Origin of the sequence: Streptomyces sp. NPDC005423, assembly GCF_040606415.1 — a bacterium.
GTDB lineage: Bacteria > Actinomycetota > Actinomycetes > Streptomycetales > Streptomycetaceae > Streptomyces.
Map to the genome: position 1 here is coordinate 760,300 of NZ_JBEXET010000001.1, position 54,193 is coordinate 814,492.

Below are 54,193 nucleotides of genomic sequence, written 5' to 3' on the forward strand. Positions count from 1 at the left end.
GCCCGGCGACAGCCCTTCGGCGCCGAGATCCATCCGGCCGACCGCCGGCCGCACGCTGAACGGCAGCGCCAGCGGCACGAACAGCGCCGTCACCACCGCGTTCCGGTTCCGGCCGAGCAGGGCGAGTTCGGCCCGTGCCAGGGACCGCAGCCGTCCGGCCGGGGTCGTGGTCGCTGTCGTCGTCGACGTGCTCATGCCGCCGCCTCCCGCTCGCGGTCCGTGCCCGCTTCCCGGGCGATCCCGAGGAACGCCTCCTCCAGCGAGGCCGACCGCACATCGAGCCCCCGCAGTTCGACCCCGGTCCGCTCGGCCCAGGCCAGTACCCCGGTCGCCGCCCGCTGCACCTCGTGCGTCCGCAGCCGTACGGCACCGCCCACCACCTCGTGACCCACCACCCCCAGCTCCCCGAGCGGGGGCAGATCACCCACGAAGTAGCCCGGGGGCAGCTCGAAGGAGATCCGTGCGGGCCGGCCGGCCGTCACCTCGGCCGGGGTGCCGACGGCCGCGATCCGTCCCTCGTGCAGGATCGCCAGCCGGTCCGCGACGTCCTCGGCCTCCTCCAGCTGGTGCGTGGTGAGCAGGACGGTGGTCCCGCCGTCACGCAGCGCCCGCACCAACTCCCAGGTGTCCCGGCGCCCTTCGGCGTCGAGGCCGGTCGTCGGCTCGTCGAGGAAGAGCACCTCGGGCTCCCCGAGCAGGGCGAGCGCCAGGTCGAGCCGCCGCCGTTCACCCCCGGACAGCTGCTTCACCCGTACGCCGGCCCGCTTCCCCAGGCCGACCCGGGCGAGCGCCTCCGGCACCGGCCGGGCCCCGCTGGTGCAGCCGGCCCACATCCGCGCGGTCTCGGCGACGGTCAGCTCGGACGGGAAGCCGCCCTCCTGGAGCATCACGCCGGTGCGCGGCCGTACGGCGGCCCGCTCGGCCCGGGGGTCGTGGCCGAGGACGCGCACCCGGCCGCCGGACGGTGCCGCGAGTCCCTCCAGCACCTCGACGGTGGACGTCTTGCCCGCGCCGTTGGTGCCCAGGAGGGCGAAGACCTCCCCGCGGGGCACGGCGAACGTGATCCCCCGCACGGCCTCGAATCCGCCGCCGTAGGTCCGCCGCAGGTCAGTGACGTCGATCACGTGTGGGTGCGCGCTGGTGTCCGTGGTGTCCATGGCCTCAGCGTCTCCGCGGCCGGGGGCCGGCAGCAGTGCGCGCTGTCATCACTCGGCATGACAAATGTCAGAGGGGGCCGGGATCTTGGGACACGAAAAGACCCCGGTCCATTGGACCGGGGTCTGATTCACGAGCGGACGACCAGGTTCGAACTGGCGACCTCAACCTTGGCAAGGTTGCGCTCTACCAACTGAGCTACGTCCGCATTGCATCCGACCGGCTCTCACCGATCGGCGCGAGCACCAGCCTACCCGATCCACCGAAGTGGTCCGGACGGCGATGCAGAGCGGGTGACAGGAATTGCACACTGCGCCTTCCCCCTGGAAGGGGGATGTTCTGCTACTGAACTACACCCGCGTGTACTCCGTGAGCCGGGCCTTTCGGCCTTGCCCCTCGGCGTGCTCCGAACTCTAGCTGACCAGGAGGGGTGCAACGCAAGTCGGTTCGGCCGAGGGGCGGCTGACCGGCCGTCGTCCGGGCGTCACTGGGCGGCGGCGAACGCCTCGTAGACCCTCTTGGGGATGCGGCCGCGGGCCGGGACGTCCATCTTGTTCGCCTGGGCCCAGGCCCGGACGGCCGCCGGGTCGGGGGCGACCTCCGTCTGCCGGTAGGCCTTGCCGGACCGCGACCGCTTGCGGCCGGCGTCCACGTAGGGCGCGAGCGCCTTACGCAGTTTCTTGGCATTGGTTTGGTTCAGGTCGATCTCGTACGACTTGCCGTCGAGTCCGAAGGCGATCGTCTCCGCCGCTTCCGAGCCGTCGATGTCGTCAAAGAGAGTGACCACGACCTTCTGCGCCACGAATATCGGTCCCTTCGTGCGACGCCTCTATCCGCGTGCCGTCCGGGACGCCACGGAGATGCGGAGACGTCGACTGTCCGCCTGTTTATGGGCAAAGTATCGGCTAATGACAATTCATTTGTACAGTGCCCGGCATTGCATGGTGAAGCCCGACTAAATCTCTCCGCGTGTCCCGGCGCAATAGCGGGCCTGGAACGATCCCCGATCTTTCCCTGAACTTTTCGTGCGGACCCCTGCCTGATACCGGATCGTGACGATCAACACGTAGATTCCTCCAACTCTACTCGCGTAGAAATTCTGTACGGGTAGTCTGAAGACACCTGCAGGAGACCTGCTCAGCACCACACCACCGGGAGTGCCCGTGGCACGCGTCGTAGTCGACGTCATGCTCAAGCCGGAGATCCTCGACCCCCAGGGCCAGGCGGTGCAGCGCGCACTGCCGCGGCTGGGTTTCGACGGGATCTCCGACGTACGTCAGGGAAAGCGATTCGAACTGGAAGTTGACGGACCGGTCGACGAGGCCGTCCTCGCCCGCATCCACGATCTGGCGGAATCCTTCCTCGCCAACACCGTGATCGAGGACTTCACGGTCCGCGTCGACGAAGTCGCGGAGGCCGCGAAGTGACCGCTCGTATTGGCGTCGTCACTTTTCCCGGCAGCCTGGACGACCGCGACACCCAGCGCGCGATCCGCCTCGCGGGCGCCGAACCGGTCGCCCTCTGGCACAAGGACAAGGACCTCCACCAGGTCGACGCCGTGGTGCTGCCCGGCGGTTTCTCCTACGGCGACTATCTGCGCGCCGGCGCCATCTCCCGTTTCTCGCCGGTGATGGGTTCCGTCATCGAGCAGGCGAAGGCCGGCCTCCCGGTCCTCGGCATCTGCAACGGATTCCAGGTCCTCACCGAGGCGCACCTGCTCCCGGGCGCGATGCTGGGCAACGACCACCTCCACTTCATCTGCCGCGACCAGAAACTTCGGGTGGAGAGCGCGGAGACCGCCTGGACCGCCGACTACACGGCCGGCCAGGAGATCCACATCCCGCTGAAGAACATGGACGGCCGGTACGTCGCCGACGAACGCACGCTCGACGAGCTGGAGGCCGAGGGCCGGGTCGTCTTCCGTTACGCGGAGGTGAATCCGAACGGCTCGCTGCGCGACATCGCGGGCATCACCAACGCCGCCGGGAACGTGGTGGGCCTCATGCCGCACCCGGAGCACGCCGTCGAGCCGCTCGTCGGCAGCGGCCGTACCGACGGCCTGCCGTTCTTCACCTCGATCCTCAAGAAGCTGGTCAACGCATGAGCCGGACGCCTCTGGACACGGTCGAGCACGCGGCCGCGACCCCCGACGTCGAGCTGCCCTGGGCCGAACTCGGCCTGAAGAAGGACGAGTACGAGCGGGTGGTGGAGATCCTCGGCCGCCGCCCGACCGGCGCCGAGCTGGCGATGTACTCGGTCATGTGGTCCGAGCACTGCTCGTACAAGTCCTCCAAGGTGCACCTGCGCCAGTTCGGCGAGAAGGCCCCGCAGAGCGACGCGCTGCTGGTCGGCATCGGCGAGAACGCGGGCGTGGTGGACGTCGGCCAGGGGTACGCGGTGACCTTCAAGGTCGAGTCGCACAACCACCCCTCCTACGTGGAGCCCTACCAGGGCGCGGCCACCGGCGTCGGCGGCATCGTCCGCGACATCATCGCGATGGGCGCGCGCCCGGTCGCGGTCGTGGACCCGCTGCGCTTCGGCGCGGCCGACCACCCCGACACCAAGCGCGTCCTGCCCGGCGTCGTCGCGGGCATCGGCGGCTACGGCAACTGCCTGGGCCTGCCGAACATCGGCGGCGAGGTCGTCTTCGACGCCTGCTACCAGGGCAACCCGCTGGTCAACGCCGGTGCCATCGGCGTCATGCGGCACGAGGACATCCACCTCGCGAAGGCGTCCGGCGCGGGCAACAAGGTCATCCTCTACGGCGCCCGTACGGGTGGTGACGGCATCGGCGGCGCGTCGATCCTGGCGAGCGAGACCTTCGACGACGCCAAGCCGTCGAAGCGTCCGGCGGTCCAGGTCGGCGACCCCTTCCAGGAGAAGCTCCTCATCGAGTGCACCCTGGAGGCCTTCAAGGAGAAGCTGGTCGTCGGCATCCAGGACCTGGGCGCGGCCGGACTGTCGTGCGCCACCAGCGAGTTGGCGTCCAACGGCTCCGGCGGCATGACGGTCACCCTGGACGACGTACCGCTGCGCGACTCCACGCTCTCGCCCGAGGAGATCCTCATGAGCGAGTCGCAGGAGCGGATGTGCGCGGTCGTCGAGCCGGCGAAGGTCGACCGCTTCCTGGAGATCTGCGAGAAGTGGGACGTCATCGCGACGGTCATCGGTGAGGTGACCGACGGCGACCGCCTGGAGATCTTCTGGCACGGCGGCAAGATCGTCGACGTCGACCCGCGCACGGTCGCGCACGACGGCCCGGTCTACGAGCGCCCGTACGCCCGTCCGTCCTGGCAGGACGCCCTCCAGGCCGACGACGCCAACAAGCTCGCGCGGCCCGGGAGTTCGGAGGAGCTGAGGTCCCAGGTCCTGAAGCTGGTGTCGTCCCCGAACCAGGCGTCCAAGAAGTGGATCACCTCGCAGTACGACCACTTCGTGCAGGGCAACACGGTGCTCGCCCAGCCCGAGGACTCGGGCATGATCCGCATCGACGAGGAGACCGGCCTCGGGGTCGCCATCGCGACGGACGGCAACGGCCGGTACGCCAAGCTCGACCCCTACGCGGGCGCGCAGTTGGCGCTCTCGGAGGCCTACCGCAACGTGGCGACGACCGGTGCCAAGCCGCTCGCCGTCTCCGACTGCCTGAACTTCGGTTCGCCCGAGGACCCGGCGGTGATGTGGCAGTTCGCCGAGGCCGTCCGCGGCCTGGCCGACGCCTGCCAACAGTTGGGCACGCCGGTGACGGGCGGCAACGTCTCGCTCTACAACCAGACGGGCGAGGCGGCGATCCACCCGACGCCGGTCGTCGCGGTCCTCGGTGTCATCGACGACGTCGCCCGCCGCACGCCGGTCGCCTTCCGGGAGGAGGGCCAGCTGCTCTACCTCCTCGGTGACACCCGCGAGGAGTTCGGCGGCTCGGCCTGGTCGCAGGTGATCCACGACCACCTCGGCGGCCTGCCGCCCAAGGTCGACCTGGAGCGCGAGCGGCTGCTGGCCGAGATCCTGATCTCCGCCTCCCGTGACGGCATGATCGACGCCGCGCACGACCTGTCCGACGGCGGTCTCGTACAGGCGGTCGTCGAGTCGGCGCTCCTCGGCGGGAAGGGCGCGCGGCTGATCGTCCCCGACGGCCTCTCCGCGTTCACCTTCCTCTTCTCGGAGTCGGCGGGCCGTGCGGTCGTCGCGGTCCCGCGCTCGGAGGAGCTGCGCTTCACCGACATGTGCGGGGCGCGGGGTCTGCCGGTCACCCGCATCGGTGTCGTCGACGGCGACTCGGTGGAGATCCAGGGCGAGTTCACGCTCTCCCTGGAGGAACTGCGCACCGCCCACGAGGAGACGATCCCCGCGCTGCTGGCGTAGGGCGTACGTCGTTGGCGGTCCCCGGTATCGGGTTCTACGGCTGCGGAGGCCCCGTTCGTGCGGACGAGCGGGGCCTGCGCCGTACCGGATGTCGTCCCGGACGTGGTGCCGGGCGCCGTGTCCGGGCGGGAAGGGGCCGGCACCTGGCCGGGGGGCTCCCCGCACCTGGGTCCGCGAAAAAGCGTGACGGTGTTACGTATAAGTGTCACGCTTTTCCAGCCCCGCCCCACCCCCCGGAGCCCGCCGCGGCCACCCCATAGGCTCGCTCCCATGCCCCCGGCCAAGAAGCGCGCCCGCGCCTACGACCCCGCCAGGACGCGTGCCGCGGTCATCGCCCAGTTCGGGAACGTACGGGAGGCGGCGGCGACCCTCACCCCCGAGCGGCTCGCGCTGCCCACGCGGCTGGGGAACTGGACCGTGCGGGAGCTGATCGCGCACACCGGGACGGCGCTCGGCGCCGTCAGCCGCCTCCTCGAACTGCCGGAACCCGCGGCGCCGGAAATCGCGCTCCTCGACTGGCCGTTCTCGACCGCCGCCGACGCGGAGTCGATCGACGCCAGGAGCCGCGCTCTCGCCCAGGAGAACCCCGACCCCGGCGCCCACCTCGCCGCCGTCGCCCACCGCTTCGCCGCCGACCTGGACCGACACCCCGGCACCCGGCTCCTCGCCACCGGCGCCGGCCCGATGCGCCTGGCCGACTACCTCGTCACCCGCACCGTCGAGCTCTGTGTCCACACCGACGATCTGAACGCGGCCGTCCCCGGGCTCGGCATCCCCTACGACCGCCAGGCCCTCGCCGCCGCGACCCGCCTCCTCGCCGACACCCTCGCGGTCAAGGCCCCCGGCGGTTCCACCGAGGTGCGCGTCCCGCCCCACGCCGTCGTCCAGTGCGTCGAAGGGCCCCGGCACACCCGCGGGACCCCGCCCAACGTCGTCGAGACCGACCCGCTGACCTGGCTCCGCCTGGCCACCGGACGGACGCGGTGGAGGGACGCCCTGGCGGAGGGGAAGGTCAGGGCGAGCGGCGAGCGGGCGGACCTCGCGGGACTCCTCCCCGTAATGACCTGAACCACGGTCCGGGCCGCCCACCGCGCGGTTCGGTGTGCCACCGGTGTGCGACGGCTCACTCGTGCGACCGGAAGCCCTGCCTCCGGAACCCCGACCCCGACGTTTCCGCAGGTGGGAGAGGTGGAGCGGACAAGTCGTCCATGACCGCCGCGGATCCCCAATTCGGACCAGTGGTCGATCTCGCCTACACTCGGTACCGTGCCACGTGGTGACGGTCGACTCAGTCATGATCTGCTCCCCGGCGAGAAGGGACCCCAGGACGCGTGTGGCGTCTTCGGAGTCTGGGCTCCCGGTGAAGAGGTCGCCAAGCTCACTTACTTCGGGCTCTACGCCCTCCAGCATCGAGGCCAGGAATCCGCGGGGATCGCGGTCGGCAACGGCTCGCAGATCCTCGTCTTCAAGGACATGGGCCTGGTTTCCCAGGTCTTCGACGAGGCCTCGCTCGGTTCGCTCCAGGGTCATCTCGCGGTCGGTCACGCCCGCTACTCGACCACCGGCGCCTCCGTGTGGGAGAACGCCCAGCCGACGTTCCGTGCCACCGCGCACGGTTCCATCGCGCTCGGCCACAACGGCAACCTGGTCAACACCGCCCAGCTCGCCGAGATGGTCGCCGACCTGCCCAAGCAGGAGGGCCGCACCCCGCGCGTCGCGGCCACCAACGACACCGACCTGCTCACCGCGCTGCTCGCGGCCCAGGTCGACCCCGACGGCAAGCCGCTGACCATCGAGGAGGCCGCCCACGCCGTCCTCCCCAAGGTCAAGGGCGCCTTCTCGCTCGTCTTCATGGACGAGCACACCCTCTACGCCGCCCGCGACCCGCAGGGCATCCGCCCGCTGGTCCTCGGCCGCCTGGAGCGCGGCTGGGTCGTCGCCTCCGAGTCCGCCGCCCTGGACATCTGCGGCGCCGCCTACGTGCGCGAGATCGAGCCGGGTGAGTTCGTCGCCATCGACGAGAACGGCCTGCGCACCTCCCGATTCGCGGAAGCGAAGCCCAAGGGCTGCATCTTCGAGTACGTCTATCTGGCCCGCCCCGACACCGACATCGCCGGCCGGAACGTCTACCTCTCCCGCGTGGAGATGGGCCGCAAGCTCGCCAAGGAAGCCCCGGTCGAGGCCGACCTGGTCATAGCGACCCCGGAGTCCGGCACCCCCGCCGCCATCGGCTACGCCGAAGCCTCGGGCATCCCGTTCGGTGCGGGTCTGGTGAAGAACGCCTACGTCGGACGTACGTTCATCCAGCCCTCGCAGACCATCCGGCAACTCGGCATCCGGCTGAAGCTGAACCCGCTGAAGGAAGTCATCAAGGGCAAGCGCCTGGTCGTCGTCGACGACTCGATCGTGCGCGGCAACACCCAGCGGGCGCTGGTGCGCATGCTCCGCGAGGCCGGCGCCGCCGAGGTCCACATCCGGATCTCCTCGCCGCCCGTGAAGTGGCCCTGCTTCTTCGGCATCGACTTCGCGACCCGCGCCGAGCTCATCGCCAACGGCATGACCATCGAGGAGATCGGCATCTCCCTGGGCGCCGACTCCCTGTCGTACATCTCCATCGACGGCATGATCGAGGCGACCACCATCGCCAAGCCCAACCTCTGCCGCGCCTGCTTCGACGGCGAGTACCCGATGGAGCTGCCCGACCCGGAGCTGCTCGGCAAGCAGCTGCTGGAGACCGAGCTGGCGGCCGGTCCGGCCGCCACGGCCGCGGCCGACGCGATCCGTCGCCCGTAAGCCCCGTACCGCCAACCCGAAAGATCCCAGGCAATGTCTGAGACCCCCGCTTCCGGTGCTTCCTACGCGGCCGCCGGCGTCGACATCGACGCGGGCGACCGCGCCGTAGAACTCATGAAGGAGTGGGTGAAGAAGACGCGGCGCCCCGAGGTGCTTGGCGGCCTCGGCGGGTTCGCCGGGCTCTTCGACGCCTCCGCCCTGAAGCGGTTCGAGCGCCCACTGCTCGCCTCCGCAACGGACGGCGTCGGCACCAAGGTCGACATCGCCCGCAGGCTGGGCGTCTACGACACGATCGGCCACGACCTGGTCGCCATGGTCATGGACGACATCGTGGTGTGCGGCGCCGAGCCGCTCTTCATGACCGACTACATCTGCGTCGGCAAGGTGCATCCCGAGCGTGTCGCGGCCATCGTCAAGGGCATCGCCGAGGGCTGTGTCCTGGCCGGCTGCGCCCTGGTGGGCGGCGAGACGGCCGAACACCCCGGACTGCTCGGCCCGGACGACTTCGACGTCGCCGGCGCCGGTACGGGCGTCGTGGAGGCCGACCGGCTGCTCGGCGCTGACCGTATCCGTACGGGTGACGCGGTGATCGCGATGGCGGCCTCCGGACTTCACTCCAACGGGTACTCGCTCGTACGGCACGTGCTGCTCGACCAGGCCGGACTCGCCCTGGAGACGCGGATCGAGGAGCTCGGCCGCACGCTCGGCGAGGAACTCCTCGTGCCGACCAAGATCTACTCGCTGGACTGCCTGGCGCTGACCCGTACGACCGACGTGCACGCCTTCTCGCACATCACCGGCGGCGGCCTGGCCGCCAACCTCGCCCGGGTGATCCCGGACGGCCTGCACGCGATCGTGGACCGCTCCACCTGGACCCCGGCGCCGATCTTCGACCTCGTCGGGAAGACGGGCCGGGTCGAACGCCTGGAGCTGGAGAAGACCCTCAACATGGGCGTCGGCATGATCGCGATCGTGCCCGAGGACTCCGCCGACGTCGCCCTCGCCACCCTCGCCGACCGCGGGGTGGAGTCCTGGATCGCCGGCGAGATCACCGAACGCGGCGACCACACCACGGGCGCCGAACTGATCGGGGACCACGCGTAACCCGGCCGTACGACCGCAGCGAGGCCGGCGACGGCAGCACAAAACCCGGTCCGGCGATGTTGCCCCGGACCGGGTGAAGTGCGGTTGTTCCGGAAGATGACGGAACTGCGAGGGACGCTGTCGCGTCAAGCGCCTCGACGTTGCGACTGCGGACCGGACTCCTCGTCCTCGTCCTCATCGTCGTCGTTGTAAAGATCCGCGTACTGCGCGTACGGGTCGTCTTCCTCGTCGTCGTCCTCGAACGGCTCGCCATTCGGCGGCTGACTCGAAGTCGAAGCGCCCAGCTCATTGGCCAGACGCGACAGATCGGTCCCGCCGCTGCTGTACTTCAGCTGGCGGGCGACCTTCGTCTGCTTGGCCTTTGCCCGGCCGCGCCCCATGGCTCGACCCCCTCGGATACGGGGCTCGACGGCCCCAGAGTCTTGACACGCGTTCATGATCTGGAACGGACTCTCCATGGAGAGACCGGTCCGTAGGGCTTCCACGGTACCTGAGCCCACGCCCATACGGTACGTCGCCCACAGTACGCGCCTGGCCCCAGACCCTGCGAGGAGCCCCGTCCTCGCTGGTCAACCGCGATTTTAACCACTTCTCGGCAGGCGACCCGCCGACGAACGTGAGAGTTCTCTCGAACTCCTCGCCGACGGGTACCGCACGCCCCTTCCGTGGGCCCGAGCGGGACCTCAGCGTCCGCGGGCGGCGGCCGCCTCGTGCATCCGCTGCTCGGCGATCCGGTCGGCCGCGGCGGCCGGGGGAATGCCGTCCTCCTTCGCACGTGCGAATATGGCCAGCGTGGTGTCGTAGATCTTCGCGGCCTGCGTCCGGCACCGCTCGAAGTCGAACCCGTGCAGCTCGTCGGCGACCTGGATCACGCCGCCGGCGTTCACCACGTAGTCCGGCGCGTAGAGGATCCCGCGGTCGGCGAGGTCCTTCTCCACACCCGGGTGGGCGAGCTGGTTGTTGGCCGCGCCGCAGACCACTCCGGCGGTCAGCACCGGCACGGTCGTGTCGTCCAGGGCCCCGCCGAGCGCGCAGGGCGCGTAGACGTCGAGCCCCTCGATCCGGATCAGCGCCTCCGTGTCCGCGACCACCCGCACGGACGGATGCCGGTCGACGATCCGCCGCACGGACGCCTCGCGCACGTCCGTCACGACGACCTCGGCGCCGTCGTCGAGCAGATGCTGCACGAGGTGGTGCCCCACCTTGCCGACGCCCGCGACGCCGACCGTACGGCCGCGCAGCGACGGGTCGCCCCACAGATGCCGGGCGCTGGCCCGCATGCCCTGGAAGACGCCGAAGGCGGTCAGCACGGACGAGTCGCCCGCGCCGCCGTTCTCCGGTGAACGCCCGGTCGTCCAGCGGCACTCGCGCGCCACGACGTCCATGTCGGCCACATAGGTGCCGACATCGCACGCGGTGACGTACCGACCGCCCAGCGAGGCCACGAACCGGCCGTACGCCAGCAGGAGTTCATCGGTCTTGTCCCGCTCCGGGTCACCGATGATCACGGCCTTGCCGCCGCCGTGGTCGAGCCCGGCCATGGCGTTCTTGTACGACATCCCGCGCGCGAGGTTCAGCGCGTCGGCGACGGCCTCCGCCTCGCTCGCGTACGGGTAGAAGCGCGTACCGCCGAGCGCGGGGCCCAGCGCGGTGGAGTGGACGGCGATGACGGCCTTGAGGCCGCTGGCCCGGTCCTGACAGAGCACGACTTGCTCATGACCGCCCTGGTCCGAGTGGAACAGGGTGTGCAGTACATCAGCATGCGCGCCGGTTACGTCGGTCACGGTGGTGACTCCTGGGTAAGTAGCGGCGGTCGGAGACGGGCTCCCGTGAAGGTGGCGGGTGCCGTGGCACGAGCGTAGAGCGTGCGCTCGACCGCCATCCGCGCAGTGGTGCGGATCACCTACCGGCGGGGCCGGACCGTGCGACGATTCGCAGGGTTTTCCCGCACGTGTGCGAGCGGGTCCCGAGGTTTTCACGACGGCCGGGTGGGGAGGGAGGAGGCGTGCCCAAGGTGTCCTCGGTGATCGTCCCGTACGCGACCTATCTGCGGGTCTACGAACCGCTCGCCGCCTTCCCCGAGCCGGAGCGCGACCACTGGGCGCGCTACGCCCGCCGCCCCGACCGCCCGTCCTACCAGGACGAACTGCGCCGGGCGCTCGCCGATCTGCTGCCCACTCCGCCCGTCCCGGTGCCGGTGCACGAGAGCGCGGACGCGTTCGTGGCCGAGGTCGACGGCGTGGTCTGCGTCTGCCCCTGGCGGACCCGGCTGCGCGGCTGGCTGGCGTTGGCCGACCTCCCCGAGGAGCTCCCGGCCCCGGTCCTGGACGCCGTCCTGCCGCCGCTCGTACGCGACCAGGCCGCCCAGGACTACGAGCGCTGGCTCGCCCGCAACCCGGACGCCCGGCCGTGGATCCGCACGGCGACCTGGCAGGTCCCGCTGAACTGGTTCGTGCTCGTCGCCGACGAGGAGCGCCGCTACGACGAGAGCGCGGGGGACACGCCGCCGATGCTGCGCTACCGCACGCCGATGGTGCAGGCCCGGCGCCGGGTGGCACGGGCGCTGCGGACCCTGAGGGACACGATCGACGAGGGACCGCTGATCGACGGTCTGGTGGACGTGGGGCGCTGGCTGGAGGAGTTCCATCCGCGCTCGCTGGTCGAGCTGGACTACGGCGGGCTCGTGCACGTCCTGCCCGCCGGTGAGCTGGAGGACGACCACTCGGCGGCGGACGTCGCCGCGGGCATCGAGGCGCTGCGGACCGGGGACGGGGCGGCGGCGGGCGAGGCGTACGGCCGGCTCGTGGAGCGCTGGCGGTCGGTCAGGGACCGGCGTTCGGCGAACTGATCCGCTCGAACAAGTGCGCTTAGGATGCTTACGGCGCGTCAACATGGGACGTAGGTCCCGATCCGGGCGTTTGCCGCCAAGCGTGACGGACCGCACGTGCGGATCCCTTGCGCCGCTTGCCCCTCCTCGTGCCAAAATAGGACAAGGAGTCCGGGGAGGACTCTGTCCGTCCCGTTGCGGGTGGAATCTCGGCTATGCGTGCTTTGGGGGGTCTGGATGGAGCCTGATCGCCCTGTGACTGATCGTCACACTGGCGTGACTGTCCGCTATGGCATGGTCCATCGGCTTCCGTCGCTGATGGACACCTGGGAGGGCAATTCCATCGGTTTGGCCTACGCGGTTGGACAGATGGTGTAGTTGTAGTGCCGAGGACAAGCCGTTCGTCCTATAACCGACTCGACCCGCGTCCGCCATTTCGGGCAACGCGGGTCAAGGTGCAGAATTTAGAGGAAAGAACCGAGATGGTTCGGTTCTCCCGAGGAGGCCGCTCATGACCGCTCGCACCCCTGATGCCGAGCCGCTGCTGACCCCGGCTGAGGTCGCCACGATGTTCCGTGTTGACCCCAAGACGGTCACGCGGTGGGCGAAGGCCGGCAAGCTCACGTCGATTCGTACGCTCGGCGGCCATCGCCGTTACCGCGAGGCGGAGGTCCGTGCGCTGCTCGCGGGCATCCCGCAGCAGCGCAGCGAGGCCTGAACAACTCAATAACGGACAAACCGGCAGGTCCCCCAATCGGCCGAGGCGTCCGACACCACAGCTCCAAGCGACGCGGGTTCTGCCCCAACAGGGCCCACGCCCAAGCCTCCTAGGCAAGTGAACAGGGTGCGTCGTCGATCGCGCTGGACTCCGCCGGGTCCAGCGCGATCTTTTTTGTGCCTGGTCGGGGGCGCGTGTGGGGTGGACGGGCCGTCCTGTGAGCGGGCTTGTCGGAGTCTGGGGAGGAGTGTCGGATCTCCTGTGGACCGTCCTCCGTACAAGTGCAATTGCACATATTAAATTGACCAGTTGTACGCGACCTGGAAGTTCCGGAGTTTTTAAAAATCATGCAGTGACACCCGTCACATGCCGGGAAGCTTGTTGCCTCTGTCCCTGGTGCGCTAAAGAGGCCGGCGGCGCCACCGCCCTGACGTGGCACGGGTGTTGGAGATCGCGCCCGCCCCTCACGCGCCGGCGGGGCTCTCCTCGTGGGCGCCCTCCTCGACCGGCTGGGGGCCCTGTTGCGGAGTACGCGGCCCGGAGCCCATCGCCAGCCGCAGCAGCCGGTGGCAGACCGCGCAGTGCCGCGTCAGGTGGCGGTACGGGTAGGACGACGCGGCCGACAGATGCGCGCGGAGCAACGCCCCCGTCTCGTGCCTCACCGTCGCCGCCATACGCCACCCCCGCGCACCCCACCCGGGCCGCGATGAACGGGCCCCGGTTCTCCGAGTACCACTTGAGTACCGAGGGAACCCGACCCCGTCAAGAAGGCTCGCGCCGCGTCTTCGGAAACACGAAGAAGGCCCGCGTCTCCGGGGAGACACGGGCCTCGAACTTCACTGCGGTCCTGACGGGATTTGAACCCGCGGCCTCCACCTTGACAGGGTGGCGAGCACTCCAAGCTGCTCCACAGGACCAGGTTTCGCGGCACTTGATGGTGCGTTGTGCTGCGAGACGAGACTCTACAGGAGGGGGCCCGCCTGGTCGAACTCACTCGGCGTGGGGATCCCGTTACGGCGCCGCCGCGTCGATCGCCTTCACGATGCGCTTGTCGGAGACCGGGTACGCCGTGCCCAGCGCGTGCGCGAAGTAGCTCACCCGGAGCTCCTCGATCATCCAGCGGATGTCCCGCACCGTGGACGGCACCGGCCGCCCCTGGGGCAACTGCTCCAGCAGCCAGGCGTACTCGTCCTGCATCTCGTGGACCTTCTCCATCCGTGTGGTGTCCCGCTGGACCCCCGTCGGCATCTGCTGGAGCCGCCGGTCCGCGGCCACCAGGTAGCGCATCAGGTCGGGCAGCCGCCGTATGCCCGCCGAGGTGACGAACCCCGGCTTCACGAGGGCGTCCAACTGGGCGCGTACGTCAGCGAGGTTGGGGAGGAGGGCGGGGCTGCGGACCGCCTTCAGACGGCGCTCGCAGGCCTGCCAGGCGGCGAGCACCTGCTGGACCTGGCCCACCGTACGGACCGTCGTGTCGACGATCTCCGCGCGCACCTTGTCGTAGAGCTTCCGGTACGACTCCTCGTCCCAGGCCGGCCCCCCGAAGTCGGCGATCAGCCGGTCCGCCGCCGCCATCGCGCAGTCGTCGAAGAGCGCCTGGATCGAACCGTGCGGATTCGCGGACAGGGCGAGCTTCTGCGCGTTGGTCAGCTTCTCGGACGCGAACTTCGCCGCGTTGACGGGGATGTTGCGCACGATCAGCCGACGCGTGCCCTTCCACATCGCCTCCGCCTGCTCGGCCTCCGTGTCGAAGAGCCGTACGGAGACGGTGTCGCCGTCGTCGACCAGCGCCGGGTACGCCTTCACCGGCTGGCCGGCCCGGCGGGTCTCGAATACCCGGGTGAGCGTGCCGATCGTCCAGTCGGTGAGGCCCCTGCGCTCCAGGGACTCCCCGCCCTCGCGCTCGGCGGTGGCCGCCGCGGCCTGCGAGAGGGCCTGACGGGCCTTCGGCCGCAGCCGCAGCTGCAACGCCGCCAGGTTCTTGTCCTCGGCCAGCTTGCGGCGCCGCTCGTCGACGATCCGGAAGGTGACGCGCAGGTGGTCGGGGATCTTCGACCAGTCGAAGTCCTCGGCGGTGAGCGGGACTCCGACCATGCGCTTCAGCTCACGGGCCATCGTCACGGTCAGCGGCTCCTGGAGGGGCACCGCCGTCTCCAGGAAGCGTCCGGCGAAGTTCGGGGCGGGCACGTAGTGGCGGCGGATCGGCTTGGGGAGGGAACGGATCAGCTCCGTCACCACCTCCTCCCGCAGACCCGGGATCTGCCACTCGAACCCCTCGTCCGTGACCTGGTTGAGCACCTGGAGCGGGATGTGGACGGTCACCCCGTCCGCGTCCGCCCCCGGCTCGAACTGGTACGTCACCCGGAACTTCAGCGCTCCCTGGCGCCACGAGTCCGGATAGTCGTCCTTGGTGACCGCGCCGGCCTTCTCGTTGATGAGCATCGAGCGCTCGAAGTCGAGGAAGTCCGGTTCCTCATGGCGCTTGTGCTTCCACCAGGAGTCGAAGTGCGCCCCGGACACGACGTGTTCGGGTACCCGCTGGTCGTAGAAGTCGAAGAGGGTCTCGTCGTCGACGAGGATGTCCCGGCGCCGGGCGCGATGCTCCAACTCCTCGACCTCGGTGAGGAGTCGGCGGTTGTCGGCGAAGAACTTGTGGTGCGTGCGCCAGTCACCCTCGACGAGCGCGTTGCGGATGAACAGCTCGCGGCTGGCTTCCGGGTCGATGCGGCCGTAGTTGACCTTCCGCTGGGCGACGATCGGGACGCCGTAGAGCGTGACCTTCTCGTACGCCATCACCGCCGCCTGGTCCTTCTCCCAGTGCGGTTCGCTGTACGTCCGCTTCAGGAGGTGGCCGGCGAGCGGCTCGACCCACTCGGGTTCGATCTTGGCGTTGACGCGCGCCCAGAGGCGGGAGGTCTCCACCAGTTCGGCGGACATCACGAACCGCGGGGGCTTCTTGAAGAGGGCCGAGCCGGGGAAGACCGCGAACTTGGCGTTGCGGGCGCCGAGATACTCGTTCTTCGCGCCCTCCTTCACGTCCTTCATGCCGATGTGCGAGAGCAGGCCCGCGAGGAGGGAGACGTGGACGCTCTGGCCGGACGCGTCGTCCTCGTTGAGCTGGATGCCCATCTGCTTGGCGACGGTGCGGAGTTGGCTGTAGATGTCCTGCCACTCGCGGATCCGCAGGAAGTTCAGGTACTCCTGCTTGCACATCCGGCGGAACGCCGACGAACCGCGCTCCTTCTGCTGCTCGCGCAGGTAGCGCCACAGGTTGAGGAAGGCGAGGAAGTCGCTGGTCTCGTCCCGGAAGCGGGCGTGCTGCTGGTCGGCCTGGGTCTGCTTGTCGGCGGGGCGCTCGCGCGGGTCCTGGATGGAGAGCGCGGCGGCGATCACCATGACCTCCCGGGCGCAGCCGTTCTTCTCCGCCTCCAGGACCATGCGGGCCAGCCGCGGGTCGACGGGCAGCTGCGCGAGCTTGCGGCCCGTCTCGGTGAGCCGCTTGCGCGCGTCCTGCTGTTCCGGGTCCAACGCACCCAGTTCTTGCAGGAGTTGGACGCCGTCTCGGATGTTGCGGTGGTCCGGCGGGTCGATGAAGGGGAACTTCTCGATGTCGCCGAGGCCGGCCGCGGTCATCTGGAGGATGACGCTCGCCAGGTTGGTCCGGAGGATCTCCGCGTCCGTGAACTCCGGGCGGGCGGTGAAGTCCTCCTCGCTGTAGAGGCGGATGCAGATGCCGTCCGACGTACGGCCGCAGCGGCCCTTGCGCTGGTTGGCGCTGGCCTGGCTGACCGGCTCGATGGGCAGCCGCTGCACCTTCGTGCGGTGGCTGTAGCGGCTGACGCGGGCGAAGCCGGGGTCGATGACGTACTTGATGCCCGGCACGGTGAGGGAGGTCTCGGCCACGTTGGTCGCCAGAACGATCCTGCGCCCGGTGTGCTGCTGGAAGACGCGGTGCTGCTCGGCGTGCGAGAGCCGGGCGTAGAGGGGCAGTACCTCGGTGAACCGGTAGGCCTTCTTGACCAGCGCGTCCGCCGTGTCGCGGATCTCCCGCTCGCCGGAGAGGAAGACGAGGATGTCGCCCTTGCCCTCGGCCTGGAGCTCCTCGACGGCGTCGCAGATCGCGGTGATCTGGTCGCGGTCGGCGTCGTCCGACTCCTCCTCCAGGAGCGGCCGGTAGCGCACCTCGACCGGATACGTGCGCCCGCTGACCTCGATGATCGGGGCGTCGCCGAAGTGCCGGGAGAAGCGCTCGGGGTCGATGGTCGCCGAGGTGATGACGACCTTGAGGTCCGGCCGCTGGGGCAGCAGCCGGGCCAGGTACCCGAGCAGGAAGTCGATGTTGAGGGACCGCTCGTGGGCCTCGTCGATGATGATCGTGTCGTAGGCGCGCAGTTCGCGGTCGGTCTGGATCTCGGCGAGCAGGATGCCGTCCGTCATCAGCTTGATGAAGGTCGAGTCCTGGTTGACCTGGTCGGTGAAGCGGACCTTCCAGCCGACCGCCTCGCCGAGCGGGGTGTCCATCTCCTCCGCGACCCGCTCGGCGACGGTCCGGGCGGCGATCCGGCGCGGCTGGGTGTGCCCGATCATGCCCCGGACGCCCCGGCCGAGTTCGAGACAGATCTTGGGGATCTGGGTGGTCTTGCCGGAGCCGGTCTCACCGGCGACGATCACGACCTGGTGGTCGCGGATCGCCTCGGCGATGTCGTTCTTCCTCTGACTGACGGGCAGCTGCTCGGGATACGTGACGGCGGGGACGCGGGAGCGTCGCTCGCTCATCCGCTGCTCGGCCCTCACCACCTCGGTCTCGATCTCGGCGAGGACGGCGGCGCGGGCCTCCGGCTTGCGGATCCTGCGCGCGCCTTCGAGCCTGCGCCCGAGCCGGTGCGCGTCGCGCAGGGTCAGCTCGGTCAGGCGGGGGGCGAGTGCGCCGAGGGCGGGGGCGGGGGCAGGGTGCGTAGACATACGCGGTCCAGGATCTCACCTCCGCGAAATTCGTGGCGAACCCTTTTGCCGGGGAGGCCGCGGAGTCCGCGCGGACACCGGCCCGGGCCCGCCTGCCGGCTCCGCCGAGCGGGGCCGGGACGCCTGCCGGCTCCGCACAGCTCAGCGAGCCAGGGCGTCTACCGGCTCCGCTGAGCGGGCGGGCCGCCGTCCGCCGGGGTGTTCGCGGCCGCGGTCGTGGTCGGGCTCACGGACGGGGAGGCGGACGCAGAGGCCGGAGCGGGGGTGGGTGCCGACGGGGATGCCGGGGGTGCGGGAGCCGGTACGGATGCGGGTGGTGCGGATGCCGGTGTGCCGGCCGGCGTGGGCTCCGCCCCCGCCGCCGACTCGCGCGTCCGCTCGCGGTGCCGGTCGGCGTCCTGCGCCATGGAACGGGCCGTGTTCGATACGGCCTTGATGCCCAGGTATGCCGTGGTCAGGCTGGTCATCGCGGTGAACGCCGACGTCAGTACACCGACGATGACGGCCCGGTCGGAGCTGAGCCGCCATACCCCGAAGATCGCCACCCCGGTGATCGCGAGGTTGCTGACGACCACCGCGAGCAGGCCGTACCGGGCCCGTTCCCGCTCCAGGTCGGTGTCCCGGACGGCTCTCGCCTCGTCCCCGCTCATCGCGCCCCCGCTCGCAGTTCCGGCTACGACGAAAGCCCCGTCCCGGGTGGGACAGGGCTTTCGATGCGATGTGGCTGGGGCCGGGGTCGAACCGGCGACCTATCGCTTTTCAGGCGATCGCTCGTACCAACTGAGCTACCCAGCCACGAGATTCCCGGGGGAATCTCAGCGGTCCTGACGGGATTTGAACCCGCGGCCTCCACCTTGACAGGGTGGCGAGCACTCCAAGCTGCTCCACAGGACCAAGCTGCTGTGTGCGAACGAGCGACGCAAGTGTCGCACACGGTGTTGCGTGCCCCCAACGGGATTCGAACCCGTGCTACCGCCTTGAAAGGGCGGCGTCCTAGGCCGCTAGACGATGAGGGCTATCGGCCCGCCTGGGCGCTTCTCAGCGCGTCGGGGACGTGAGAAGCATATGGGATGGCGGGAGGTATCGCCAAAACGGTTTACGGAGCCGGGGTCGAGGGGGCGGGGGAGGACGTCGCGGAGGCGGGGGACGGCGTCGGGGCGGAGGCCGACGGCGTCGCGGAGGGCGTGGCGGAGGCGTGCGCCCCGGGGAGGTTCTCCTTGGGGAGGTGGCGGCTGACCTCCGCGGTGGTCAGGCCGAGGCCGCCCAGCCGGATCTCGTCCCAGGCCTGGAGACGGTGGCTGTCCCGGTCGACGTAGAGGATCGACGCCTCGATCGGGTCGGGGTACTTGCCCTCGACCGCGCGCAGTCCGCTGCCGCCCGTCGAGCCCTCGACCCGCAGCCGGGTGCCGCGCGGCAGCACCCGCATCGACTCGTGGTGCAGGTGCCCGGCGAGCGCGAGCGGTACCTCGCCGTCGGTCTCGCGGGCCGCGGCCGGCTCGTGCGCGACGGCGATGTCGACCGGGGTGCCGGCCGCCTTCTGGTCGCGCAGTCCGGCGGCGAGCTGGTAGCCGGCCAGCTGCTCGGCCGCCCCGCCGCCCGGCGCGACCGAGCGGTCGGGGGTGAACTGGGGGTCGCCGACGCCCGCGAAGCGCAGTCCGGCCACGGTCTCGGCGTGGCCGTCGTCGAGGACGTGCACGTTCTTCACGCGCTCCAGATAGCGCTGGGTCACCAGGGAGTCGTGGTTGCCCCGGACCCAGACGTAGGGCGCGCCGAGGTCCGCGATCGGGTCCAGGAAGCCGTTCTCCGCCGCCGTGCCGTGGTCCATGGTGTCGCCGGAGTCGACGATGACGTTCACCTTGTACTGCTCCACCAGCGACGCGATGATCTTCCAGCCGGCCGGGTTGAGATGGATGTCCGAGACGTGCAGCACGCGGATCGTCGTCGGGTCGGGCTGGTAGGCGGGCAGGGTGGACGTGACGTCGTAGAGCTTCGTCACGTTCGTCACCAGGCGGGCCAACTCCTGCTGGTAGACGTTGAATTCGGTGACGATGCTGCGGGCGTTGCCGACCAGGGACGGGGCCGAGGAGAGCAGGCCGGAGAACTTGGGCTCCAGTATCGACCTGGGGTTCCAGGTGGCGTAGGCCGTCGCGCCGGACGCGACGAGCAGGGTGAGGGCGAGGCCGCCGGCGGCCAGGGCGCGGCGCGGGCGGCGGTAGACCGCCAGGCCGAGCGCGCCGGCGCCGGTCACGACGGCGACGCAGGAGCGCAGCGCGAGGTCCAGGGTGCCTCGCTCGACGTCCCGGGCGACCTCGTCCTGGAGGCCGGAGAGCCGTTCGGGGTGGTCGACCAGGGCCTGGGAGCGGACCGGATCGAGCTGGTCGACGTTGACGTCCAGGCGGACGGGGGCGTGGTGGCTGTCGAGCGAGAGGGCGCCCAGCGGCGAGACGTTGATCTTCGTGCCGCCGGTGAGGGACGGGCGCAGGGTCATCGTGGTGTTCATCGGTCCGACCGGGGCCCGTACGTTCCCGACGATCAGCAGCCCCAGCCAGGCGCCGACGAGGACGACCAGGACCAGGCCGAGGGCGCGGGTCCAGGGGTGCGGCTGCGGGACGAGGGCGAGGGCCGGGCGGGGGCGGCGGGCGCGGTGGGGACGGACCAGGGCGTGCCGCGCCCGGCGTAGGCGGCTCAGGGCTGCGACGGGGACGCGGACGCGGACCATTGGGCCCGTATGCCCAGGGGCGGGGACGGGTATGCCGGGCGGTCAGCCCCAGCCGAGTTCGTGCAGCCGCTCGTCCTCGATGCCGAAGTGGTGGGCGACTTCGTGGACGACGGTCACGGCGACCTCGCGCACGACGTCCTGGGCGGTCGCGCAGTGGCGCAGGGTCGGGCCCAGGTAGACCGTGATCCGGTCGGGCAGGACGCCGGCGTACCACTCGCCGCGTTCGGTGAGCGGGGTCCCCTCGTAGAGGCCCAGCAACTCCGGGTCGCCGGGGTCGGGTTCGTCCTCGACGAACACGGCCACGTTGTCCATGACCGCGGCCAGCTCCGGCGGAATCCGGTCCAGGGCCTCGCTCACCAGCTCTTCGAACGCCTCGCGCGTCATTTCCAGCACACGCCCATTGTCCGGGAAGAGCGCCGGTTCGGGGCGGTGACGGCGGGGCCGAGCCCCGGTTCGGGGGCGGCGGTGGGGGGTGGGGGGTGGGGGAAGGATGCCGATGCGGCGACGGCGGGGCCGATCCGGGTGCCGGAGGGGCGATTCCCGGCCGGTGGGGCGCGGGAACGGGCCGGGTACGGGCGTACGACGCTGCGGCGCGTGTCCTCTTGCGGGGGGCGGGAGTTGAGAGGGCGACTCCCTATTCCGCCCCCGGAGGTTGCCCCGTGCGCCCCTTGTACGTACCCGTCCGTCTGGCCGCCGCGGTCGTCGCCGTCGCCGCTGCCGCCGGTTGTATGAGCGTGGGCGACGACGCGGGCGGCGGTGCGCGGCCGTCGCACTCGGCGGGCCACCGGGCCGGCGGGCAGCGCGGCGGCGGCCCCGGGGTGCCGGGCGGCGAGGCCGGGCACGGCGGCCGGCGGGGCGACGGCCAGCACGGGCGCGGGGAAGGGAAGGCGGAGCCGTCGGAGTCGGCGTCGGAGTCGGCACCGCCGGCCACGGGGGGCGAGGACGACGTACCCGCCTCCGCGGCGCCTCGGCCGGGGGCGAGCGGGAAGCCGGGGGCGCCCACCACGGAGGTCCCGCAGCCGACCCCGACCCGGCCGCTTCCGCCCCCGGACCCCACGCCGGCCTCCGGCTCGCCGTCCCCCACTCCGACGGTCGCGGAGCCCTCGTCCTCCGCCCACGAGGGCACCACGCCCCAGCTGACCGAGCGCGAACCGGCGCCCCGGGCGGGGTCACCGGCGTAGGGCGGCGGCCGTGCGGTGCGGTGTGACGCAGGTCAAAGGGGCGCGGTTTGCCTTCGGAGGTGGTGGGTGCGTATGGTGGTAGATCGTTTGATACCAATTGCCCGGCGCCACTGCAGAGCGCGCCGTGTGGCGCGTACTCTCCCTTGCCGTGGCGGACCGCATAGAGGCGGTCGTAATGCGAAACACGGAGTTGACGGGCGCGTGCCGACGAGACTCCGGAAGGTTTCGCATTCGCATGTCCATTTCCAGTACTGATCACGTCGTCGTGCCCGAGAACAGCGAGAACGAGGACACGGTGGACGCCCCCGAGGTCACCTTCACCGACCTCGGGCTCCCCGAGGGCGTGGTGCGCAAGCTCGCCCAGAACGGCGTGACCAGCCCCTTCCCGATCCAGGCCGCGACCATCCCGGACGCCCTGCTCGGCAAGGACATCCTCGGCCGGGGCCGTACCGGCTCCGGCAAGACCCTCGCCTTCGGCCTGCCGGCCCTGGCGACGCTGGCCGGCGGCCGCACCGAGAAGAAGCGCCCCCGCGCCGTCATCCTCACCCCGACGCGTGAGCTCGCGATGCAGGTCGCGGACGCCCTCCAGCCCTACGGCGACGTCCTCGGCCTGAAGATGAAGGTCGTCTGCGGCGGCACGTCCATGAGCAACCAGATCTACGCCCTCGAGCGTGGCGTCGACGTTCTGGTCGCCACCCCGGGCCGGCTGCGCGACATCATCAACCGCGGCGCCTGCTCCCTGGAGGACGTGCAGATCGCGGTCCTCGACGAGGCCGACCAGATGTCGGACCTGGGCTTCCTGCCCGAGGTCACCGAGCTGCTCGACCAGATCCCGGGCGGCGGCCAGCGCATGCTGTTCTCGGCGACCATGGAGAACGAGATCTCCACGCTGGTCAAGCGCTACCTGACCGACCCGGTCACGCACGAGGTCGACAGCGCCCAGGGCAACGTCACCACGATGTCCCACCACATCCTGATCGTGAAGCCCAAGGACAAGGCGCCGGTCACCGCCGCGATCGCCTCCCGCAAGGGCCGCACCATCATCTTCGTCCGCACCCAGCTGGGCGCCGACCGCATCGCCGAGCAGCTCTGCGACTCCGGTGTGAAGGCCGACGCGCTGCACGGCGGCATGACCCAGGGCGCCCGCACCCGCGTGCTGGAGGACTTCAAGAAGGGCTACGTCAACGCGCTCGTCGCGACCGACGTCGCCGCCCGCGGCATCCACGTCGACGGCATCGACCTGGTCCTGAACGTGGACCCGGCCGGCGACCACAAGGACTACCTGCACCGCGCCGGCCGTACGGCCCGTGCCGGTCGCACCGGAACCGTCGTCTCCCTCTCGCTGCCGCACCAGCGCCGGCAGATCTTCCGGCTGATGGAGGACGCGGGTGTCGACGCCGGCCGTCACATCATCAACTCCGGTACGGCCTTCGAGCCCGAGGTCGCCGAGATCACCGGCGCCCGTTCGATGACCGAGGTCCAGGCCGAGTCGGCGGGCAACGCCGCCCAGCAGGCCGAGCGTGAGGTCTCCCAGCTCACCAAGGAGCTGGAGCGGGCCACCCGCCGCGCGTCCGAGCTGCGCGAGGAGGCCGACCGTCTGGTCGCCCGCGCCGCCCGCGAGCGTGGCGACGACCCCGAGACCGCGGTCGCCGAGGCCGCCGCCGTGGTGGAGGCCGAGGCCGTGGTGGCGGAGCAGCCGGTCGCCGAGGCGCCGGCCCGTCAGGAGTCCTCCTCCTACGAGCGTCCGCGCCAGCAGCGTGACGAGCGCGGCAACTACGAGCGCCGTGACCGCCGGGACGACCGTCCCTCCGGTGGCTTCCGTCGCGACGACCGTCGTGACGGTGACCGCGGTGGCCGTTCCTTCGAGCGTCGTGACGAGCGTCCCTCCGGCTCCGGTGGTTTCCGCCGCGACGACCGTCGTGACGGCGGTGACCGTGGCGGCTTCCGCCGCGACGACCGTCCGTCGGGCGGGAGCGGTGGCGGCTTCCGTCGCGACGACCGTCGTGACGGTGACCGCGGTGGCCGTTCCTTCGAGCGGCGTGACGAGCGTCCCTCCGGCTCGGGTGGTTTCCGCCGCGACGACCGCCGCGACGACCGTCCCTCCGGTGGTTTCCGCCGGGACGACCGTCGTGACGGTGACCGCGGTGGCCGTTCCTTCGAGCGGCGTGACGAGCGTCCCTCCGGCTCGGGTGGTTTCCGCCAGGACGACCGTCGTGACGGCGGCGACCGTGGCGGCTTCCGCCGCGACGACCGTCCCGCGGGTCACCGGGGCAGCGACCGTCCCTTCAACCGCGACCGCCAGAGCGAGCGTCCGGCCTTCCGCACCGGCGGCCACGACCGCCCGTACGGCCGCCGTGACGATCACCGGGGCAGCGGAACCGGCACCGGTTCCCCGTCCGCCGGCCGCCGCGACGACAAGCCGCGCTGGAAGCGCAACGGCTGACGCACAGGCAGCCGGCCACAGGCTGACGTGAGAGAAACCCCCGCCCGGGTTCGGGCGGGGGTTTTTTCCGGCCACACCGAGTTTCTGCCGAGGCCTGTTCGAGTCGCTGAGTCGCGCATGTCACGGCGCCGCCGAGGGAATCGCTGGGGGCATGACAGATGACGCCAGAGCGAGCGGGCCGTCCGGACTCTCGGACGAGGAACGACTTGCCCAGCTCGGCTACACGCAGGTCCTGGCCCGCCGCATGTCGGCGTTCTCCAACTACGCGGTCTCCTTCACGATCATCTCGGTGCTCTCCGGCTGTCTGACCCTGTATCTCTTCGGCATGAACACCGGCGGCCCCGCCGTCATCATCTGGGGCTGGGTAGCCGTCGGCCTGATGACGCTGTTCGTCGGGCTGTCGATGGCCGAGATCTGCTCGGCCTACCCGACCTCGGCCGGCCTCTACTACTGGGCGCACCGCCTGGCACCCCCGCGTACGGCGGCGGCCTGGGCGTGGTTCACCGGCTGGTTCAACGTGCTCGGCCAGGTGGCGGTGACCGCGGGCATCGACTTCGGCGCCGCGTCGTTCCTGGGTGCGTACCTGAACCTGCAGTTCGGCTTCGCGGTCACCCCGGGCCGCACGATCCTCCTCTTCGCCGCGATCCTGCTCCTGCACGGGCTGCTGAACACCTTCGGCGTGCGGATCGTCGCCCTGCTCAACAGCGTCAGCGTGTGGTGGCACGTGGGCGGGGTCGCCGTGATCGTCGGCGCGCTGGCCCTCGTCCCCGACCACCACCAGTCGACGTCCTTCGTCTTCACGAAGTTCGTCAACAACACCGGCTGGGGCAGCGGCGTCTACGTCGTCCTGCTCGGCCTGCTGATGGCTCAGTACACCTTCACCGGCTACGACGCCTCCGCCCACATGACGGAGGAGACCCACGACGCGTCCACGGCCGGCCCGAAGGGCATCGTCCGCTCCATCTGGACCTCCTGGATCGCCGGCTTCGTCCTCCTCCTCGGCTTCACCTACGCGATCCAGTCCTACGACAAGGAGCTCGGCTCGGCGACCGGCGCACCCCCCGCGCAGATTTTGCTCGACGCCCTGGGCGCGACGGCGGGGAAGCTGCTGCTCCTCGTCGTCATCGGCGCCCAGCTCTTCTGCGGGATGGCGTCGGTCACGGCCAACAGCCGCATGATCTACGCCTTCTCCCGCGACGGCGCGCTCCCCTACTCCCGCCTCTGGCACACGGTCAGCCCCCGCACCCGCACCCCCGTCGCCGCGGTCTGGCTGGCCGCGGCGGGAGCGCTGGTCCTGGGCCTGCCGTACCTGATCAACGTCACGGCCTACGCGGCGGTGACCTCCATCGCGGTGATCGGCCTCTACATCGCTTACGTCATCCCCACCCTGCTCCGCCTCGGCAGGGGCGACGCCTTCGAACGCGGGCCGTGGCACCTGGGCCGCTGGTCGACGGCGATCGGCACGGTGTCGGTGCTCTGGGTGGGCGTGATCACCGTCCTCTTCATGCTCCCCCAGCTCTCCCCCGTCACCTCGGAGTCCTTCAACTACGCCCCGGTCGCCGTGCTGGCCGTCCTCGGCTTCGCGGCGGCCTGGTGGACGGCCTCGGCCCGCCACTGGTTCCTCAACCCCGACCACACCCGTACGAAGTCCCTGGCGGCGTCACGGGCGGGGGCACCCGAACCGGTCGATCCGTAACACCCGGACACTCGGCGCACTCCGCACCTTCCGGGCCCCGGACCGATCCCTTTCCCGTCCGACACGGCCGGGTCCCCGATACCCGATCGGAGACCCGGCCTCCTGCGGCTATGCTCGGGGAGGCAACATCGCCTGGGCCCTTAGCTCAATTGGCAGAGCAGTGGACTTTTAATCCATTGGTTGTGGGTTCGAGTCCCACAGGGCCTACCGCCGGAGCCCCCGCGTCGCAGCAAGCCGACGCGGGGGCTTCACTCGTCGGCGGTTGTTCGCAGTCGCTTCGCAGTCGTTCGGCGGCGCCGCTGCGGTCTGCCCGTCAACTCCGTTGTCACAGGGCCGACTTGATGGTGTGGAGTACCGCGTCGGCCATGCCCTGCTCGCCCCGTTCGTTGGGGTGCACCGGCGCGGCCGGGCTGCGCGGGGAGAGGGGCTCGATCCAGCGGGTGGCCTCGGGGGAGCAGGCGCCGAGGTTCTCGGAGGGGGTGTACGTGTCGACGTAGCCCACGCCCGCCCGCTCGGCACGTTCGCGGAGCATGGTGTTGAGCTGCTGTTCCTTGGCGCGGAGGTAGGCGACGTCGCCGGGGGCCAGGTTCATGGCGCGGGCGCATGCCGTGTTGTCGGCGGGGAGGATCGCCGGGTACGCGACGACGTAGACGCGGGCTTCGGGGGCGCGGCGCCGGACCTGGGTCAGTACGGCGGTGAGCTGCCGGCCCGCGTCCTCGATCCGCTCCGCGACGGCGTCGGCGCCCGCGGAGACGTACACGCGTGCGCAGGGGGCGTCCTCGTGGAGGTACTTGCCGCTGCCGGTCATCTTGTACAGCATGCCCATCGCCACGCAGCGTTTGATCATCGAGCTGAAGCCGATGTCGTTGCCGCCGATGCCGAGGGTGACGAGGCGGGTGGTGTCGTGGACGGCGCTGAGCTGGGCGGGGTTGATGCCGTCGTCGGTGTTCTGGGGGGCGGCGAGGTCGGTGGTGGTGGCGCCGCTGCAGCTCATGTCGCGGAAGTCGGTTGCCTTGACGCCGAGTTCGGCGGCGACGAGGGAGGGGTAGTTGCGGTCGGAACGGTCGCAGCCGGGAGGCCGGCCGGTGCTGCCGGGGAGGCCGGGGGCGGCCGTGTAGGAGTCGCCGAGGGCCACGTACGGGCCCTTCGGCGGGGCGACGTAGGCGATGCCGGTGCGGGGTGCCTCGCCGTGGTGGTTGACGACGAGGGTGGTGACCAGGGTGCCGCACGCGAGTGCCCCGGCCAGGCCGGCTCGTACGGAGGTTTTCATGGGGGTCCTCTCGAAGGGGCGACTCGGCCGGCGGGGCGGGCAGTTGGGGTGGGCGCGGTAGGCGTGACGGTGCCGGCGCTTCCTGTCGTTCCGGCGGTTCCGGCGGATCTGGCGGTTCTGGTCGTTCTGGCTCTGTTCTCTGGCGTTCCCGGATCGACTTGTGCGGCGCTGGTGTGCGGTTCGGCTCCGGCTCCTGCTCCGCCCTCTTGGTCCGGGCGGGGCGAGCGGGAGAGGCGCCGGGTCCGGCGGCAGTGGGGGGAGTGATCCGCCGCGGGGCCGGGCATGGCGCCGCGTCACCGTCCCCACGGGATGCGGCACCGGGGGTCGGCACGGCGGTGGGCAGCCCCGTCCTTACGCCTGCGGGGACCCTGGCCATGGATGTGCCGGTCATGGATGTGCCGGCACCACCGGGAGGGGAGGCCGTACGGCCCAGTCGGTACAGGGGAAGCGGTCATGGCTGGGGGAGGCCTCCACGTCGGCGGTCGGTCGGGATCGTGGTCCCAAGCCTTCCGCCGGCCGCCCCGCGGTACGAGGGGGCGCCCTCCCCGAACGATGGTGCGGCCCGCTGCACCATCGGCCGGTTCCGCTCAGCCCGCGGTGAGTTCCGTCAACTCGCCCAGCGGCAGGGTGTGCTGGGTCTGGAGGACCTTCGCGCGGAGGTAACGGACGTTGTGCGCTGTGGTGAACACCCCTGTCGGCACACGGTCGTTCACCTCCACACCCAACGCATTCAACTGCGCTGCCTTGTCGGGGTTGTTGGAGAGCAGGTCCAGGGAGGTGATGCCGAGGGCGCCGAGCATCTGGGCGGCCGCCGTGTAGTCGCGGGCGTCCTCGGGGAGGCCGAGGGCCGCGTTCGCCTCGTAGGTGTCGAGACCCTGGTCCTGGAGGGCGTAGGCGTCGAGCTTGTTGTAGAGGCCGATGCCGCGGCCCTCCTGGCGGAGGTAGAGCAGCACTCCGCCGCGCTCGGCGATCCGCTCGACCGCCTCGCGCAGCTGCGGGCCGCAGTCGCAACGGGCGGAGCCGAAGACATCACCGGTCAGGCACTCCGAGTGCAGCCGCACCAGCGGGGTGGCGCCGGGGTCCGGTTCGCCGAGGACGACCGCCAGGTGTTCCCGGCCGTCGGTCAGGCCGTGGAAGGTGACCAGTTCGGCGTCGGCGCTGTAGCCGTCCTGGAAGCGCAGCGGTACCCGGACGCGGCCGCGCGGGGTGGCGGCGGGGAAGTCGGGCATGCGGGCCTCCGGGGTCCGTCCGTGGCTGGCCGGTCTGTTTCAGTTTTGAAGCAGATCCGCTTCCGGAGCCTACCGTATGCTTTAAATTTGAAGCAACGGCTTATGTGTGCCGCGCCGGATCACCCGCCGCTCCTACGGGGCTCCGGGCCCCGTTCTCACGAGCAGGACGGTGTGGAGCGGCGGCGCCACGGCACGTCGTCCGCCGTCGGTCGCCCGCCGTCCTCCTCCAGGGCCCGGGTGATCCCCGCGCAGATCGCCTCCAACTGCTCCACCTGTTCCTCGGTGAGGTGGTCGAAGAGGGCGCTGCGGACGGTCTTGACGTGGCCCGGCGCCGTACGTTCCAGGAGGGTCATCCCCTCGTCGGTCAGGACAGCCGTGCTGCCCCGCTTGTCCGAGGGGTAACCCTCGCGCCGTACGAGACCGTCCTTCTCCAGGCGGCTCACCGCGTAGGTGAGGCGGCTGCGGGTGATCTTCGACCGTTCGGCGAGGTCGGTCATCCGGAGCCCGCGGTCCGGGGCCTCGGAGAGGCTGGCGAGAATGGAGTAGTAGAGGTGGGGCATGCCGGCGTCCTGCTGGAGCTGCCGGTCGATCGCGTCCTCCAGGAGGTGCGTCGCGGCGATGTACGCGCGCCAGGCGCGCTGCTCCTTCGAGGTGAGCCAGCGAGTCTTCATGGTGCCAGTGTAGGTTTGTTTCAAACTTGAACCAAGTCCCGTCCGCCCCGCAGGGAGAGCGTGTCGATGTCCCAGCCCCACGTCCTGCTGTCCGCCGCCGTGTCCCTCGACGGGTACCTCGACGACACCGGTCCCGACCGGCTGCTGCTGTCCAGCCCGGCCGACTTCGACCGGGTCGACGAGGTACGGGCGTCCGTGGACGCGATCCTCGTCGGGGCCGGCACGATCCGGGCGGACAACCCCCGCCTGCTCGTCAACTCGCCCGAGCGGCGGGCCGCCCGAGCCGCCGCCGGAAAGCCCGAGTACCCCCTGAAGGTGACGGTGAGCCGGTCCGGCGAGCTCGATCCGGACGCCGCGTTCTGGCACACGGGCGGTGCGAAGCTCCTCTTCACCACCGGCGAGGGCGCCGCGCGCGCCCGCGGGCTCGGACTCGCCGCCGACGTAGTGGACCTCGGGGCCGAAGTGGAGTGGCGACCGCTCCTGGCCCACCTGCACCAGGTACGGGGGGTGGACCGCCTGATGGTCGAGGGCGGCGGCACCGTTCACACCCAGCTGCTCCGGCAGGGTCTCGCCGACGAACTCCAGCTCGTCCTCGCCCCCCTCTTCGTGGGCGACCCCCACGCCCCCCGCCTGTTCGGCCCGGGCCCCTACCCGGGTGGCCGGCTCCGCCTGGTGGAGACCCGCCCCCTCGGGGACGTCGTCCTGACCCGCTACGAACCCGTCGCCCCCGGCACCGGGACCCTCCCCGCCGCCGCCGACCGGCACTGGCTCGGCCTCGCCTGCGCGCTGGCCGCCGACTGCCCGCCCTCGCGTACGGCGTTCAGCGTCGGCGCGGTCGTCGTCGCCGCGGACGGCACCGAACTGGCCCGCGGCCACTCCCGCGAGGCCGGGGACCCGGTCGTGCACGCGGAGGAGGCCGCCCTCGCCAAGCTCGCCCCCACCGATCCGCGCCTCGCCACCGCCACGGTCTACACCAGCCTGGAACCCTGCACCCACCGCGCCTCCCGCCCCCGCCCCTGCGCCCGGCTCGTCCTCGACGCGGGCGTACGCCGGGTGGTGACGGCGTGGCGGGAGCCGGACACGTTTGTCGTGGGGGCGGACGGGAGCGGGTTGTTGGCGGCCGAGGGTGTCGATGTGGTCGTACTTCCGGGGTACGAGGAGTCGGCCAAGGCACCGAACCTCCATCTGCTCGGGTGAGCCGCCGCGGGCCCGCTCTGTTCCGGGCCGGCTCGGTCCCGGGGCCGGACCTTCCCGGCCGGCCGAGGCGCTGTGCTCGGCTGGTGTGCGATCCGGGGGTCCGCCGGGCGGTGACTGCCGCGTGGTGGCTGCCGGGCGGTAAGTGGGGGGCGGTGCGGGCCGGTTGGTGGTGCGGGCCGTGTCGGGGGGTGTCTGCCAGGGCGTGTTCGGAGCTTCCCGTGTGGTGGCTGCCGGGTGGGGGCTGGCGGGAGGCGGTCGTATTCGTCGCTGCGTTGGGGGCGACGCGTGCCAATCGTTGGCGGTCGGGGTGTCGAGGTGGTCGTACGTCCGGGTTCCAGGAGGTGGCCGACGCGCCGGACGGCCGTCTGTCTGGCTGAGCCGCCCCGCCCTCTCCGCGGAAGTGTGACGGTGTGGGCGAAAGTGTCACGCTTTTCTCGTTGTGGTGCCATCCCCCAGGGCGACGCATCGCCGCTCGCTGGGCCCGGGCGCGCCTGTCCTGTCGTGCAGAAGCATGACGGTTCGAGCAGAACTGTCACGCTTGTTCAGCACACCCCCCGTTGCCTGCTTCGTGGCTCCGCCATGACATCGCACGTTTCAGGACGCGGTTGCCGCCGTGGGGTGCGTGTTCGCCGTGGATGGAGGTCCCGGACGACTTCGTGGTCGGGGCGAGGCCGCCGAGGCCGGCGCAGGAGGTCAGGTGGGCGGCGGTGGGAAGGCTGGTGCCGTCGCCGACGGGGACCATCGGGGTGGCGGCGGTCCTGACGCCGACGCCCGGGTCGCGGCCCCTGTCCCAGAAAAAAGCGTGACGGATACGGCGAAACTGTCACGCTTTTCCAGCTCCTGCCCTCCCTCCCCCCAGACCTTCTCCCGACCCTCCCCGACCGGCCCATCAGATCCTGCGCCCCGGCAGTCCTCGGGTGACGCTGCGAGTGAGGCGCGGGTCGACGTGGAGGTTGAACAGATGAGGGCAGTGCGAGTGCGCGCGGCCGCGGTGCTGGGCGCGGCCGTGGTCATGGGGCTCGTCGCCTCGTGCGGGACGGCCGACACCGGTAGCCGGACCATGGCGCGGGCGCTGCCCGCCGACGCGGCGTTCACCCACCCCGGGGTGCTCGTCAGCAAGGACCAGCTGGACGCCGTACGCAAGAACGTCACGGCCGGGAAGCAGCCCTGGCTGAAGGCGTTCCTCGACATGCGGGACAGCCAGTACGGGTCGTACAGGTACCGGCCCACGCCGTACGCCGACGTCGACTGCCCGTGGGGCGGCAAGGTTGCGCACGGGTGTGTCGAGGAGCGGCAGGACGCGATCGCCGCCTACACACAGGCCCTGCTCTACAGCGTCACCGGCAAGCAGCAGCACGCCGCCAAGGCCCGGGAGATCATGGACGCCTGGTCGGCGAAGCTGAAGCGGCACACCGCCGAGGACGCAGACCTGCAGACGGCGTGGGCCGGGACGACCTGGACCCGGGCGGCGGAGATCGTGCGGTACGCGCCGGGCGCCGGATGGCCGGCCGACCGGGTGCGGCGGTTCGCCACCATGCTGCGCACCGCCTACCAGCCCGAGGTCACCGGCAACCTGCCGGACTACAACGGCAACTGGGACCTCGCGATGACCGACGCGGCCATCGGCATCGCCGTCTTCCTCGACGACCACAAGGCGTTCGACGCCGCCATCAAGCGCTTCCGCGACCGGGTGCCCGCCTACTTCTACCTGGAGAAGGACGGCAAGGTGCCGCTCACCCCGGCGGGCTCCACCCTGAACACCCCGCAGAAGCTGACGACGTACTGGTTCAAGCAGACCACCTTCAAGGACGGCATGGCGCAGGAGACCTGCCGCAACTTCAAGCACGTCGGGTACTCGCTGGCAGCCACCGCGCACATCGCCGAGACCGCCTGGCACCAGGGCGTCGACCTCTACAGCGAGGTCAAGGACCGGCTCCGCGCCGCCCTCGACTTCCACGCCCGCTACCAGCTGGGCGAAACCGCGCCCGCCTGGCTGTGCGGCGGCAAGGTGGAGCGGAGCATGGGGTCCGACCTGGAGGTGGCGCTCAACCACCTGGAGAACCGGCTGGACCTCCCCGTGCCCGCCGCGCACCGGCTCGTCGAGCAGACCCGGCCGTCCGGCACCGACGACCTCTTCGTCTCCTGGGAGACCCTCACCCACGCCGGAAACCCCGCCGACTGACAGCCGCCCGGCGCACGTGGTCATTCACGCCCCGCGGATGACGTATGCTTGAGACACAACGACGCGGGGTGGAGCAGCTCGGTAGCTCGCTGGGCTCATAACCCAGAGGTCGCAGGTTCAAATCCTGTCCCCGCTACTCAAGACTTGGGGCCGGAATCCGGAAACGGATTCCGGCCCCAAGTGTTTCTCCCCCTGTTGGGTCACTCGGCTCGCCTTCCGTTCCGGCTACGGGAAACCTGGAGGCGTGGAGCAGGAGGGGCCGTACGCGCGAACCGCCGGACGTCCACCCAGCGATCCCGCCCGCGACCTCGACCTCGATCCCGCCCCCGCCCCCACCCCCGGCCCCGGCCTCGGTGCCGCCCAGGCACCCGTACCGCAGGGCGCGGCCGAGGGGCGGCGGATCTCGTACACCCGCACGTTCGTCCGTTCCCTCCCCGTGCTGCTGCTGGTCGCCGGGGCGTTCTACGACTACTTCACCCCGACCCAGTTCACGGCCGGCCCGCTCTTCACCGCGGCCCCGCTGGTCGCCGCCCCGCTGTACTCGCGGCGCGGCACCCTGCTCACCGGCCTGGCGTCCGTCCTCGTCGTGCTCGCCACCCATCTCGGCCTCGGTATCGTGCTGCACGCCGCCGCGATCACCGAGTTGGTCACCGTGGGAACCGTCGCCGCGCTCGCCGTCCTGATCAACCTCCTGGTGCGCCGCGGCTACGAGCAGCTGGCCTCCGCACGCGAGATCGCCGAGGCGGCCCAGCGCGCGGTGCTGCCCGAACCCGCCGGGCGGATCGGCGGGTTCGACATCGCCGCCCGCTACGAGGCCGCCCAGGAGGACGCCTCCATCGGCGGCGACCTCTACGCCGTCCAGGACACCGCACACGGCGTACGGCTGGTCGTGGGGGACGTACGGGGCAAGGGCATGGGCGCGGTCGCTGCCGTGGCCGTGGTCATCGGGGCGTTCCGGGAGGCGGCCGAGCAGGAAACCACCCTGGAGGCGGTCGCGCAGCGGCTGGAGCGGGCGCTGGCGCGCGAGGGCACCCGGCGTGAAGGGCTCGACGCCTTCGAGGGGTTCACCACCGCCGTACTGGCCGAACTCCCGCACGCCGACGGCGTCGTCCGGATCGTCAACCGCGGCCACCCGCCGCCCCTGCTGCTGCACGGGGACGGCGTGCTGCGCGTCCTGTGCCGGTCCGGATCCTCGCCGCCGCTCGGCATGGGCGAGCTGGGCACCTGGCCCGACCGCGTCGAGGAGTTCGCGTTCCCGGGCGGGGCGCTGCTGCTCCTCCACACCGACGGACTCTCCGAGGCCCGGGACGCCCGCGGCACCTTCTACGACCCCGAGACGCGGCTCGCCGGAAGGGTCTTCCAAGACCCGGGAAGCCTGCTCGGCACCCTCGCCAAAGAGGTGCGCAGGCACTCCGGGGGCGGCACGGCCGACGACATGGCCCTCCTCGCCGTACGCCGGCCCTGACCGTCGTCACCCGCAGTGAGCGGGCGGCCCCGTTCCGAGTAACAACTGACAGACCGTCAATGGAGACTGTGATCGTGAGGTGAGGCCAACTCGCCCGATTTGCACCGGTCATGGGCCGTACGTCCGCGCCAAGAACCGTTAATGATCAAGCGGAACAGCTTGGAATACCCACCACCGGTCTATTAACGTTTGATAACGCAGCGCGGTCGTTACAGCCGTCACCAGAGACGGCTCCGCGCGCACGCGCCGAATCCCGCGAGGGAACCGGGGAACCACCACCTTGGGGTGAATCGCACGTCGACAGCCGTGGCAGCACGGCTGGTTGACGCGCGTAGGAGACCTTCCTGCTCCGAACCCGTCAGCTAACCCGGTAGGCGAGAAGGAAGGAAGGAGCACGCCCAGGTGGCGTCAGACCGGCCTGCCCCGGAAGCCCCGCTCGTCTACGGCGGTCACCGTCCCGACGAGGGCCCCTGGGAGGAGTGGAATCCCAGCGCGGAGACCCTCCGCCCCCACCGCGGCCGGCATCGCGTCGGCCGGCAGCGCGGCGGCGGGCTGGCCCGCAGCTCCACCGTCCTCGGCGTCGGCGTCATCGCCGCCGTCGGCGCGGGCGGAATGGCCAGCGCCCACACCGGCAAGCCGCCGGTCTCGATCTCCCTGCCCGACCTGCCCTCCGTGGGCTCCCTGCTGCACGACGCCCCGGCGGCGACGCCCAAGGGCTCGGCGGACGCGCTCAGCAGCGTCGGTGTGACGAGCGCCGACACCGCGGACGGCGCCTCCGACGCCGGCGAGGCACTGCGCAACCGGATCATGGCGCAGGCCGACGCCCAGCAGGTGCAGCTCGACGGCACGTCGCAGGCGACCGTGGAGGCCGCCGTCGCCCAGCAGGCCGACGACGCGGCGGCGAAGGCGGAGCAGGCGGCCGCGAAGAAGGCCGCCGGCGCGAAGCAGGCGGCGGAGGCGGCCGCCAAGAAGAAGGCCGAGGCCGCGCACCTCGCCGAACTGGCCAAGCAGTACCAGCTGCCGGTCGTCTCCTACACCCTCACCGGCACCTTCGGGCAAGCCGGCACCATGTGGGCCTCCGGCTACCACACGGGCCTCGACTTCGCCGCGCCCACCGGCACCCTGATCAAGGCGATCCACAGCGGCACCGTCACCGAGGCGGGCTGGGCCGGGTCGTACGGCTACCGCACGATCATCACCCTCGACGACGGCACCGAACTCTGGTTCTGCCACCAGTCGTCGATCAGCGTGAGCGTCGGACAGAAGGTCGGCACCGGTGACGTGATCGGACGGGTCGGCGCCACCGGCAACGTGACCGGGCCGCACCTCCACCTCGAAGTGCACCTCAACGGCAGCAGCACCGCCAGCGATCCGATGACCTGGCTGCGCGGCAAGGGTCTCAACCCCTGAGCCCCGCCCGGCGGTAGGCGCGCACAACTCCCGCCGTGCCTAAGGCCGGTAGGGGTTGTAGGCGGGGTACGGCGTCCCCGGGTACCCGTACGTCCCGGGGACGGGCCAGGGCGGCACCGACACCGGTACCGGCGGGGCCGTCATCCGCGCCGCGTACTCCAGCGCGGGCCGGGCCACCTCCCGGCGCAGCGCCAGCTCGTGCAGCAACTCCCTCTCCCGTACGGCGAATTCGGCGTCGGCGCGGCCCCGCCGCCCCCGGTGGCGCAGCAACGCCAAGGAGGTCGCGTACGTCTCGTAACGGGCGACCGAGCGGGCCGCCGGCCTGCCGAGGTGGTGCCTGGCGTACTCCCGGGCCAGCCGCCTGGCCCTCATCGACCCGAGGACGAAGGGTTCGACCGGCGTGAGCCAGCCCGCGACGACATACGCCGGAAGCTCCTCGCGGACGGTCCTCAGCTCACGCTGCCGGGTCCAGACGACGAGCCAGGTCAGCAGCCCGAACGCGGGAACCATCAAGGCGCCGTAGACCGCGAAGAAGCCGTACTGGCCGAAGGTGGAGGAGCCGTTCCAGACCGCGTGCATGCCCATCGCGAGCAGCAGCCCGGCCAGCGGCGGCAGGGCCCGCCGGACGGGCCGGTGCCCCGGCGACAGGGCCGCGACACCGAAGCCGATGCCCGTCAGCACGGTGAACAGGGGGTGCGCGAACGGGGACATGACGATCCGGACGAAGAAGGTCGCCGCCGTGACGGAGGTGATACCGCGGTCGCCGGTCAGCTGGTCGGTGCCGAAGGCGGTGCCGAGGTAGAGGATGTTCTCGGTGAACGCGAAGCCGGTGGCGGTGACCCCGGCCGTCACCGCCCCGTCGACGATGCCGGTGAAGTCCCGTCTGCGGAAGAGGAAGACGAGGAGTACGGCGGCGGCCTTCGCGGACTCCTCGACGACCGGCGCTATCAGCGTCGAGCCGAGGGTGTCCGCGCCGGAGGGGTCCGCGGTCGCGGCCGCTATCCACCGGGTGGCGAAGCTGTTGGCGACGATCGCTATCAGCGCCGCCGCGCACGCGCCCCAGGCGAAGGCGAAGAGGTGGGTGCGCCAGGGCGCCGGTTCGACCCGGTCCAGCCAGCGGAACGCCACCGTCAACACCGGTACGGGCAGCACGGCGAGACCGAGCCCGACCAGGAACCCCTCGGTCCCGGTCTGCTGCCGCACCAGCGCCAGGATGACGAGCCCGGACAGCGCGAGCAGGAGGATCAGGCCGCCGTACCCGGCCCTTCCCCACGCCCTCGACCGCGCCGGGCCAGGGCGCGGTACCCGCCACCGCCGCCACCGGTGCGCGGGCCCGGGCACACCGTGGGCCGCGGGGCCGCGAGGCGGGGGGTACGGCGGACAGGTGGCCACGGCATCGACCCTAACGACGGAGAAATCGGCCCGCGACGGTGGTTCGGCTCAGGGCTGTTCCCCGTGCTGTACGCGACGGAAGAGCAGATCGTTCACGACATGACCCTTCTCCAGTCCCTGGCCCTCGAAACGGGTCAGCGGCCGGAAGCCGGGACGAGGCGCGAAACCGCCGTCGGGCGCGGTGTTCTCGAACTCCGGGTGGGCGCCCAGCACTTCGAGCATCCGCTCGGCGTACGGCTCCCAGTCGGTGGCGCAGTGCACGAGCGCGCCGGGTGCCAGCCGGGACGCGGCGAGGGTCAGGAACTCCTCCTGGATCAGCCGCCGTTTGTGGTGCCGCTTCTTGGGCCAGGGATCGGGGAAGTAGACGCGCAGTCCGGCGAGCGAGCCGGGGGCGAGCATCTCGCGCAGCAGGATGACGGCGTCCCCGTTGGCGACCCGGATGTTGGCGAGGCCGTGGTGGTCGGCGAGGCCCAGCAGGTTGCCCTGGCCGGGGGTGTGCACGTCGACGGCGAGGATGTTCACCGCGGGGGTGTCGGCGGCCATCTGCACGGTGGCCTCGCCCATGCCGAAGCCGACCTCCAGCACGACGGGGTGGTCGTTGCCGAACAGTTCGCCGAGGTCGACCACCCGCTGTCCGTCGATGTCCAGGCCCCACTTGGGCCACAGCCGCCGCAGCGCGTCGGCCTGCCCGGCCGTCACCCGGCTCCGGCGCGGCTGGAAACTGCGGATCCGCCGGTCGAAGTGCGAGCCCGCGGGATCGGCCTGCGGCCCGTCCGGGAAACGGGGCGCGCCCTTGGGACGGAGGGGCCCGGCGGGAGCGCGGGGGCCGGGGTCGCGGGAGCCGGGGTCCTCGCCGGCGTGGACGGGGAGCGGGGCGGCGGAGGCGTTGCGGGAGTCAGACACAATGGGGCGATTTTACGGGGCGGCCGAAGCCACCGGCTGTCCCAGTACCGCCAGGGCCCGCCGGGCCACCTCCCGTCCGATCGGCAGGGCGGCGGTCGCCGCCGGACTCGGCGCGTTCAGCACGTGCACCGCCCGGGGACCCTCCTTGATCAGGAAGTCGTCGACGAGCGTCCCGTCCCGCAGCACGGCCTGTGCCCGCACCCCGGCCGCCGAGGAGACCAGGTCGTCCGCGGTCACGGCGGGCAGCAGCCGCTGCACGGCGACCGCGAACGCCCCCTTCGACAGCGAGCGGCGCAGCTCCCCCGCGCCGTACCGCCAGTGTTCCCGTGCCATCCGCCACACCCCGGGCCAGGCGGCGGTCGCCGCGACCTCCCGGGGCCGTACGACGCCCCAGTCGTACCCCTCGCGGGCCAGCGCGGGCACCGCGTTCGGGCCGACGTGGACGCTGCCGTCGATCCCGCGCGTGAGGTGCACGCCGAGGAACGGGAACGCCGGGTCGGGCACCGGATAGACCAGGCCCCGCACCAGGTCGGGCCGCGTCAGCGTGTAGTACTCGCCCCGGAACGGCACGATCCGCATGTCCGGCTCGTCGCCCGTCAGGCGGGCCACCTCGTCGCAGTGCAGCCCGGCGCAGTTGACCAGCACGCGCGCGTGCAGGACCGTCCCGTCCGCCGTGCGTACGGCGACCCCCCGCGCCGGGCGGCGGTCGACCTGGACGACCCGCGCGCCGTAGCGGATCTCCGCGGCCGAGGCGTCGGCGAGCCGGCGCGCCACCCCGACGTAGTCGCAGATCCCGGTCGTCCCCACCTGTATGGCCGCCAGGCCGCGCACCTCCGGCTCGTACTCCGCGATCTGGGCGGCGCACAGCTCGCGGACGGGTATCCCGTTCTCCCGGCCGCGCTGGACGAGGGCGTGCAGGCGGGGCAGCTCCTCCCGCCGGGTCGCCACGATCAGCTTGCCGGTGACCTCGTGCGCGATGCCGTGCTCCGCGCAGAACTCGACCATCTCGGCGGCGCCCCGTACCGCGTACCGCGCCTTCAAGGAGCCCGGGCGGTAGTAGATCCCGCTGTGGATCACCCCGCTGTTGCGGCCCGTCTGGTGGCGGGCCGGGCCCGGCTCCTTCTCCAGCACCGTCACCCGCGTGCCCGGCGCGGCACGCGTGATCGCGTACGCCGTGGACAGCCCGACGATCCCGCCCCCGACCACCAGCACGTCACTGTCGTAGGCCGTCGCCCGCACTCGCACCACCTCCCGGCTTCGATAGTGCACTGCGCCACTGACAGTGCCCTCAAACCCGGGAGGTGCGCCCGTTGTCCGCCGGGTCAGGCCGGAGTCGTCAGCAGCGGGCGCGCCCGCTCCCGCAGCTCGACCACGCGCGGCTCGTCCCCGTACGGTTCCAGCCGGTGCAGCAGGTCCTTCACGTACTCGGTGGTGCGCGCCGACGAGATGCGCCCCGCCACCTCCACCGCCCGTACGCCCTGCTCGCACGCCGCGTCGAGATTGCCCGACTCCAGCTCCGCGACCGCCGACACCACCAGCCGCAGGCCGTGCGAGCGCACGAACTCCTCCGTCGGCTTCGACAGCGCCTGCTCCGTGAACCTGCGCACCTGACGCGGTGCCTTCAGGTCGCGGTAGCACTCGGCCGCGTCGGCGGCCAGGCGGTCGTAGGAGTAGAAACCCAGCCACGACGGGTCGTTGTCGCCGTCACGGGCCCGCTCCAGCCAGGCCTCGGCCCCCCGCAGGGCCGCGCCGGCGGCCTGCGCGTCACTGGCCCGTGCGTGGGCCCGTGCCTCGACGAGCCGGAAGAAGCTCATCGTGCGGGCGGTCGCGAGCCCCCGGTTGCGTTCCACGGCGGCCTGCGCGAGGTCGACGCCCTCGTCGCCGAAGCCCCGGTAGGTCGCCTGGAGCGACATCGACGCCAGGACGTACCCGCCCAGCGGCACGTCGGCCGCCGCGCGGGCCAGCCGGAGCGCCTGGATGTAGTACCGCTGCGCGGCCTCCTGCTGGCCGGTGTCGAACGCCATCCAGCCCGCGAGGCGGGTGAGTTCGGCGCTCGCCCCGAACAGGGCCCTGCCGACCTCGTCGGAGTACGAGCCGAGCAGCAGCGGCGCCGCCTCCACCCGTAAGCACTCGGGCACCATGGACGAACGCCAGTCGCCGCCTCCGTACTTGGAGTCCCAGCGTCTGGCGTCCTCGGCGGCCTCCCGCAGCTTCTGCACATCACTGTGGCCGACTTTGAGCGGTGCGTTCGAGCCCTCGGCGGGGTTCGCCTCGCGCGCCACCGAACTGTCGGCCGGGGTTATCAGCCACCGTGAGGCGGGCGTTGCGTATGCGCTCACTGCGAACGAGCCGGCGAGCGACTGCCAGATGCCGCCGGAGCCGGCCCGGCGGCCGGCGAGGTCGAGACGGTACAACTCCGTTGCGGAGCGCACCGCCTGGCCGACGTCCCTGGGGAAGGCGAGGCCCACCTCGGGTGCGGGATCCGCGTCCGCCAGGCCGATCTCGTGGAGCGGCACCGGGCGGCCGAGCTTCTGCCCGATGGCGGCCGCGATGAGGTGCGGCGCCGCACCCTGCGGCACCATCCCCTTCGACACCCAGCGCGCCACCGAGGTCTTGTCGTAGCGAAGAGTCAACCCGCGTTGAGCGCCAAGGTCGTTGACGCGACGCGCGAGTCCTGCGTTGCTGATTCCCGCGAGGGCGAGAACGGTGCCGAGTTTTTCGTTCGGCCCGCGTTGCTCCCTGGACATGCGCCACCCCTCGACACAGACGGCTGCCGCGCTGGCATAACCACCCGGCATTCGTAAACCCAGCGTAGTTCGCCGCATCCCAAGCGTTAAGGGGCATTGTTCCGGATGGCGGGATTGTGGTCCGTACGCGAGTGCGGCCCCGGTACGCACGGTTGCCCCGTGCCCCTGTCGTGTGGCCGTGCGCCTGTCCGTGCGCTCTACTCCGGCCACCGCGGGAGCGGTTCCATGGATGGCGCGTGGGTCGGCCCGCTGTACTGGATCCAGTGGGCTGGGGGACACCGCCGCCTACATCCCCGCGGGCGGCGGACCGGTCCGGGAGGCGAAGCCCGTCTCCCGGACCGTACGCTCGCCGAGCAGTGCGCAGAGCATGTACGGAGCGTGTGCACGGCTGTCTACGTATCACCGATTTGGCCGAAAACCGACCCCGCTCTCCGACGCCGAATACCGCTCCTACCACGGGAGTTGAGGGCGCGTTGGGTGTTCTGGGGGAGCGTATCGGGGGCGCATTCGCGTCGCAGCGTTCGGCTCGCCGATCCCCGAACGGCCTTTGCCGGAGGCGTACTCCGATGCGCCCTCCGATGATCCCGAGCCGCCCCGGCGGCCCTCCGCACGCTCCTTCTCGTGGCAGCATGGTGCCTGTTCGTACGGTGCACTTGCTTGTCCACAGCCTGTGGAGGCGTCGATGCGGTGGTTGGTGGGATGGAGCAGTACCGCCGCTGGAGCCGCCCGGATCGGCTCCGCGGGGGCCACGGGACTCGACGGCGAGACCGTGCACCCGGTCGGCTCGCACCTCCTGTGGGGCGACCCGGATCCCCTGTGGGCGGTCGGCGACTGGCGCCCCGACGAGGTGCGCCTCGTCCAGGTCGACGCCGAGACCCGGATCGCCGTCCTCGGCACCTGCGGCGCGTCCGACGAGGAACTGCGGCTCAGCCTCTTCACCGCGCGCGGCGGCGCACTCCGCCACCTGACCTCCTGGGCCGGCAGCTACACGGCCATCGTCAAGGCCGGCCGGCGCGTCACCGTCTGCGGTGATCTCGCGGGCGCCAAGCCGGTGTTCTACACCCCGTGGGCCGGCGGCACCGCCTACGCCACGGCCGCGCTGCCGCTCGCCGACCTCATCGAGGCCAACCTCGACTTCGGCCACCTCGCCGCGCTGCTGGCCGCCCCCGACGTGCCCGCCGCCCTGCACGACTCGACGCCCTACGACGGCGTACGGCGCATTCCGCCGGGGCACGCGCTGATCCTGCGCGCCGGGGCGCGCGAAGTCGCCGGGTACGAACCGGGCACATCCCTCGCCGTCGCCGCGCCCTCCGCCGACCCCGACCGCGCCGTCGACGGGGTGCGCGACGCCCTCGTGGAAGCGGTACGCGTACGCCTGTCCGCGCCCCGGCACGTGCCGGACATCGACCCCGGGCCCGTCCCAGGCATGGGCCCGGCCGAACGCCGGGCCGCGCGCGGGATGCCCGTGCCGGGGATCGGCGCCGACCTGTCCGGCGGACCCGCCTCCGGGACGCTCGCCCTGCTCGCCGCCGGGCTGCCGGGAAGACCCGGCACCGTACTCGGGCACGGCACCGGCGCCGGGGAACGGCTGCTCGCCGTCACCTTCAACGACCTCGTCGCCGGCGGCCGGGAGTCCGAGGTCGAGCGGGCGGGCACCCTCGCCGCCAACCCCCGGCTGCACCACGTGGTGGTCACCGGCGCCGAGGACGTCCTCCCCTACGCCGACCTGGACGGGCCGCTGACGGACGAACCCGGGCCGTCCCTGATCGTCGCCGCCCGGCACCGGGCACGGCTCGCCTCCGGCAGCGCCGACCACTTCACCGGCTACGGCGCCCGGCAGGTCCTCGACGCCCACCCGGCCCGGCTCGCCGATCTGCTGCTGGACCGCAAGCGGCGCCATCTGGTGCGCCCGGTCGCCGCGCTGGCCAAGGCGGACGGGTCGGTGCTGGTCTCCGCGCGCGTGTACGGCGCCGCGCGGCGGCTCGCCCGGACGCCGTACGAGGCCGGGGTCGAGATCCTCGCCGACCGGCTGAGGCACCAGCGGTTCGACGAACCCGTCGGGGCTGTCGGGGCGTCCCTCGCCGCGCTCACCTGGGCGAGACCGGGACCGGCCGCGCGGTGGCTGACCGGGGAGGCGCTCGCCGAGGTGTCGGCGCGGCTCCAGGGCGCCACCAGCCGACAGGGGGTCGGGCCGGGGCAGCGGCCGGGCGACTTCCGCGCGCGGGCCGCCCTCGCCCGGCACGCCTCGGACCTGCGGGTCCTGGAACAGGCCGCCGAGATCCGGTCCCAGAGACTGCACACCCCGTTCCTCGACAACCAGGTCGTACGCGCCTGCCGGGCCCTCCCCGAGGCGCTGCGGGTGCAGCCGGGGGCCCGGGCGGCGATCCTGCGCACGGTGCTGGAGGGGGCCGGCGTCGGTGAACTGCCGGACGGCTGGGGCGCGCCGTCGCACGCGTCGGCCGCGGACGCCGTCCGTACGGGGCTCCGGGTGGCCGTCGACTCGTTGATCGCTCTCTTCGACACCCCGTTGCTCGCGCAGGCGGGACTGGTGGAGGCGCGGGTGGTCCGCAAGGCGTTGCGGGCGGCGGCCCAGGGGGAACCGCTGCCCCTGGACGGGCTCGCCGACCTGGTCTCCCTGGAGGTGTGGCTGGGACGGCTGCTGGCCCGGCGCGGCACCTGCTGGACGGGGACGCCCGCGCGGGCCCGGGCGGTGCCCGCCGGGATCCGGCCGCAGCGGGGGGTGCTGGGGGCGGGGGCCGGCGGAGCACGCCGGGTGTAGTCGTCCGGCCGCCTCCGCGCCGGCCCTCTCCCCGCGCACGGCTCCCCCTCGGCGACAATGGCCGGATGCGGTACAGGATCCTGGGCGTCACCCAGGCCGAGGACGGGGCCGGCGGCGTCGTCGCGCTGGGCGGGGCGCGGGTACGGGCGTTGCTCGCCGCGCTCGCGTTACGGGCCGGACGGGTCGCCGCTCCCCAGGCCCTGATCGACGAGGTGTGGGGGGACGGGCCGCCCCAGGACGCCCTGGGCGCGCTCCAGGCGCTGGTGGGACGCCTGCGGCGGGCGGTAGGAAAGGACGCCGTGGTCTCCGAGCCCGGCGGGTACCGGCTGGTGGCCGGGGTGCGGGAAGTCGACCTGTTCGTCTTCGAGCGGCTGGTGGCGGACGGTACGGCGGCCCTGGAGCGCGGCGACGCGGACGGTGCCGCCCGGTCGCTGGACATGGCGCTCGGCCTGTGGCGCGGGCCCGCTCTCGCCGATCTGCCCGACCAGGGAGCGGCGGCCCGGCCGGAGGCGCTGCGGCCAGCTCTTCCACCGCTCCGACACCGAGCCGATGTCCTGGCTCGCGGACGAACGGCTGCGGGAGTACAGCGCCCGGCTGGCCGCCCACTTCGAGAACGGCGGCCCCGAGGCGGCCCGGATGCCGGGGCTCGTCCGGCCGCTCACCCGGCACTTCCAGAGCGGCGAGGCGGACCTCCGGTCGTTCATGGACGCCTCCTCCGTCGCCAACTGCCGTGTGCACGGCGGCGAGTGGGAGCTGGGCGTCATCCTGATGTTCCGTACGCACATCGCCGTCGACTCGACCGGCGGCCTGCGGGGCGTGGACGACTACCTCGCCGAACTGCGGCCGCTCAGCAACCGCGTCGGCGACCGGTGGATGCGGGCCCAGGTGTGCAGCGCGGCCGGGGAGGCCGCCATGGCGCGCGGCCGTTTCGACGAGGCCGAGGAGGAGTACGGGGAGGCACTGCGGCTGGCCCATGAGGTGAGCGCGCTCACGGAGACGCCGTTCCTGATGGCCCGGCTCGCCGAGATCGCCTACCGCTCGGGCGACCGGGACGGCGCGGTGGCGGCCCTGGACGAGGCCGGTGCGGCGGCCGAGCGGTACGGGGTGGCGGACTCACGGGCGTTCATCCTGCTGCTGCGGGCCCATATCGCCCTGGAGGACGGCGAGATCGTCCACGCGCGCGCACTGTGCGACGCCTCCCGCGCGGAGACCGGGCGCGGCACCGCGCCGCCCCAGGTCCTCGCGGGGCTCGGCGGGATCGAGGCCATGGTCACGGCCGCCGAGTGCGGCCCGGCGGCCGGCTTGGTCGTCCTGGCCGACACCTTCCGGGAGGCCGTACGGCACCGCTGCTCGGAGGCGCTGAGGGCGGTGCTGGTGGAACTGGCCGCGGACCTCGCCGCCGGACTCGGCGAACTGCCTCTCGCCGTACGGCTGTTGGCGGCGGGCGCGCAGTGGCGCGGTGGGTGCCCGCGGCCCGCGCTGGAGCATGCGCGTGCCGAGCGGACCGAGGCCGCGGCCCGGGCCGTCCTGGGCGCGGAGCGTCATGAGGCCGAGCAGGTGCTCGACGCCCTGGCGCGGGTGCTGCCGGGGACCCCGTCAGGCACCCCCTCGTAGCCTCCCCGCGCCCGCCCGCCCGCCCTACCCGCCGCAGGTGAACCGCGAGGACGCCCAGTCGGCCAGCGCCAGCGCGTCGAGGGCACCGTGCGGCTCCACGACCAGCCGTACGGAGGCGCGGCCGGTGAGGTTCACGTGGACGGGCACCGCCGGGTCGCCGCCGTCGAGCTCGCCGGACTTCCAGAGCCGTACCCCGTCGGCGTAGACGGAGAAGTACAGCCCGCCGGTGCCCGGCGTCAGATCGTCCACGCCGACCGTCGCGTCGTAGGCGGAGCAGGCGCGGTTCAGGTCGACGGTGACGGACGACCGGCCGTGCACGGTCACCCCGCGGGAGTAGCGCACGCCGTCGATCGAGACGCCGTGGCGCTGCCACACCCAGCTGCTGCCGCCGAGCCGGATCTCGGGGCCCGTGCCGCCGCCGGTGACGTCGTAGGGGACCTCGCTGAGCTGGTAGACGGAGGCGGGAGCGGGCGGCGGGGGCGGGGCGGGTGTCGTGGTCGGGGCCGGGGTCGAACTCGGGGCCGGGTGCGGGGCCGGGGCCGGCGTGCCGGTCGGCGTGGGAGCCGGTGAGGGGGTGGAGCCCGGCTTCGGGGCGGCGACCGGGCGGGGAGCGGATGCCGTGGTCGGGGCGTGCGCGGACCGCGAGGCGCGCGCGGCGGTGGCTGTCGGAGCCGGGGCGGGGGCGGTGGCCAGCGCCGGGACCTTCGGCGGCTGCGAAGCCTGCGACGGCGGTACGGGGAGGGGCTGTTCGGGCTTGACGACGGGGGAGGCGGAGGGGGCCGACCGGGCCTCCGGCCTCTTCGCGGGAGTGTCGTGACCGGCCAGGGCGAGGGCCACCGCGGCGGCTGCCACGGCCACCACACCGGCTGCGATACCGGCCTTCAAGGGCGCGCCCAGTCCCTCGGAGGCCGCCGCGCCACCGGTGCCCGCCCCACCCGAGGAACCACCGGCACCCGCCGCACCCGCACCCGCCGCGGCCCCGCCCGCGACGAGAGTCAGCACCTTCGCGTACCCGGCGGCCCCGAACCAGCCGATCACCGCGACCGGGACGACGGCCGGGATGCCGCTCGCGACCTCCTCGATCTGGAGGGCGGCGAGCCGGCACCTGGCGCACTCCTCCAGGTGCTTGCGCAGCCCCCGTTCGGCCCGCGTCCGCAGCCGGCGCCGGGCGTACGTGCCGAGCTGGTCGGCGTAGCGCGCGCACTCCTCGTCGGCGGTGAGGGCGGCGCTGACGTGCGCCTGGAGGTAGGCCTGCTTGAGGCCCTCGCGGGCGCGGCTGGCGAGCACCCGGGTGCCGTTGGCGTCGAGCCCGAAGAGCGTGGCGACCTCGCTCGGCGACTCGTTCTCGACCTCGGTGTGCCACAGCACGGCCTGCCAGCGCTCGGGCAGCGACCGGAACGCCTGCATGGCCATCGACCGCTCCGCTTCGCGCATGGCCCGCACGTCGGCCCCCGCGCTGAGCCCCGTTCCGGAGGAGCCCGACGACGCGGCGTCGTCCACGGTCCCCGACCGGTGGGCCGACTGTGCGGCGAACACCGCGAAGTCGTCGACCAGTTGCTCGCGCTTCGCCGACTTGGTCCAGTTCGCCGCGACGCGTCGGACCGAGGTCAGCAGATAGGCGCGTACGGCGTGCTCGGGCCCGGAGCCGCCGCGCACCGCCTGGAGCATGCGGGCGAAGACCTCGGCGGTGAGGTCGTCGGCGGTGTGGGCGTCGCGGCAGCAGGTACGGGCGTAGCGGCGGACGGCGTCCGCGTGCCGCCGGTACATGGCCTCGTAGGCCGTGTCGTCACCCGCCCGCATCCGCCCGATCAAGTCGGCGTCACCAGGCGGCAGTTGTGGTAGTCGCGGTTGTTTCGGCTGTTCCGGCACTCGTGGCAGTGCCACCGTCGGCGGCAGCGCGCCGTCCTCGCGCCGGTCGCGCTGGGCGGGGACGCTCTCGGCGGGGTCGCGACCCGGTGGCGGACCGGCCGGCCCGCCCTGGTTCGGCACCTGTGGTGCGGCCGGCCCACCGGGCTCCGGGTTTCCGGCACCCAGTGACTCGTCCTGTCCGTCAACGCTCATCGCGGAAAGCCCCCGCCCGCCCCACCAGTCCCGAACATCGGGTCAGAGTGCCATATTGGCCTTTGTTCAAGACCGTGTCGTAAGGGCCCTCCACGTTTCCGTGCGGACCCCCGCAACCGCGGTACCGGTCCGCACCGGAACGAGTGGAAATCAACTAGCGCGTCCAGGAAGGAAGTTGGCCGCAAGACCGGAAACGTCGGTCAGGCGACGGCAGTTGACCGTCGCGTACAGGACGCGGGACGCCCGCCCCTGCCGTCACCTGATCGAGTCACCGGCCCGCGGTCTCGACGCCGGCCGTCTCACCTCGACCCCGACCCCGACCCGGCCCCGACCGCCCGCACCCGCACCCGCAGCCGTCACCGCCGAACCCCACCCCGCTCCACCCCACCCCGCCTCACACCGGCCGCGACCGCAGCCCCTCCAGCAGGATGTCCAGCAACCGTGCCGAAGCCGCCGCCTGGTGGGCCGGGTCCGGCAGGGAGGGCGCGGCCGTGGCGATCACCAGCAGGACGTCCGAGACCGACACGTCCGTCCGCAGTTCGCCCGCCGCGCGCGCCCGGTCCACGAGCCTGCCCACGACGTCGAGCAGCGCCGCCACCCCCGTGTCGCCGACCGCGGGCACCGCGCTCTCCTCGGGCACCAGCCGCAGCTCACCGGTGCCCGGCTGGGTCCGCTGCTGCGGCACCCGCGCCTCGTCGAACACCGAGCCGTCCCCGCTCTTGGCACCGTCGTCCGTGCCGTCCTCGGCGACGCCGACCCGCAGCACCTGCGGCGGCAGCAGCCGCCCGGCACCCGAGGCCACCGACGTCCGCAGGAACCGCGACAGCGCCGACCACGGCTCCTCCTCCTGGCCGAGCGCCGTCCGGGCCTGCTCGGTCAGCCGGGAGGTCTCCTCCTCGGCTATCCGCCGCACCAGGACGTCCTTGCTCGGGAAGCGCCGGTACACCGTGCCCACGCCGACCCGGGCGCGCCGCGCCACGTCCTCCATCGGCGCGCCGTACCCCAGCTCGCCGAAGACCTCACGCGCCGCACGCAGCACGTGCTCCAGGTTGCGCTGTGCGTCCACGCGCAGCGGCGTCGTCCGCGAGGTGGCCCCGCGTCCGTTGCCCGCCGCCGCGCCGACCGCGGTGGCTGATGCCACGGCAGCCGCGGAAGACCAATGAGAGTCCTGAATATGCATAACTGTTCCCCCGGTAATGACGTCTCCCCCCGGAGACTCTCCCCGCCATCGGCAGCCGGGGCGTCGCGAGACAAGCCCGGTTGAGGAGCCCGCTCCTCAGGAACCCGCGGACTCGCCGAGCACATCGCCACTTCACCCCGTCGACAGACGAACATAGTTGAGAGGCCGTCAATTCAGAAGGGGCACGTTCCGCACGGAGCGCCCCCCGATCGGAGTACGGGCCCCATACGTCCCGGTTGCGCCCCCCGGCGCCACCCGGCTCACCCCCGCTGACCTGCCTGCCTGCCCCGCGCGCCGAGGCTCTGGGAACCCTCGTGCGGCGATGGCTTCCGGTCACACAGTTCGTCGGGCCTGTGGACAAACAACAGCGCCGGGTGCGTCATGGGACGGTGAAGGAACGTGCGCGCATTCTGGTTGTCGGCGGCGGCTACGTCGGGATGTACACGGCCCTGCGTCTGCAGAAGAGACTGAGACAGGAACTCGGGCGCGGCGAGGCGGAGATCACCGTCGTCACCCCCGACCCGTACATGACCTATCAGCCGTTCCTGCCCGAGGCCGCGGCCGGCTCCATCTCCCCCCGGCACGTCGTCGTGCCGCTGCGCCGCGTCCTCGACCACTGCCGGGTGATCGTCGGCGAGGTCACCGGAATCGACCACGCCGAACGCACCGCCACGCTGGCCACCCTCGCCACCGAGGAGGAGGGCACAGGCGGCGAACGGCTGTCCTACGACGAACTCGTCCTCGCCCCCGGCTCGATCGCGCGCACCCTCCCGATCCCCGGCCTCGCCGAACACGGCATCGGCTTCAAGACCGTCGAGGAGGCCATCAAACTGCGCAACCACGTCATCGAGCAGATGGACATCGCCTCCTCCACCCGCGACCCCGCACTCCGCGACGCGGCCCTGACCTTCGTCTTCGTGGGAGGCGGCTACGCCGGCGTCGAGGCGCTCGGCGAACTGGAGGACATGGCCCGCTACACGGCGCGCTACTACCACAACATCGAGGCCGACGACCTGAGGTGGATCCTCGTCGAGGCCTCCGACCGCATCCTCCCCGAGGTCGGCGAGGAGCTGGGCCGCTACACGGTCACCGAACTGCGCCGCCGCAACATCCAGGTGCTGCTCCACACCCGCCTCGACTCCTGCGAGAACCGGGTCGCCGTACTCAGCGACGGGCAGCGCCTGCCGACCCGCACCCTCGTCTGGACGGCAGGCGTGAAGCCCCACCCCGTCCTCGCCGCCACCGACCTCCCGCTCACCGCGCACGGCCGTCTGCGGTGCACCGCCCAGCTGGCCGTCGAGGGCGCCCCGCACGCGTGGGCGGCGGGCGACGCCGCCGCCGTCCCCGACGTCACCGCCGCACCCGGCACCGACACGCCGCCCAACGCCCAGCACGCGGTCCGCCAGGCGAAGCTCCTCGGCGACAACATCGTCCACACCCTGCGCGGCGAGCCGCTGGAGACGTACGCGCACACCTCCGTCGGCTCGGTCGCCTCCCTGGGACTGCACAAAGGTGTCGCGCAGGTCTACGGACGCAGGCTGAAGGGCTACCCTGCCTGGTTCATGCACCGCCTCTACCACCTCAGCCGGGTGCCCACCTTCAACCGCAAGGCCCGCGTCCTCGCCGAATGGACCCTCGCGGGGCTCTTCAAGCGGGAGATCGTCTCCCTCGGTTCGCTCGAACACCCCCGGGCGGAGTTCGAACTCGCGGCCGGTGGGCAGCCTCCCCACGACCCGAAAGGGTCCTCCTGACCGCACCGGGGAACTCCACGGTCCGCCCCGGCGTCTCACGAAAGTCGGCCCGGTCGGGCACACTGCGAGACTGTTCCACCCCTCGGGCGGCCCTCCGCCCGCCAACCCACCCACGAGGCTTTCCCACTGTGCTGCATCCCCCGGGGGCTGTGACCGACGTGCGGCTCCGGCCGTACGACCCCCGGACGCCCGGCAGGGTCCGGAGCTGGCCGACGACGACTACACGAGGCAAAAATTCGTGAACTTCACGCGCTGGAGCGCCCGGCTCCCCGGAACGCAGCGCCGCGCCGCAGCGCGGACCGACCACGCGGCCACCCCGGACCGACGAGGCGAGGGCGCCGTCCCCGCCGCCCGCGCCGAGCGGGCGACCGACGACCCGCTCCGGGTGCCCGCCGTCGACGAACTCCCGGTCCGTGACGTCCTCGACCGCGTCCCGGCCCTCGTCGCCCTCGTCCACGGCCCCGACCACCGCATCGGCTACGTCAACGACGCCTACACGGCCGCCTTCGGCGTACGGCCGCTCGGCGAACCCGCCGCCGTGTCGCTCCCGGAGCTGGACGAGATCGGCCTGCTCCCGCTGCTCGACCAGGTCCTGCGCAGCGGCACGTCCCGCACCGTCAAGTCCCGCAGGACGTCCGGCGGCCGCTCCTACACCTTCACCTGCACGCCGGTCACCAAGGGCGACGGCGGCGTCCTGATCTTCGCCACCGACGTCACCGACCACGCCGAGGCCGCCGAACGGCTGCGCGCCAGCGAGCGCGACCAGCGCGAGACCGCCGTCACCCTCCAGCGCTCCCTGCTCCCGCAGGAGCTGGAGGAGCCCGACGACCTGCGCATCGCCGCCACCTACCAGCCCGGCGGCACGGAGGCCGCGGTCGGCGGCGACTGGTACGACGTGATCACCCTGGGCGGCGGACGCACCGCCCTGGTCATCGGTGACGTGATGGGCCGCGGGGTGCGCGCGGCGGCGATCATGGGCCAGCTCCGCACTGCGGTCCGCGCGTACGCCCGGCTCGACCTGCCCCCGCACGAGGTGCTCCAACTGCTCGACGGCCTCGCGACCGAGATCGACGCCAACCAGATCGCCACCTGCGCGTACGCCGTCCACGACCCGAACGAGGGCCGCCTGGTCTACGCCTCGGCCGGCCATCTGCCGATCCTCGTGCGCGACGAGAGCGGCACCGTCCTGCGCACCGACGAACCCACCGGCCCGCCGCTCGGCACCGGCGGCTGGATGCACTCCTCCGGCTCGATCCCCCTCGGCCCCGGTGCCACGGCGGTCCTCTACACGGACGGCCTGGTGGAGCGGCGTAACGAGGACCTGGACGAGGGCATCGCCTCCCTGGAACGCGCCCTCGCCGGCGCCACCGGCACTCCCCAGGTGGTCTGCGACCGCCTGGTCCGCTCGGCCGGCGTCACCGCCGACCACGACGACGACGTGGCGGTCCTGGTCCTCCAGCAACCGGCCCGCACCGGCCACGAGAGCGAACTGTTCCGCAACGCCGCCCTGGAACTGCTCGGCGGGGTCGAAGCGGCCCCCCGCGCGCGCGCCTTCGCCTCCGGCGTGCTGACCAGCTGGCGCTTCCCCACCGAACTGCACGACCTGGGCGTCCTGGCCGCCAGCGAGCTCGTCGCCAACAGCCTCCAGCACGGCACCCCGCCGATGCGCCTGCGGCTGCGCCGCACCGACCGCCGCCTCATCGTCGAGGTGACGGACGGCGACGACCACCTGCCCCGCCGCCGCCAGGCGGAGCCCGCCGACGAATCGGGCCGGGGCATCGCCATCATCGCGACGATCGCCACCAGCTGGGGCGCCAGACGCACCCCGGGCGGCGGCAAGGCGGTCTGGTGCGAGTTCGTCCTGCCCAAGCCGTCCCCCTGAACGCCCCTACGCCTCCACTCCCACCGGCTCCGCGGGCGCGGCCCCCCGCGCCACCACCCGGCTCCGCTCCCGCCACGGCTGGTCCTGTACGACGCTGAGCCGCCGCCCCAGCCGCACCGCGAGCACCGTGATCCCCAGCGAGAACAGCAGGAACGTCACGATGTACGGCGCGTGCAGCGAGGCCCCCATCGGCCCGCCCACCGCCGGCCCGACAGCCAGCGCGAGCTGCTTCACCAGGGCGAACGCCGAGTTGTACTGCCCGGCCATGCCCTCCGGCGCCAGATCGGCGACGAGCGGCGCGACGGTCGGCGACAGCATCGCCTCCCCGAGCCCGAACAGGGCGTACGTCGAGACGAACGCGGCCGTCGCCATCTCCTTGCCCCCGTGGCCGAGCCCGGCGTACCCCGCGATGACCCACGCCACCGCCCAGATCAGGCCCACGGCCGCGATCACCCGGGAGCGCCGGCGCCGCTCGACGAACTTCAGCACCGCGAACTGCGCGACCACGATCATCGCGGTGTTCGCGGCGAGCGCCGTACCGAGCGCGGACGTGGAGATCCCGGCCGCCTCGACGCCGTAGGCGCTCAGCCCCGACTCGAACTGGCCGTAGCAGGCGAAGAACAGCACGAAGCCCAGCACGCACAGCTGCACCATGGCGCGGTTGCCGAGCAACCGCTTCCACGCACCCCTGGCCGAGCGCCCCGGCGCGCCGCCGATACGCGGCGAGTGCGGCATACCCACCGTCGACATCACCACGACGAGCAGCAGGAACATCGCCGCCTCGATCGCGAAGAGCAGGGTGAAGGACGAGGGGCTGGTCGTGTCGACCAGGTGCCCGCCGATGAGTCCGCCCACCCCCAGCCCGAGGTTCTGCAGGAAGAACTGGGTCGCGAAGGCGCGCGAGCGGGTGTCGGCCGTCGAGCAGTCGACGATCATCGTCGCCAGCGCCGGCTGCATCACGGCCTGCCCGGCACCCAGCACCGACGCCGACAGCAGCACCGCCGTGGCGTCGCTCGCGAACCCCAGACCGAGCGAACCGAGGGCGGCGGCGACCAGGGCGGCGAGCAGGACCGGCCGCGGGCCGCGCCGGACGATGGCCCGCCCGGCGAGCGGCAGCACGATCAGCGCGGCCACGGCGAAGACGGCGAGCACGAGACTCGCCGTCATGGCTCCCAGACCCCTGACCTGCGCCACATAGACGTACAGGTAGGGAACGGTGAAGCCGAGCCCGAACGCGCTGAGTGCGTTTCCGACGTGGATCCGGCGCATCGCAGCGCCCATCGCCCTGGTCACGTTCACCTCTCTCATCTCACGTAGTCGTCAGTCGGGTAGTTCTCCGTCTCAGTACTTACCACCGAAGACTTCGAAGCTAAAGTTAGAAGCTAAACAGTACACCCGGAAGGACTTCAACGCCAAGCGGCCCCGTGCCATACTGACCGGCATGGGTGACACCCCCGGCGGCCTCGGCGAGCCGACTCTCGAAGAGCAGATCGCCGCCTACCAGCGCGAGTTCCGGGACCTCGACCCCCAGGTCGAGAAGATCGTCTCGGCCCTCTCCCGGCTGAACCGCCGGATGAACGTCGCCTACGGCCGCCAGACCGCCGCCCTCGACATCAGCAACGCCGAGTGGGAGGTCCTCAAGGCCCTCGTCCTGGCCGGCGCCCCCTACCGGCTCGGCCCCAGCGACCTCGCCAAGCGCCTCGGCCTCACGCCGGCCGCGATGACGCACCGGATCGACCGCATGGTCGCCGAGGGACTGGTCACCCGGGAGCGGGACGAGTCCAACCGCGTCCGCGTGATCGTCGAGCTGACCACCGAGGGCCGCGGCAAGTGGCTGGAGGCGATGCGCATGGCGACGGTCTTCGAGGAGGAGCTGCTCCAGGACCTCACCCCGGTGGAGCGCACCGCCCTGGGCGAGGTCCTCACCCGCCTGCTCCGCCGCGTGGAGCACGCCCAGCCGGACGCCGGCGGCCGGCTCAGCGACCTCGACTAAAAGATCTTGACACGGGGCGGTTGACACGCCCTACGTCGATCCGTAAGGTTCTTCGGGTTGCCGCTGAGCCGTAACGGTTCTCCGGCAGCACCTCCGCCGCGAGAGCGGCCATCCAAACCACCAGCACGATCCCTCCCAACGGGATTGATTTCGGCACGCCCGAATTCAATTCGATTTGGGCCCGGCTGCGTTCGATCCGGTCGCTACGACTCGATTGGAACTCCGCCGGGGGAATCCGCTAAGGTTTGGCACGTCGGAACGGCTGACCGCCGGGAAGGCAACTCCCGCTGACTGGGAGTCAGGCCCGAAAGGATCTGATAGAGTCGGAACCGCCGGAAAGGGAAACGCGGAAGCGGGAACCTGGAAAGCGCCGAGGAAATCGGATCGGGAAACGGTCTGATAGAGTCGGAAACGCAAGACCGAAGGGAAAAGCCCGGAGGAAAGCCCGAGAGGGTGAGTACAAAGGAAGCGTCCGTTCCTTGAGAACTCAACAGCGTGCCAAAAATCAAC

Annotated in this window: 40 protein-coding genes, 8 tRNA genes, 2 pseudogenes and 1 riboswitch (1 of these 51 cut by a window edge); of the genes and pseudogenes, 23 read left to right on the plus strand and 27 right to left on the minus strand. The window is 71.9% G+C overall.

The window, feature by feature from the left end:
* The 5 genes from ABZT12_RS03570 to ABZT12_RS03590 form a co-directional block, all read right to left on the minus strand.
* Positions 1–195: the start of an ABC transporter permease gene (locus ABZT12_RS03570; protein WP_356376514.1), read on the minus strand. 594 nt of this gene lie to the left of the window's left edge; only the first 195 of its 789 coding nucleotides appear in the window; its start codon is at positions 193–195; its stop codon lies off the left edge, out of view.
* Positions 192–1,157 carry an ABC transporter ATP-binding protein gene (locus ABZT12_RS03575; RefSeq protein WP_356376517.1) on the minus strand — a complete coding sequence of 322 codons (966 nt, stop codon included), beginning with the start codon at positions 1,155–1,157 and terminating at the stop codon, positions 192–194. The genes ABZT12_RS03570 and ABZT12_RS03575 overlap by 4 nt, the downstream gene beginning before the upstream one ends.
* A gap of 133 nt (positions 1,158–1,290) precedes the next feature.
* Positions 1,291–1,363: transfer RNA gene (locus tag ABZT12_RS03580), tRNA-Gly, on the minus strand.
* Between the two features lie 80 nt (positions 1,364–1,443).
* Positions 1,444–1,515 (minus strand) — tRNA-Gly (locus ABZT12_RS03585).
* 124 nt (positions 1,516–1,639) lie between these two features.
* Positions 1,640–1,957, minus strand: a complete 318-nt coding sequence (locus ABZT12_RS03590) for an Lsr2 family protein (protein WP_356376520.1) — start codon at positions 1,955–1,957, stop codon at positions 1,640–1,642.
* A gap of 361 nt (positions 1,958–2,318) precedes the next feature.
* Here ABZT12_RS03590 and purS point away from each other — a divergent pair, with 361 nt between their 5' ends.
* From purS to purM, 6 genes are all read left to right on the plus strand, one after another.
* Positions 2,319–2,582 (plus strand): phosphoribosylformylglycinamidine synthase subunit PurS, encoded by a 264-nt coding sequence (gene purS / locus ABZT12_RS03595; protein ID WP_356376524.1) that lies wholly within the window; start codon positions 2,319–2,321, stop codon positions 2,580–2,582.
* The gene (gene purQ / locus ABZT12_RS03600) at positions 2,579–3,259 is read left to right on the plus strand and encodes a phosphoribosylformylglycinamidine synthase subunit PurQ (protein ID WP_356376527.1); all 681 of its coding nucleotides are present in this window, start codon (positions 2,579–2,581) and stop codon (positions 3,257–3,259) included. The genes purS and purQ overlap by 4 nt, the downstream gene beginning before the upstream one ends.
* On the plus strand, positions 3,256–5,514 hold the full coding sequence (purL, locus tag ABZT12_RS03605) for a phosphoribosylformylglycinamidine synthase subunit PurL (protein WP_356376530.1): 2,259 nt from the start codon (positions 3,256–3,258) through the stop codon (positions 5,512–5,514). The genes purQ and purL overlap by 4 nt, the downstream gene beginning before the upstream one ends.
* A 270-nt stretch (positions 5,515–5,784) precedes the next feature.
* Complete coding sequence (locus tag ABZT12_RS03610) at positions 5,785–6,582, plus strand: sterol carrier family protein (RefSeq protein WP_356376533.1); 798 nt, start codon at positions 5,785–5,787, stop codon at positions 6,580–6,582.
* A 198-nt stretch (positions 6,583–6,780) separates the two neighbouring features.
* Complete coding sequence (gene purF / locus ABZT12_RS03615) at positions 6,781–8,307, plus strand: amidophosphoribosyltransferase (protein WP_356376536.1); 1,527 nt, start codon at positions 6,781–6,783, stop codon at positions 8,305–8,307.
* 33 nt (positions 8,308–8,340) lie between these two features.
* Positions 8,341–9,411 (plus strand): phosphoribosylformylglycinamidine cyclo-ligase, encoded by a 1,071-nt coding sequence (gene purM / locus ABZT12_RS03620; RefSeq protein WP_356376539.1) that lies wholly within the window; start codon positions 8,341–8,343, stop codon positions 9,409–9,411.
* 125 nt (positions 9,412–9,536) lie between these two features.
* On the opposite strand, the gene ABZT12_RS03625 is transcribed toward purM, so the two are convergent.
* Both ABZT12_RS03625 and ABZT12_RS03630 read right to left on the minus strand, forming a co-directional pair.
* A complete protein-coding gene (locus ABZT12_RS03625) occupies positions 9,537–9,791 on the minus strand; it encodes a DUF3073 domain-containing protein (RefSeq protein ID WP_356376542.1) in 255 nt (84 codons plus the stop codon).
* 303 nt (positions 9,792–10,094) lie between these two features.
* Positions 10,095–11,195: a Glu/Leu/Phe/Val dehydrogenase dimerization domain-containing protein gene (locus ABZT12_RS03630; protein WP_356376545.1), complete on the minus strand. Its 1,101-nt coding sequence runs from the start codon at positions 11,193–11,195 to the stop codon at positions 10,095–10,097.
* 221 nt (positions 11,196–11,416) lie between these two features.
* Between ABZT12_RS03630 and ABZT12_RS03635 the strand changes: the two genes are divergently transcribed.
* Positions 11,417–12,259: a hypothetical protein gene (locus ABZT12_RS03635; RefSeq protein WP_356376548.1), complete on the plus strand. Its 843-nt coding sequence runs from the start codon at positions 11,417–11,419 to the stop codon at positions 12,257–12,259.
* A 490-nt stretch (positions 12,260–12,749) separates the two neighbouring features.
* Positions 12,750–12,956 carry a developmental transcriptional regulator BldC gene (gene bldC, locus ABZT12_RS03640; protein ID WP_003949541.1) on the plus strand — a complete coding sequence of 69 codons (207 nt, stop codon included), beginning with the start codon at positions 12,750–12,752 and terminating at the stop codon, positions 12,954–12,956.
* A gap of 464 nt (positions 12,957–13,420) precedes the next feature.
* Here the strand turns inward: bldC and ABZT12_RS03645 are convergent, their stop codons facing one another.
* The 9 genes from ABZT12_RS03645 to ABZT12_RS03685 all read right to left on the minus strand — a co-directional run bounded on the left by ABZT12_RS03645 (position 13,421) and on the right by ABZT12_RS03685 (position 21,030).
* Positions 13,421–13,630 carry a DUF6274 family protein gene (locus ABZT12_RS03645; protein WP_356376551.1) on the minus strand — a complete coding sequence of 70 codons (210 nt, stop codon included), beginning with the start codon at positions 13,628–13,630 and terminating at the stop codon, positions 13,421–13,423.
* 168 nt (positions 13,631–13,798) lie between these two features.
* Positions 13,799–13,873 (minus strand) — tRNA-Asp (locus ABZT12_RS03650).
* Positions 13,874–13,967: 94 nt separating this feature from the next.
* The gene (gene hrpA, locus ABZT12_RS03655) at positions 13,968–17,918 is read right to left on the minus strand and encodes an ATP-dependent RNA helicase HrpA (RefSeq protein WP_356376554.1); all 3,951 of its coding nucleotides are present in this window, start codon (positions 17,916–17,918) and stop codon (positions 13,968–13,970) included.
* A gap of 158 nt (positions 17,919–18,076) precedes the next feature.
* Positions 18,077–18,568 carry a hypothetical protein gene (locus ABZT12_RS03660; RefSeq protein ID WP_356376557.1) on the minus strand — a complete coding sequence of 164 codons (492 nt, stop codon included), beginning with the start codon at positions 18,566–18,568 and terminating at the stop codon, positions 18,077–18,079.
* 71 nt (positions 18,569–18,639) lie between these two features.
* Positions 18,640–18,713: transfer RNA gene (locus ABZT12_RS03665), tRNA-Phe, on the minus strand.
* Between the two features lie 24 nt (positions 18,714–18,737).
* Positions 18,738–18,812, minus strand: a tRNA-Asp gene (locus ABZT12_RS03670).
* A gap of 49 nt (positions 18,813–18,861) precedes the next feature.
* Positions 18,862–18,934, minus strand: a tRNA-Glu gene (locus tag ABZT12_RS03675).
* 80 nt (positions 18,935–19,014) lie between these two features.
* The gene (locus tag ABZT12_RS03680) at positions 19,015–20,637 is read right to left on the minus strand and encodes a metallophosphoesterase (protein WP_356376560.1); all 1,623 of its coding nucleotides are present in this window, start codon (positions 20,635–20,637) and stop codon (positions 19,015–19,017) included.
* A gap of 42 nt (positions 20,638–20,679) precedes the next feature.
* Positions 20,680–21,030 (minus strand): metallopeptidase family protein, encoded by a 351-nt coding sequence (locus ABZT12_RS03685; RefSeq protein WP_356376563.1) that lies wholly within the window; start codon positions 21,028–21,030, stop codon positions 20,680–20,682.
* A 266-nt stretch (positions 21,031–21,296) separates the two neighbouring features.
* Here ABZT12_RS03685 and ABZT12_RS03690 point away from each other — a divergent pair, with 266 nt between their 5' ends.
* The 4 genes from ABZT12_RS03690 (at position 21,297) to ABZT12_RS03705 (ending at position 26,164) form a co-directional block, all read left to right on the plus strand.
* Positions 21,297–21,818, plus strand: a complete 522-nt coding sequence (locus ABZT12_RS03690) for a hypothetical protein (protein WP_356376566.1) — start codon at positions 21,297–21,299, stop codon at positions 21,816–21,818.
* A gap of 235 nt (positions 21,819–22,053) precedes the next feature.
* Entirely contained in the window at positions 22,054–24,261 is a 2,208-nt protein-coding gene (locus tag ABZT12_RS03695; RefSeq protein ID WP_356376569.1) for a DEAD/DEAH box helicase, read from the plus strand.
* Between the two features lie 151 nt (positions 24,262–24,412).
* Positions 24,413–25,957, plus strand: coding sequence for an amino acid permease (locus tag ABZT12_RS03700; RefSeq protein ID WP_356376571.1), 1,545 nt, complete (start codon positions 24,413–24,415; stop codon positions 25,955–25,957).
* 134 nt (positions 25,958–26,091) lie between these two features.
* Positions 26,092–26,164: transfer RNA gene (locus ABZT12_RS03705), tRNA-Lys, on the plus strand.
* 118 nt (positions 26,165–26,282) lie between these two features.
* Here ABZT12_RS03705 and ABZT12_RS03710 read toward each other — a convergent pair.
* From ABZT12_RS03710 to ABZT12_RS03720, 3 genes are all read right to left on the minus strand, one after another.
* A complete protein-coding gene (locus ABZT12_RS03710; protein WP_356376574.1) occupies positions 26,283–27,227 on the minus strand; it encodes an SGNH/GDSL hydrolase family protein in 945 nt (314 codons plus the stop codon).
* A 587-nt stretch (positions 27,228–27,814) separates the two neighbouring features.
* Complete coding sequence (gene ribA, locus ABZT12_RS03715; RefSeq protein ID WP_356376577.1) at positions 27,815–28,456, minus strand: GTP cyclohydrolase II; 642 nt, start codon at positions 28,454–28,456, stop codon at positions 27,815–27,817.
* A 155-nt stretch (positions 28,457–28,611) separates the two neighbouring features.
* Positions 28,612–29,127: a MarR family transcriptional regulator gene (locus tag ABZT12_RS03720; RefSeq protein WP_356376580.1), complete on the minus strand. Its 516-nt coding sequence runs from the start codon at positions 29,125–29,127 to the stop codon at positions 28,612–28,614.
* A gap of 66 nt (positions 29,128–29,193) precedes the next feature.
* On the opposite strand from ABZT12_RS03720, the gene ABZT12_RS03725 reads away from it, so the two are divergent.
* Positions 29,194–30,324: a dihydrofolate reductase family protein gene (locus ABZT12_RS03725; protein ID WP_356376583.1), complete on the plus strand. Its 1,131-nt coding sequence runs from the start codon at positions 29,194–29,196 to the stop codon at positions 30,322–30,324.
* Positions 30,325–30,907: 583 nt separating this feature from the next.
* Here the strand turns inward: ABZT12_RS03725 and ABZT12_RS03730 are convergent.
* Positions 30,908–31,099: pseudogene (locus ABZT12_RS03730) on the minus strand (transposase); the annotation flags it as partial.
* A gap of 186 nt (positions 31,100–31,285) precedes the next feature.
* Between ABZT12_RS03730 and ABZT12_RS03735 the strand changes: the two are divergent.
* The 4 genes from ABZT12_RS03735 (at position 31,286) to ABZT12_RS03750 (ending at position 35,381) form a co-directional block, all read left to right on the plus strand.
* Positions 31,286–32,506: an alginate lyase family protein gene (locus ABZT12_RS03735; protein ID WP_356376586.1), complete on the plus strand. Its 1,221-nt coding sequence runs from the start codon at positions 31,286–31,288 to the stop codon at positions 32,504–32,506.
* A gap of 62 nt (positions 32,507–32,568) precedes the next feature.
* Positions 32,569–32,642, plus strand: a tRNA-Met gene (locus ABZT12_RS03740).
* A 108-nt stretch (positions 32,643–32,750) separates the two neighbouring features.
* A complete protein-coding gene (locus ABZT12_RS03745) occupies positions 32,751–33,971 on the plus strand; it encodes a PP2C family protein-serine/threonine phosphatase (RefSeq protein ID WP_356376589.1) in 1,221 nt (406 codons plus the stop codon).
* 234 nt (positions 33,972–34,205) lie between these two features.
* A riboswitch (cyclic di-AMP (ydaO/yuaA leader) is annotated at positions 34,206–34,363 on the plus strand.
* 10 nt (positions 34,364–34,373) lie between these two features.
* A complete protein-coding gene (locus ABZT12_RS03750; protein ID WP_356376597.1) occupies positions 34,374–35,381 on the plus strand; it encodes a M23 family metallopeptidase in 1,008 nt (335 codons plus the stop codon).
* A gap of 39 nt (positions 35,382–35,420) precedes the next feature.
* Here ABZT12_RS03750 and ABZT12_RS03755 read toward each other — a convergent pair whose 3' ends face one another.
* The 4 genes from ABZT12_RS03755 to ABZT12_RS03770 all read right to left on the minus strand — a co-directional run bounded on the left by ABZT12_RS03755 (position 35,421) and on the right by ABZT12_RS03770 (position 40,423).
* On the minus strand, positions 35,421–36,773 hold the full coding sequence (locus tag ABZT12_RS03755) for a PrsW family intramembrane metalloprotease (protein ID WP_356376600.1): 1,353 nt from the start codon (positions 36,771–36,773) through the stop codon (positions 35,421–35,423).
* Between the two features lie 48 nt (positions 36,774–36,821).
* Positions 36,822–37,676, minus strand: coding sequence for a tRNA (guanosine(46)-N7)-methyltransferase TrmB (gene trmB, locus ABZT12_RS03760; RefSeq protein ID WP_356376603.1), 855 nt, complete (start codon positions 37,674–37,676; stop codon positions 36,822–36,824).
* Between the two features lie 12 nt (positions 37,677–37,688).
* The gene (gene lhgO / locus ABZT12_RS03765) at positions 37,689–38,924 is read right to left on the minus strand and encodes an L-2-hydroxyglutarate oxidase (RefSeq protein WP_356376740.1); all 1,236 of its coding nucleotides are present in this window, start codon (positions 38,922–38,924) and stop codon (positions 37,689–37,691) included.
* A gap of 74 nt (positions 38,925–38,998) precedes the next feature.
* Positions 38,999–40,423 carry an MFS transporter gene (locus ABZT12_RS03770; protein ID WP_356376606.1) on the minus strand — a complete coding sequence of 475 codons (1,425 nt, stop codon included), beginning with the start codon at positions 40,421–40,423 and terminating at the stop codon, positions 38,999–39,001.
* 682 nt (positions 40,424–41,105) lie between these two features.
* On the opposite strand from ABZT12_RS03770, the gene ABZT12_RS03775 reads away from it, so the two are divergent.
* The 3 genes and pseudogenes from ABZT12_RS03775 to ABZT12_RS03785 all read left to right on the plus strand — a co-directional run bounded on the left by ABZT12_RS03775 (position 41,106) and on the right by ABZT12_RS03785 (position 44,816).
* Positions 41,106–43,202 (plus strand): asparagine synthase-related protein, encoded by a 2,097-nt coding sequence (locus ABZT12_RS03775; protein ID WP_356376609.1) that lies wholly within the window; start codon positions 41,106–41,108, stop codon positions 43,200–43,202.
* A gap of 65 nt (positions 43,203–43,267) precedes the next feature.
* Positions 43,268–43,660, plus strand: a pseudogene (locus ABZT12_RS03780) (winged helix-turn-helix domain-containing protein); the annotation flags it as partial.
* Between the two features lie 91 nt (positions 43,661–43,751).
* Entirely contained in the window at positions 43,752–44,816 is a 1,065-nt protein-coding gene (locus tag ABZT12_RS03785; RefSeq protein WP_356376612.1) for a hypothetical protein, read from the plus strand.
* A 24-nt stretch (positions 44,817–44,840) separates the two neighbouring features.
* On the opposite strand, the gene ABZT12_RS03790 is transcribed toward ABZT12_RS03785, so the two are convergent.
* Together ABZT12_RS03790 and ABZT12_RS03795 are read right to left on the minus strand one after the other, a co-directional pair.
* On the minus strand, positions 44,841–46,877 hold the full coding sequence (locus tag ABZT12_RS03790; protein ID WP_356376615.1) for a sigma-70 family RNA polymerase sigma factor: 2,037 nt from the start codon (positions 46,875–46,877) through the stop codon (positions 44,841–44,843).
* A 394-nt stretch (positions 46,878–47,271) separates the two neighbouring features.
* Positions 47,272–48,057 (minus strand): helix-turn-helix domain-containing protein, encoded by a 786-nt coding sequence (locus ABZT12_RS03795; protein WP_356376618.1) that lies wholly within the window; start codon positions 48,055–48,057, stop codon positions 47,272–47,274.
* Positions 48,058–48,446: 389 nt separating this feature from the next.
* Between ABZT12_RS03795 and ABZT12_RS03800 the strand changes: the two genes are divergently transcribed.
* Positions 48,447–49,808, plus strand: a complete 1,362-nt coding sequence (locus ABZT12_RS03800) for an NAD(P)/FAD-dependent oxidoreductase (protein ID WP_356376621.1) — start codon at positions 48,447–48,449, stop codon at positions 49,806–49,808.
* Between the two features lie 238 nt (positions 49,809–50,046).
* Entirely contained in the window at positions 50,047–51,690 is a 1,644-nt protein-coding gene (locus tag ABZT12_RS03805; RefSeq protein WP_356376624.1) for a SpoIIE family protein phosphatase, read from the plus strand.
* A gap of 6 nt (positions 51,691–51,696) precedes the next feature.
* Here ABZT12_RS03805 and ABZT12_RS03810 read toward each other — a convergent pair whose 3' ends face one another.
* Complete coding sequence (locus ABZT12_RS03810) at positions 51,697–52,998, minus strand: MFS transporter (protein ID WP_356376627.1); 1,302 nt, start codon at positions 52,996–52,998, stop codon at positions 51,697–51,699.
* Between the two features lie 133 nt (positions 52,999–53,131).
* Between ABZT12_RS03810 and ABZT12_RS03815 the strand changes: the two genes are divergently transcribed.
* A complete protein-coding gene (locus tag ABZT12_RS03815) occupies positions 53,132–53,683 on the plus strand; it encodes a MarR family transcriptional regulator (RefSeq protein ID WP_356376630.1) in 552 nt (183 codons plus the stop codon).
* The last annotated feature ends 510 nt before the right edge of the window (positions 53,684–54,193 follow it).

Excerpts from the sequence above, each read along its gene's own strand:
- ABZT12_RS03575 (WP_356376517.1), bottom strand. The coding sequence starts at position 1,157 with ATGGACACCACGGACACCAGCGCGCACCCACACGTGATCGACGTCACT.
- purL (WP_356376530.1), top strand. The coding sequence starts at position 3,256 with ATGAGCCGGACGCCTCTGGACACGGTCGAGCACGCGGCCGCGACCCCC.
- ABZT12_RS03610 (WP_356376533.1), top strand. The coding sequence starts at position 5,785 with ATGCCCCCGGCCAAGAAGCGCGCCCGCGCCTACGACCCCGCCAGGACG.
- purM (WP_356376539.1), top strand. The coding sequence starts at position 8,341 with ATGTCTGAGACCCCCGCTTCCGGTGCTTCCTACGCGGCCGCCGGCGTC.
- ABZT12_RS03625 (WP_356376542.1), bottom strand. The coding sequence starts at position 9,791 with ATGGGGCGCGGCCGGGCAAAGGCCAAGCAGACGAAGGTCGCCCGCCAG.
- bldC (WP_003949541.1), top strand. The coding sequence starts at position 12,750 with ATGACCGCTCGCACCCCTGATGCCGAGCCGCTGCTGACCCCGGCTGAG.
- ABZT12_RS03645 (WP_356376551.1), bottom strand. The coding sequence starts at position 13,630 with ATGGCGGCGACGGTGAGGCACGAGACGGGGGCGTTGCTCCGCGCGCAT.
- hrpA (WP_356376554.1), bottom strand. The coding sequence starts at position 17,918 with ATGTCTACGCACCCTGCCCCCGCCCCCGCCCTCGGCGCACTCGCCCCC.
- ABZT12_RS03660 (WP_356376557.1), bottom strand. The coding sequence starts at position 18,568 with ATGAGCGGGGACGAGGCGAGAGCCGTCCGGGACACCGACCTGGAGCGG.
- ABZT12_RS03680 (WP_356376560.1), bottom strand. The coding sequence starts at position 20,637 with ATGGTCCGCGTCCGCGTCCCCGTCGCAGCCCTGAGCCGCCTACGCCGG.
- ABZT12_RS03695 (WP_356376569.1), top strand. The coding sequence starts at position 22,054 with ATGTCCATTTCCAGTACTGATCACGTCGTCGTGCCCGAGAACAGCGAG.
- ABZT12_RS03700 (WP_356376571.1), top strand. The coding sequence starts at position 24,413 with ATGACAGATGACGCCAGAGCGAGCGGGCCGTCCGGACTCTCGGACGAG.
- ABZT12_RS03710 (WP_356376574.1), bottom strand. The coding sequence starts at position 27,227 with ATGAAAACCTCCGTACGAGCCGGCCTGGCCGGGGCACTCGCGTGCGGC.
- ribA (WP_356376577.1), bottom strand. The coding sequence starts at position 28,456 with ATGCCCGACTTCCCCGCCGCCACCCCGCGCGGCCGCGTCCGGGTACCG.
- ABZT12_RS03720 (WP_356376580.1), bottom strand. The coding sequence starts at position 29,127 with ATGAAGACTCGCTGGCTCACCTCGAAGGAGCAGCGCGCCTGGCGCGCG.
- ABZT12_RS03725 (WP_356376583.1), top strand. The coding sequence starts at position 29,194 with ATGTCCCAGCCCCACGTCCTGCTGTCCGCCGCCGTGTCCCTCGACGGG.
- ABZT12_RS03735 (WP_356376586.1), top strand. The coding sequence starts at position 31,286 with ATGAGGGCAGTGCGAGTGCGCGCGGCCGCGGTGCTGGGCGCGGCCGTG.
- ABZT12_RS03770 (WP_356376606.1), bottom strand. The coding sequence starts at position 40,423 with ATGTCCAGGGAGCAACGCGGGCCGAACGAAAAACTCGGCACCGTTCTC.
- ABZT12_RS03775 (WP_356376609.1), top strand. The coding sequence starts at position 41,106 with ATGCGGTGGTTGGTGGGATGGAGCAGTACCGCCGCTGGAGCCGCCCGG.
- ABZT12_RS03785 (WP_356376612.1), top strand. The coding sequence starts at position 43,752 with ATGTCCTGGCTCGCGGACGAACGGCTGCGGGAGTACAGCGCCCGGCTG.
- ABZT12_RS03790 (WP_356376615.1), bottom strand. The coding sequence starts at position 46,877 with ATGAGCGTTGACGGACAGGACGAGTCACTGGGTGCCGGAAACCCGGAG.
- ABZT12_RS03795 (WP_356376618.1), bottom strand. The coding sequence starts at position 48,057 with ATGCATATTCAGGACTCTCATTGGTCTTCCGCGGCTGCCGTGGCATCA.
- ABZT12_RS03810 (WP_356376627.1), bottom strand. The coding sequence starts at position 52,998 with ATGAGAGAGGTGAACGTGACCAGGGCGATGGGCGCTGCGATGCGCCGG.
- ABZT12_RS03815 (WP_356376630.1), top strand. The coding sequence starts at position 53,132 with ATGGGTGACACCCCCGGCGGCCTCGGCGAGCCGACTCTCGAAGAGCAG.